Annotated in this window: 48 protein-coding genes; 18 read left to right on the forward strand and 30 right to left on the reverse strand. The window is 34.0% G+C overall.

Going from position 1 to position 48,175, the window contains the following annotated elements:
* Nucleotides 1–74: 74 nt before the first annotated feature.
* Nucleotides 75–320 carry a hypothetical protein gene (locus Q1A60_RS20610; protein ID WP_299769374.1) on the reverse strand — a complete coding sequence of 82 codons (246 nt, stop codon included), beginning with the start codon at nucleotides 318–320 and terminating at the stop codon, nucleotides 75–77.
* Nucleotides 321–572: 252 nt separating this feature from the next.
* Between Q1A60_RS20610 and Q1A60_RS20615 the strand changes: the two genes are divergently transcribed.
* Complete coding sequence (locus Q1A60_RS20615) at nucleotides 573–1,034, forward strand: hypothetical protein (protein ID WP_299769377.1); 462 nt, start codon at nucleotides 573–575, stop codon at nucleotides 1,032–1,034.
* Nucleotides 1,035–1,168: 134 nt separating this feature from the next.
* Nucleotides 1,169–2,641: an IMP dehydrogenase gene (guaB, locus tag Q1A60_RS20620; RefSeq protein WP_299769380.1), complete on the forward strand. Its 1,473-nt coding sequence runs from the start codon at nucleotides 1,169–1,171 to the stop codon at nucleotides 2,639–2,641.
* A 169-nt stretch (nucleotides 2,642–2,810) separates the two neighbouring features.
* Here guaB and Q1A60_RS20625 read toward each other — a convergent pair whose 3' ends face one another.
* The 3 genes from Q1A60_RS20625 to Q1A60_RS20635 form a co-directional block, all read right to left on the reverse strand.
* The gene (locus Q1A60_RS20625; protein ID WP_299769383.1) at nucleotides 2,811–3,422 is read right to left on the reverse strand and encodes a hypothetical protein; all 612 of its coding nucleotides are present in this window, start codon (nucleotides 3,420–3,422) and stop codon (nucleotides 2,811–2,813) included.
* A 225-nt stretch (nucleotides 3,423–3,647) separates the two neighbouring features.
* A complete protein-coding gene (locus Q1A60_RS20630; RefSeq protein ID WP_299769386.1) occupies nucleotides 3,648–4,121 on the reverse strand; it encodes a nuclear transport factor 2 family protein in 474 nt (157 codons plus the stop codon).
* A gap of 10 nt (nucleotides 4,122–4,131) precedes the next feature.
* Nucleotides 4,132–4,545 (reverse strand): FKBP-type peptidyl-prolyl cis-trans isomerase, encoded by a 414-nt coding sequence (locus tag Q1A60_RS20635; protein WP_299769388.1) that lies wholly within the window; start codon nucleotides 4,543–4,545, stop codon nucleotides 4,132–4,134.
* Nucleotides 4,546–4,640: 95 nt separating this feature from the next.
* Between Q1A60_RS20635 and Q1A60_RS20640 the strand changes: the two genes are divergently transcribed.
* A complete protein-coding gene (locus Q1A60_RS20640; protein ID WP_299769455.1) occupies nucleotides 4,641–5,147 on the forward strand; it encodes a lipocalin family protein in 507 nt (168 codons plus the stop codon).
* An 8-nt stretch (nucleotides 5,148–5,155) separates the two neighbouring features.
* Here Q1A60_RS20640 and Q1A60_RS20645 read toward each other — a convergent pair whose 3' ends face one another.
* The 4 genes from Q1A60_RS20645 to Q1A60_RS20660 all read right to left on the reverse strand — a co-directional run bounded on the left by Q1A60_RS20645 (nucleotide 5,156) and on the right by Q1A60_RS20660 (nucleotide 8,540).
* Nucleotides 5,156–5,821 carry a hypothetical protein gene (locus Q1A60_RS20645; RefSeq protein ID WP_299769458.1) on the reverse strand — a complete coding sequence of 222 codons (666 nt, stop codon included), beginning with the start codon at nucleotides 5,819–5,821 and terminating at the stop codon, nucleotides 5,156–5,158.
* A gap of 78 nt (nucleotides 5,822–5,899) precedes the next feature.
* Nucleotides 5,900–6,982: an amidohydrolase family protein gene (locus tag Q1A60_RS20650; protein ID WP_299769461.1), complete on the reverse strand. Its 1,083-nt coding sequence runs from the start codon at nucleotides 6,980–6,982 to the stop codon at nucleotides 5,900–5,902.
* A gap of 101 nt (nucleotides 6,983–7,083) precedes the next feature.
* The gene (locus Q1A60_RS20655) at nucleotides 7,084–7,800 is read right to left on the reverse strand and encodes a phytanoyl-CoA dioxygenase family protein (RefSeq protein WP_299769464.1); all 717 of its coding nucleotides are present in this window, start codon (nucleotides 7,798–7,800) and stop codon (nucleotides 7,084–7,086) included.
* 5 nt (nucleotides 7,801–7,805) lie between these two features.
* On the reverse strand, nucleotides 7,806–8,540 hold the full coding sequence (locus tag Q1A60_RS20660) for a GDSL-type esterase/lipase family protein (RefSeq protein ID WP_299769467.1): 735 nt from the start codon (nucleotides 8,538–8,540) through the stop codon (nucleotides 7,806–7,808).
* Nucleotides 8,541–9,040: 500 nt separating this feature from the next.
* Here Q1A60_RS20660 and Q1A60_RS21645 point away from each other — a divergent pair, with 500 nt between their 5' ends.
* From Q1A60_RS21645 to Q1A60_RS20705, 10 genes are all read left to right on the forward strand, one after another.
* Complete coding sequence (locus tag Q1A60_RS21645) at nucleotides 9,041–9,166, forward strand: T9SS type A sorting domain-containing protein (protein WP_363322608.1); 126 nt, start codon at nucleotides 9,041–9,043, stop codon at nucleotides 9,164–9,166.
* 164 nt (nucleotides 9,167–9,330) lie between these two features.
* A complete protein-coding gene (locus Q1A60_RS20665; RefSeq protein ID WP_299769471.1) occupies nucleotides 9,331–9,840 on the forward strand; it encodes a hypothetical protein in 510 nt (169 codons plus the stop codon).
* 42 nt (nucleotides 9,841–9,882) lie between these two features.
* A complete protein-coding gene (locus tag Q1A60_RS20670) occupies nucleotides 9,883–10,938 on the forward strand; it encodes a nucleoid-associated protein (protein WP_299769474.1) in 1,056 nt (351 codons plus the stop codon).
* Between the two features lie 104 nt (nucleotides 10,939–11,042).
* A complete protein-coding gene (locus Q1A60_RS20675; protein ID WP_299769477.1) occupies nucleotides 11,043–11,942 on the forward strand; it encodes an ATP-binding cassette domain-containing protein in 900 nt (299 codons plus the stop codon).
* A gap of 6 nt (nucleotides 11,943–11,948) precedes the next feature.
* Nucleotides 11,949–12,791, forward strand: coding sequence for an ABC transporter permease (locus Q1A60_RS20680; RefSeq protein ID WP_299769480.1), 843 nt, complete (start codon nucleotides 11,949–11,951; stop codon nucleotides 12,789–12,791).
* 375 nt (nucleotides 12,792–13,166) lie between these two features.
* Complete coding sequence (locus tag Q1A60_RS20685) at nucleotides 13,167–14,021, forward strand: choice-of-anchor J domain-containing protein (protein WP_299769483.1); 855 nt, start codon at nucleotides 13,167–13,169, stop codon at nucleotides 14,019–14,021.
* Nucleotides 14,022–14,232: 211 nt separating this feature from the next.
* The gene (locus Q1A60_RS20690; RefSeq protein ID WP_299769486.1) at nucleotides 14,233–17,196 is read left to right on the forward strand and encodes a gliding motility-associated C-terminal domain-containing protein; all 2,964 of its coding nucleotides are present in this window, start codon (nucleotides 14,233–14,235) and stop codon (nucleotides 17,194–17,196) included.
* A 60-nt stretch (nucleotides 17,197–17,256) separates the two neighbouring features.
* Entirely contained in the window at nucleotides 17,257–18,618 is a 1,362-nt protein-coding gene (locus Q1A60_RS20695; RefSeq protein ID WP_299769578.1) for a DEAD/DEAH box helicase, read from the forward strand.
* The gene (gene bla / locus Q1A60_RS20700; RefSeq protein WP_299769489.1) at nucleotides 18,615–19,376 is read left to right on the forward strand and encodes a subclass B1 metallo-beta-lactamase; all 762 of its coding nucleotides are present in this window, start codon (nucleotides 18,615–18,617) and stop codon (nucleotides 19,374–19,376) included. The genes Q1A60_RS20695 and bla overlap by 4 nt, the downstream gene beginning before the upstream one ends.
* A gap of 97 nt (nucleotides 19,377–19,473) precedes the next feature.
* The gene (locus Q1A60_RS20705) at nucleotides 19,474–19,716 is read left to right on the forward strand and encodes a CDGSH iron-sulfur domain-containing protein (protein ID WP_299769493.1); all 243 of its coding nucleotides are present in this window, start codon (nucleotides 19,474–19,476) and stop codon (nucleotides 19,714–19,716) included.
* A 63-nt stretch (nucleotides 19,717–19,779) separates the two neighbouring features.
* On the opposite strand, the gene Q1A60_RS20710 is transcribed toward Q1A60_RS20705, so the two are convergent.
* The 4 genes from Q1A60_RS20710 to Q1A60_RS20725 form a co-directional block, all read right to left on the reverse strand.
* Nucleotides 19,780–20,586: a transglutaminase domain-containing protein gene (locus tag Q1A60_RS20710; RefSeq protein ID WP_299769496.1), complete on the reverse strand. Its 807-nt coding sequence runs from the start codon at nucleotides 20,584–20,586 to the stop codon at nucleotides 19,780–19,782.
* A 179-nt stretch (nucleotides 20,587–20,765) separates the two neighbouring features.
* Entirely contained in the window at nucleotides 20,766–22,184 is a 1,419-nt protein-coding gene (locus Q1A60_RS20715) for an HD domain-containing protein (RefSeq protein WP_299769499.1), read from the reverse strand.
* 24 nt (nucleotides 22,185–22,208) lie between these two features.
* Nucleotides 22,209–22,769, reverse strand: a complete 561-nt coding sequence (locus Q1A60_RS20720; protein ID WP_299769503.1) for an L-threonylcarbamoyladenylate synthase — start codon at nucleotides 22,767–22,769, stop codon at nucleotides 22,209–22,211.
* A 4-nt stretch (nucleotides 22,770–22,773) separates the two neighbouring features.
* Complete coding sequence (locus Q1A60_RS20725) at nucleotides 22,774–23,889, reverse strand: glycosyltransferase family 1 protein (protein ID WP_299769506.1); 1,116 nt, start codon at nucleotides 23,887–23,889, stop codon at nucleotides 22,774–22,776.
* A gap of 26 nt (nucleotides 23,890–23,915) precedes the next feature.
* On the opposite strand from Q1A60_RS20725, the gene Q1A60_RS20730 reads away from it, so the two are divergent.
* From Q1A60_RS20730 to Q1A60_RS20740, 3 genes are all read left to right on the forward strand, one after another.
* Nucleotides 23,916–24,671 carry a Kdo domain containing protein gene (locus tag Q1A60_RS20730; protein WP_299769509.1) on the forward strand — a complete coding sequence of 252 codons (756 nt, stop codon included), beginning with the start codon at nucleotides 23,916–23,918 and terminating at the stop codon, nucleotides 24,669–24,671.
* A gap of 149 nt (nucleotides 24,672–24,820) precedes the next feature.
* On the forward strand, nucleotides 24,821–26,107 hold the full coding sequence (locus tag Q1A60_RS20735; protein ID WP_299769512.1) for a DEAD/DEAH box helicase: 1,287 nt from the start codon (nucleotides 24,821–24,823) through the stop codon (nucleotides 26,105–26,107).
* A 9-nt stretch (nucleotides 26,108–26,116) separates the two neighbouring features.
* On the forward strand, nucleotides 26,117–26,764 hold the full coding sequence (locus tag Q1A60_RS20740) for a DUF547 domain-containing protein (protein ID WP_299769515.1): 648 nt from the start codon (nucleotides 26,117–26,119) through the stop codon (nucleotides 26,762–26,764).
* A 2-nt stretch (nucleotides 26,765–26,766) separates the two neighbouring features.
* On the opposite strand, the gene Q1A60_RS20745 is transcribed toward Q1A60_RS20740, so the two are convergent.
* The 5 genes from Q1A60_RS20745 to Q1A60_RS20765 form a co-directional block, all read right to left on the reverse strand.
* Nucleotides 26,767–27,525, reverse strand: coding sequence for a hypothetical protein (locus Q1A60_RS20745; RefSeq protein WP_299769518.1), 759 nt, complete (start codon nucleotides 27,523–27,525; stop codon nucleotides 26,767–26,769).
* On the reverse strand, nucleotides 27,526–27,816 hold the full coding sequence (locus Q1A60_RS20750) for a hypothetical protein (RefSeq protein ID WP_299769522.1): 291 nt from the start codon (nucleotides 27,814–27,816) through the stop codon (nucleotides 27,526–27,528).
* Between the two features lie 132 nt (nucleotides 27,817–27,948).
* Nucleotides 27,949–29,919 (reverse strand): vanadium-dependent haloperoxidase, encoded by a 1,971-nt coding sequence (locus Q1A60_RS20755; RefSeq protein WP_299769525.1) that lies wholly within the window; start codon nucleotides 29,917–29,919, stop codon nucleotides 27,949–27,951.
* Between the two features lie 507 nt (nucleotides 29,920–30,426).
* Nucleotides 30,427–31,107 carry a hypothetical protein gene (locus Q1A60_RS20760; RefSeq protein ID WP_299769527.1) on the reverse strand — a complete coding sequence of 227 codons (681 nt, stop codon included), beginning with the start codon at nucleotides 31,105–31,107 and terminating at the stop codon, nucleotides 30,427–30,429.
* A gap of 10 nt (nucleotides 31,108–31,117) precedes the next feature.
* Nucleotides 31,118–32,398 carry an NAD(P)/FAD-dependent oxidoreductase gene (locus tag Q1A60_RS20765; protein WP_299769531.1) on the reverse strand — a complete coding sequence of 427 codons (1,281 nt, stop codon included), beginning with the start codon at nucleotides 32,396–32,398 and terminating at the stop codon, nucleotides 31,118–31,120.
* Between the two features lie 316 nt (nucleotides 32,399–32,714).
* Here Q1A60_RS20765 and Q1A60_RS20770 point away from each other — a divergent pair, with 316 nt between their 5' ends.
* Nucleotides 32,715–35,117, forward strand: a complete 2,403-nt coding sequence (locus Q1A60_RS20770; protein WP_299769534.1) for a T9SS type A sorting domain-containing protein — start codon at nucleotides 32,715–32,717, stop codon at nucleotides 35,115–35,117.
* Between the two features lie 8 nt (nucleotides 35,118–35,125).
* Here Q1A60_RS20770 and Q1A60_RS20775 read toward each other — a convergent pair whose 3' ends face one another.
* The 13 genes from Q1A60_RS20775 to Q1A60_RS20835 form a co-directional block, all read right to left on the reverse strand.
* Nucleotides 35,126–35,545, reverse strand: a complete 420-nt coding sequence (locus Q1A60_RS20775; RefSeq protein ID WP_299769537.1) for a hypothetical protein — start codon at nucleotides 35,543–35,545, stop codon at nucleotides 35,126–35,128.
* Between the two features lie 24 nt (nucleotides 35,546–35,569).
* On the reverse strand, nucleotides 35,570–37,258 hold the full coding sequence (locus tag Q1A60_RS20780) for an alpha-glucosidase (protein WP_299769540.1): 1,689 nt from the start codon (nucleotides 37,256–37,258) through the stop codon (nucleotides 35,570–35,572).
* A gap of 59 nt (nucleotides 37,259–37,317) precedes the next feature.
* Nucleotides 37,318–38,238 carry a hypothetical protein gene (locus Q1A60_RS20785; protein ID WP_299769542.1) on the reverse strand — a complete coding sequence of 307 codons (921 nt, stop codon included), beginning with the start codon at nucleotides 38,236–38,238 and terminating at the stop codon, nucleotides 37,318–37,320.
* A gap of 190 nt (nucleotides 38,239–38,428) precedes the next feature.
* Nucleotides 38,429–39,148 carry a sialate O-acetylesterase gene (locus tag Q1A60_RS20790; RefSeq protein ID WP_299769546.1) on the reverse strand — a complete coding sequence of 240 codons (720 nt, stop codon included), beginning with the start codon at nucleotides 39,146–39,148 and terminating at the stop codon, nucleotides 38,429–38,431.
* A 243-nt stretch (nucleotides 39,149–39,391) separates the two neighbouring features.
* The gene (locus tag Q1A60_RS20795; RefSeq protein WP_299769549.1) at nucleotides 39,392–40,045 is read right to left on the reverse strand and encodes a hypothetical protein; all 654 of its coding nucleotides are present in this window, start codon (nucleotides 40,043–40,045) and stop codon (nucleotides 39,392–39,394) included.
* A 182-nt stretch (nucleotides 40,046–40,227) separates the two neighbouring features.
* On the reverse strand, nucleotides 40,228–41,055 hold the full coding sequence (locus Q1A60_RS20800; RefSeq protein WP_299769552.1) for a LytTR family DNA-binding domain-containing protein: 828 nt from the start codon (nucleotides 41,053–41,055) through the stop codon (nucleotides 40,228–40,230).
* Between the two features lie 89 nt (nucleotides 41,056–41,144).
* Nucleotides 41,145–42,191, reverse strand: a complete 1,047-nt coding sequence (locus Q1A60_RS20805; RefSeq protein WP_299769555.1) for an alpha/beta hydrolase — start codon at nucleotides 42,189–42,191, stop codon at nucleotides 41,145–41,147.
* A 346-nt stretch (nucleotides 42,192–42,537) separates the two neighbouring features.
* Nucleotides 42,538–42,771 (reverse strand): hypothetical protein, encoded by a 234-nt coding sequence (locus tag Q1A60_RS20810; protein WP_299769558.1) that lies wholly within the window; start codon nucleotides 42,769–42,771, stop codon nucleotides 42,538–42,540.
* Nucleotides 42,772–42,884: 113 nt separating this feature from the next.
* Entirely contained in the window at nucleotides 42,885–43,427 is a 543-nt protein-coding gene (locus Q1A60_RS20815) for a hypothetical protein (RefSeq protein ID WP_299769560.1), read from the reverse strand.
* A 103-nt stretch (nucleotides 43,428–43,530) separates the two neighbouring features.
* Nucleotides 43,531–44,340, reverse strand: coding sequence for a class I SAM-dependent methyltransferase (locus tag Q1A60_RS20820; RefSeq protein ID WP_299769563.1), 810 nt, complete (start codon nucleotides 44,338–44,340; stop codon nucleotides 43,531–43,533).
* 119 nt (nucleotides 44,341–44,459) lie between these two features.
* Nucleotides 44,460–44,834: an erythromycin esterase family protein gene (locus tag Q1A60_RS20825; protein WP_299769566.1), complete on the reverse strand. Its 375-nt coding sequence runs from the start codon at nucleotides 44,832–44,834 to the stop codon at nucleotides 44,460–44,462.
* Nucleotides 44,828–45,688 (reverse strand): erythromycin esterase family protein, encoded by an 861-nt coding sequence (locus Q1A60_RS20830; protein WP_299769569.1) that lies wholly within the window; start codon nucleotides 45,686–45,688, stop codon nucleotides 44,828–44,830. The genes Q1A60_RS20825 and Q1A60_RS20830 overlap by 7 nt, the downstream gene beginning before the upstream one ends.
* Nucleotides 45,689–46,009: 321 nt before the next feature.
* On the reverse strand, nucleotides 46,010–47,005 hold the full coding sequence (locus Q1A60_RS20835; RefSeq protein ID WP_299769572.1) for a hypothetical protein: 996 nt from the start codon (nucleotides 47,003–47,005) through the stop codon (nucleotides 46,010–46,012).
* A 250-nt stretch (nucleotides 47,006–47,255) separates the two neighbouring features.
* Between Q1A60_RS20835 and Q1A60_RS20840 the strand changes: the two genes are divergently transcribed.
* The coding region (locus Q1A60_RS20840; protein WP_300008421.1) for an IS110 family transposase at nucleotides 47,256–48,175 on the forward strand (920 nt) is incomplete at its 3' end.

The following is a 48,175-nucleotide window of genomic DNA, read 5'->3' on the forward strand; positions in this document are numbered from 1 at the left end:
TTCGTTATTCGTTATTCGTTATTCGTTATTCGTTATTCGTTATTCGTTATTCGTTATTCGTTATTCGTTATTCGTTAGGCTTGTGCCTGTGGAGCCCATGAAGCACATAACATACCTGGAGCAGATTTTTCAGGGTTAGCGCAATCACTTTTTTCGTATCGAGAGCAGGTTACACAGTTACGTTCATCTTTAATTGAAGCTTTCATTTCGAAGCTATAACAAGTATAATGTGTATTTACGTGCACGCTGTGTTTTGTACAAAAATTTCCGTCTTTTAATTGATCACAATTACTACAATTGTGTGCGAGTCTAATAGCCATAGTTCTTTTTTTAGTGATTAATTACTTAAATGTAGCAACCAATGGTTTTAGAAACAATATAAATAACTGTTTGAGAGCGATTTGTATTTAGATTGAATTAAGATAACATACTGTTGATATAATATACGCTTTCGCGAAAGCGTAATAACTCATCTAAATATATAGTTTACTCATTCAAAAGGACCGTTCCCATATTGCCGTATTTATTTTGGTATTCGTTTTGATAGTTTTGGGGAAACAATATCAAAACAAATGAAAAAAGCACTACTTATTCTATGCATGGCGCTAGGTTGCCTTAGTTGTAAAACATCAAACAAAGTAACAGGAACAACAACATTAGGAGGTGTACTTCCTATGTATTCTAGTGAAAATATCGAACCCTTTCTTGATATTACCGAAATATCTAAAGATGCGACGTATGGGTATTCTGAAAAAAATCCTATTATGATAGGAGGAAAGTTTACCAATGGAGCTAGTAATCAAAAGCGTTATTTCGCTTCCTTGGCAGGACCTAATGGAGAGGTTGTAAAATTTGTGAGATTAGGAAGTTGTTGTGGTTACAAAAGTGACAATGCAATGCTAGGAGGAATGGCTTTATTAGATAAATATCAACTCACCTATGATGGTTTAAAAGAGCCATTAATTTTTTATATCAGTTTTTATGACGAAGAAAAAGCATTTGTCCCTAAAGGATTAACTCCTCGTGAGAATTAAAGTTTTCGTTGCTTACAGTGTTCATTTTATCACTATCTTTGCACGCAATTAAATGTTAACTAGTAAATACTAATCTTAGTTTTTACGCTTTCGCGAAAGCATATAATAGTAGCGAAATATAAAACATAATTGCAATGACTGCACACGAGAACAAAATCTTAGGAGAAGGTCTTACATATGACGACGTACTTCTAGTCCCAGCTTTTTCTGAAGTACTCCCAAGAGAAGTAAGTATACGAGCAAAATTTACTAAAAATATTACACTAAATGTACCTATCATATCTGCCGCGATGGATACGGTTACAGAAAGCCGTATGGCTATTGCTATAGCGCAAGAAGGAGGCATAGGTGTACTGCATAAGAATATGACGATAGAGCAACAAGCGACGAAAGTACGTAAAGTAAAACGTGCTGAAAGCGGAATGATTATAGATCCTGTAACCTTACCGTTAAGTTCTATAGTATCTGATGCAAAAAATGCAATGCGAGAACATAGTATTGGAGGGATTCCTATCGTAGATGATGCAGGTAAATTGTTAGGTATTGTTACCAACAGAGACCTTCGTTTTGAAAAAGATAACGATCGCCCAGTAGCAGAAGTGATGACATCTGAAAACCTAGTAACTGCCGAAGAAGGAACATCACTAGTACAAGCTGAGGAGATTTTACAAGATCATAAAATAGAAAAACTACCCGTTGTCACTGATGATAATACTTTGGTGGGACTTATTACATTTAGAGATATTACAAAACTTACGCTAAAACCAAATGCCAATAAAGATTCGTATGGTCGTTTACGTGTAGCTGCTGCAATTGGAGTTACAGGTGATGCGGTAGAGCGTGCAGGTGCTTTAGTCAAAGCAGGTGTTGATGCAATCGTCATTGATACTGCACACGGACATACAAAAGGCGTTGTAGCGGTACTTAAAGAAGTAAAAGCTGCATACCCTAACTTAGATTGTGTGGTAGGTAATATAGCTACAGGAGAAGCTGCAAAATACCTAGTAGAAGCAGGAGCCGATGCTGTTAAAGTCGGAATAGGACCAGGGTCTATCTGTACAACACGTGTTGTTGCAGGAGTTGGTTTTCCTCAATTTTCTGCAGTACTAGAATGTGCGGCGGCAATAAAAGGATCTGGTGTGCCTGTCATAGCAGATGGAGGAATCCGTTATACGGGAGATATTCCTAAAGCCATTGCAGCAGGAGCCGATTGTGTAATGCTTGGATCGCTACTCGCAGGAACTAAAGAATCTCCAGGAGAAACCATCATCTATGAAGGACGTAAGTTTAAATCATATCGCGGTATGGGCTCTGTAGAAGCGATGAAAAAAGGATCTAAAGATCGGTACTTCCAAGATGTAGAAGATGATATTAAAAAATTAGTTCCAGAAGGCATTGTAGGTCGTGTACCTTATAAAGGAGAATTAAATGAAAGTATTCACCAATTTGTAGGAGGTCTACGAGCTGGAATGGGATATTGTGGTGCTAAAGATATTGACACACTAAAAGAAAATGGACGTTTTGTGAAGATTACAGCAAGCGGAATTCACGAAAGTCACCCGCATGATGTAACAATTACAAAAGAAGCTCCTAATTATAGTAGGTAAGAATACAATATGTTTATTGGCACCGCCAAAGGGATTAACACTCCAAGGCTTGCCTCGAAATTAAAATTCAGTCTCGTATAAATGCATCTTGGGCTTGCCCCGAGGTAGTTTACTAAACAAAAAATGCCTAGTCTTTTTGACTAGGCATTTTTTGTTTTTAATAAGTTTCTTACTCTACAGAAAAGAAATATAATCCCTCAGAAGTATCGATATTAGGTAATGTTGAAACAATACCACAATTGTCAAACGCTATTGTGTTTGGATTTCCATCTACAGGGTAATTAGATAAGATTTCTGTGTTCCTATCCGTATTTGTAATGCTGGTATCAAAATTCCAACTTAGAATATAGTCACCTTCATCGATTGGCTTTAAACCAATTCTATAGCGATATTGAGAACTGTCATCAGAAAGTGCCCCTTCAATAGCTAAACCTCCATTGGGACATGCACCTAATCGAGAAGTTTGTCCAACTGCTTCAATAATTTCAAAATTATTAATAGCATCTACACTATTACTCTGATTTGTTGCAGGCCTTAGTCTATAAATAGAAACCAAATCTCCATTGTTAAAATCGTTAGGAATAGAATCTCCGAGTGTTTCATTAAAGGCAAGAGAAGAAACATTACCAGTAATCCATAAAGTGTCATTCATAGAAATATTGGCATCAGATACGGTAGCTTTAAAATTATTAGTTATGATGACTTCGTCAGGTTCATCATCACATTGAAAAGACATAAGTAATAATGATAAAACGAATAAGAGAGAAAGGGACTTTTTCATAATTGAATTGTTTTTTGAGTGATACATTCTTTAGTATTAAACAATTCATTTTACAAGAGTCCTACTGTCATCCGTGTTAATTAATGTTAACGTAAAAAAAATAATTAAGGAATAATTGACAATCTTGAAAAGAAGTATGATGTATTAAGTGTCTTATTGAATAAAGAGGATTATTGTTGGCAGTTATTTGATAAGTAAATAGTTAGAGTGTGCTCATAAAGCAATTTATTGTCTGCTTTGCTTTGCTATAAATGCATCCAATGTTTTTTTAGTTTGGGCTTGTAGTTTATTTTTGAAAAAGTTAGTTCCTCCAATTAATTTCCCTTTAAACCCTAAAGCTTGTCCAGCCCATTTATGTAAATTAAAGTAATCAATATGCTTCACGATTTTACCATCTTTAAACTCAAAAGTAGCATCTATTTTATTATGAACTTTCCTTCCAGTTTTACTAAAGTGATATAGTGCTTCCCAATGAGCGGTTCCTTTGCTTTCAGTATATGTAATATTAGAGAATGTAACTAAAAACTCTTTGTCTTTTTGAGAATTACATAGCATACGCCACATTTGACCAGGTTGTTCTCCAGTAAGAATCCCAAAAGCAGGATCTTCAAAATGAATGTCTTTATGATAACATTCAATCATCCCTTCTGGGTCTTTGGCCGCAAATGCCGTATAAAATTTTTCAATGGTCTCTTTCATACTAAAATGATTAATGTATAATATCAATAAGCTCTATTCTATATACTAAGATAGAGTCTTTAGATAGAATAGGTGGATAACTAGAGCGTTTACTTAATGAGGTTGGAACAATAAGTTTTCGGATTTCCCCTTTTTTCATACCACGTACACCTTCATCTACTCCCTGTATCACCATTTTTCCTCCAAGTGTGAATTGAATGGGATCCATTCCTGCAGATGAAAAAATAACAGTTCCATCTCTATACGAAGTACTTTCATGTATTTTTACATCTTGTCCAGTCTTAGCTTCTTCACCAGTACCTTCTTTAAGAATTTTATATTGTAATCCAGAAGGAGTGGTTACCATATCATCTTGTTGCTGTATGTTTTTTTGACAACTCAATAATAGGATAGACAAGGTGATTATAGATACTAATTTTGTCATACGTTTAATTTCTTTCTAAGATACAATACACTATTTAATTAGTACAATATCATACATTAATACTTTTGAAAATATAGAATATGTATTTTAGAGAGATGAAGCAGTTCGTTATTTTTTATTATATTCTTTTAAGTGTCTTATTCTCATGTAAAGACAAATCGAAAGAACCTTATATCATTCCAGAAAATGTGATACATTTATTAACGGCAGATTCGGTGAAATCGTGGAAGATTGCAAAGCGATATAATGGAAAGACGCGCATGAACATGGGGAACTGCTTTTTAGGCTACAGATTACGCTTTCGCGAAAGCGGACTCCTATCTGATAACAATGGTTTACAGAAAGATTGTGGTCCTTCTCTAGAAGCAACATGGGAAATCACTACTTCTGAAAAAGGGGCATATTTTTTAAAATTTAAAAGTGATCAAATTCCTGGCTTACTAAACCAAGAATCTGATGAAAAGTTTTTTAAAATTTTATATATAAGTGAAGATTCTCTTACGCTTTCTTATGTGCACAAACAATTCAATCAACGTCGCAGAATTACAGATTATATGGTGCGAGAAGATGTAGAAGTAAAAGATCGTGAATTTCACTGGTAGTATTATCCTTAGTTACAATCTAAGGATAAGGTATCACCATCATCGATAACCCAATTTGTACGGGTGTTATCTAGTTGTGATTGACTTACCTTGATACAATTTAAAGGGTTATCAAGTACTTCTAAGGTAAAGAGTTCTGGGTTATTTGATACATCTAGTGATGTAATATTATTACCATCTAAAATCAAAAATTGCAGTTGTTGGTTATTGGTAACATCAATTTCAGAAACACTATTTCCTTTCAATTCTAGCTTTTCCAAGTTGGGCATGTTTCTCACATCAATTCCTGAGATATTATTGTTTTCTAGAAAAATAAATTTCACTCTGTTATTTTGTGATAGGTCTATTGTTGTTAACTGATTATCATTTAGCCATAAATTGTAAAGGTTTGTAAAGCCTTCTATCCCTGTGAGATCAGAAATTCCTTTTTCGTTAAGAACTAAATCCATGACATCTTCAATATTTTCTGTAGGAACAGAACCATCTAATTCGTCATCTAAATTTAAATCAATCAATGCCATCTCAAACGCAGTATCTGTAATTAACGTACGTTGAACTTCTTGATTTATAGGATCTACTGGAGGTGTGTCAGCGTTATCGTCACTACAAGAAGTAATGCATAAGGCTATTATACACAGAGTAATAACTGGGAGAATATGGTTTGGAAATTTCATAATTAGATAGTTTAGTGCTTCTAAAGTATGAAAATTTCTATTTTGTTTAATTATTTTTTAAAAAAGTTTAACAAAATGTTATTTAGGAAATAATGTTTTATCAAGTCCAGGAACGATACGCAATGCGTTTTTGTAATATACTTTTTTAAGGACATCGTCAGGTAAATCTAATCCGTACATTGCCCAAAAAGCATGGTATTTTTTGTGATATGGAAAGTATTCATCATCGCTTTCTAATACTCTAAAATAAGTAGGAAATTCTTCGGGTTTCCAGCTATCTTTTCCAAATAGAATGCGGTCTTGATATTTTATAAAGAAGGCTTTGGCTTGTCTTGGCTGTCTACCTAGTTCAGCTATAATAGCGCCAATACCTACGTTCATATTTGGCATTTCATCGAGTAGTTGACTTAATTTAGGGAGGTTATTTGCATACCATCCCATATGGGCATTGATAAATGTAGTATTTGAATGTTTTTTAAACATACGATGTTGTTCTGCAATGAGTGTTTCCCATGGTGCAGGATTATCAGCACCTCTTTTTCTACCTGGTCGTGTTTTAAGTTCTAACCAACGTTCATTGTCTGCATTAAATTCATCCCAAAATGGCTTAGGATCTGCAGTATGGATTAATACAGGAATGCCTAATTCTCCACATTTTGCCCATATAGCATCCAGTCTTGGATCATCTACAGCAACACGTTTACCATTGATATCTTTATGACGTAAACCAAGGCTTTTATATATCTTTAATCCTCTGGCACCATTCTGAACGTCTTTTTCTAATTGAGCAACTGTTTTTGCTGTCCATCCTGTGCTTCCAACACCATCAAAATCAATATTTGCAAAAACAACAAATCTGTTTGGGTAATGATCTGCTATATTTTTGACTGACTTTTTTAGGCTCTCCCCAGAACGACCACTTAGATTGACCATAATCCCCATATTAAGTGTGTCCATAGCTGCTATTACTGGCGCTAAATCTTGATTAGGCATGCGGTATTGATGACCGTGTACATCTATAAAAGGAAATTTTGCTTTTACAACTACGTCTCCTGGTACAACAAGTGTTGAGGTAGGATTGTATTCTTCAAACGTAAGATCTTGTGCTTGTGAGGTAATAGATAGCGTTGCTATTGCTATTAAAAGTACTTTCTTATACATAAAGTTGGCTTAAGGATAAAGGTCTAAGGTACTATCTAAATTTGATGCATAATAGTTTTTAAAATAGCTTTAACGTTATTTGAATATAGAAATGCTATTTTTTATAGTGTTTCATGCTCCAACCATTCTAATGGGGCTTCAAGTTGTTGATCACAAAACTCTAAATGAATAACTCTCCTTCGTTTTCCATTTGTCGTTCTATGGGATGCATGTAGGGTTAATGGTTTCATCAACATAACACCACCGCTCTTAACATCACATACTTTTTCTATTGCTGTGTCCCAATCTTTTTGATCTGTACGAATGATTCCTTTTTTATGTGATGAAGGAATAACTTTTAAGGCACCATTTTGTTGGGTTGTATCGTCCAAATGTATTCTAATCGTAGTACTGTTTTCTAGGAATTTTAATGGTGGTTGAACTCCATATTGACCTTTTTTATGTGTCCAATTTTTATAATTAAGCCTCTCTGTTTTTTGATTTACAGAAATACTAATATCCTGATGATATGGAACAAACCAATTTGAGGTGGGTGGTTTATCAAAATAAATTCCTTTTGTTAAGAAATAAGGTCCATTAAAGATAGTAGATAGTAAAGAACGTAAGTTCTTATTAACTATAATTTCTTTGAGATTTGGAATGTTTTTAAGAAGTTGTCTTATTGCAAATAAGTCATTAGTTTTTAAGAAACCTTCACTATGTTGCGTAGTTTCATCTATACATCTTATTAGTTGTTGTATTTCAGACGCTGAATACAAGTTATCTAAAATAATATACCCTTGTTTATCAAGTATGTATTTTAGATTTTGTTTCTTCAATTAAGTTATCTTTCTAAGTTCAAATCTACCGCTTCAAAATATCTATCAGCAACTACTTTTGCTCCTAATATATTATAATGTAATTGGTCAGCTAATAAAAGATCATACCAATCTGAAGCCATATCTACTGCAATTACACTTGAATCATCTGTAGTACGTTCTTCAGAAACTCCTAATATAGCATCATTAAATCCATTAAAAATTAATATATTTTCTTCCGTGTAGAGATCAGATACAGCAGGTGCAATTTGCTCTATAAAGATAGTAATATCAGGATTATGATCTTGCAAAATATCAATAATTCCATGTATGTTTTGTATTGCTTCTTCATTTGAAACGTTACGTACTAAATCATTTCCTCCAATACCTAATAGAATAATATCTGGCATTTCTACACTTGCTAATGTTCCTTCTAAAGAAGCCAGTAAGTTCTTTGTTGTATAACCGCCTACACCGCCATGTTCATTATCAAAGTCTAATCCTTCTACTAACGGATATTCACTCGTATCTATATTTGGACCTAAAAAATCAACGGTCCAATTATTTTCAATAAAATTTTTCCAGAGCTCAAAACGATAACTTTCGTGATTAGGTCTATTTCCTTGAACTCTTGAATCTCCAAGCGTTAATATATTTACTTCATATGCAGGAGGTGTATCTTCAATACCACCTTCATCGGTACATGAAACGAGAATAAAGAAAACGAATAAAACGGCTAGTTTGTATATTTTTTGGGACATAATAATTTTGATTTGGGGTTGTGTATACGTTTAAGTATATAATTCTTAAGTAGTAAATTTTTAAAGTTTAATATTTGAATCTATGTTCATAAAATTCATAGTTGTTACCCAATGAATTTTATTTTTTTTATAAAAGTTGGAAAACTTTTATAAAATTTAAAAACCTAAAAAGAATGTTGTCTTTGTTGAATCTACTACTAATTATACAATAGAATTTTGTGCCTTATTTATTAATAAATAGGAGGTATACTAGTCCGAAAATATAGAGATGTGATGTGTGTCATGTCGTTGTATTTTATGATTTGGGATTACAAATATAGTAAAATATGTGTATTTTGACGAAATTTTATTTAAAATACTTGAGGATTATTCTTACAAATGTATTAAAATCGATGGACAATACATTTTTTTTTTAAATTTATTGTAAGTGTTTGTTTTTTAGAAGATTGTTGTTTTAAATAGGAGGTGTGCTTGTTTATATAGCTTTTTCAGTAAATTTAGTGGAAGAGTTTTCTAATCAAGATGGTAGACATGAAATTTCACTTTCTTCATTCAAAGACGGCGTTTATTTTATAAGAATACTTTCTGATGATGACGTTGAGGTTCATAGAATTATTAAAAACTAATTTTTTTAATGTTCTAAAAACATAAGATAATAGTATAGTTATTATACATATGTGTTTTAATATTTGATACTACAATTAATTAATTCTCTTAATAACTTCTTATCCATACACCCTATATACTCGTAAAGGTATTAGTATCTTTACCTCCTAATATTTTTGAAGATATGATATATCGTTTTAGAGTCATTCTAGATACTGAAGAAGATGTATTCAGAGACTTAGAGATTGATCAAACAGCAACATTGGAAGATTTTCATAATGCTATCAATCAATCTTTCGGATTTGATGGAGGTGAGATGGCGTCATTTTATAAGAGTGACGATCAATGGAATCAAGGCGAGGAAATTTCTCTTTTTGATATGAGTGAAGGAAGTGTACATGTACGATTAATGAACGAAACACGTGTAGAAGATGTGATTAGTGAAGCAGAAACGCGCATGCTTTATGTATATGATTTCTTAAGTATGTGGCGCTTTATGGTAGAGCTTGGAGAAATTGCAGAACGTGAAGAAGGGATCATCTACCCTAACTTAATGTTTGTACATGGACAAATACCAGATCAAGCGCCAGAAATTAATTTTGAAGCAGATGACACAGATGAAGGTCCTGAATTTGATGACGATCTTGATATAGACGATTTAGATAATCTTAATTTTGACCAAAACTGGAACTAATCTTAGTTCTTATTTGTAGCATATTTATACCAAACCAATTACATGATTAATTTATACAGTACGCAAATTGAGTCACTTTCTATTCATAGAGTAGGGAACAAAAGTAAAGCAGAAGGTCTTTTTGTGTCTAATGATCCGTATCCGTTAAGTGATGAAATTACTCCGTTGATTAAGGAATTCTTTTTTAAACCTTTTAGAGAAAAAGAAGAAAACTACTATCGCTTTGATCATGAAACCGATTTAGAATTCCATACATTGTTTGGCATAGCACAAAAGGTTTTTGAAAATCCTAGTGCCACACATTTATTATCTGAAGAGATTGCAAAACATTTATATGAACAGAGTGAGCATCCACATATTAAAGCGGGTGAGTTGTATATCGCACATTTAGAAAATGTGATGATTGATAATATTAAGACAGATGCGATCGGAATTTTTAAAAGCGAGTTAAAACAGGACTTTTTACAATTTCGCGAAAGCGGATCTAACCTAGAAATGCTTTTAGAACAAGGAATCAATCTTAATAAATTAGATAAAGGGTGTTTGATTGTGAATCATAAACCAGAAGAAGGCTATAAAATCTTATCAGTAGATTCAAATCGATATGACACCAAATATTGGCTTGAAAACTTCTTAGGTGTTGAAATTTTTGAAGATGACAATTTTTACACAAAGAAGTATTTAAAGTTTTGTCAAGATTTTGCAAAAGATGTGGTGCTTCCTGCAGAAGATAAGAAGGAAGAGGTTTTGTTTATGAACCGTGCTGTAAATCACTTTGCAAAAAATGATGCATTTAATGAAAGTGCTTTTGTGAATGAAGTATTAGATAATCCAGATTTAATTCCTGAATTCAAACATTATAAAACTGAGCAAGCGCCAAAATATAAAATAGAAGACCTAACAGATTTCCCTATTAGTAATAAAGCGGTTAGTTCGCAACGTAAAAAAATTAAGAATCTAATTCAGTTGGATACGAATATTCAAATCAAGTTGGATTTTATCAATCCTGAAAGTGCAGAAAAATTTGTAGAAAAGGGTTGGGACGAAGAAAAACAGATGTATTATTATCTTGTTTATTTTAATAAAGAGCAACAATAGTAAGGCTTCACAATATATAGTCCCGCACTGCGGGACTTTTTTTTGTAACAAATAGTTTTAGTAACCGTCTAGTTTACATAACACAATCAAAAAACAACATCTTTTTGGAAACAATACTCACATTAAACAAACTTACCAAGCATTACGGTGCGGTACGTGCAGTAAATGACCTGTCATTTACCATAGAGAAAGGAAATGTGTACGGTATTTTAGGACCTAACGGAAGTGGAAAATCAACCACTTTAGGAATGGTACTGAATGTCGTAAACGCTACTAATGGAGACTATCACTGGTTTGATGGGTCAGATTCTACACATAACGCACTTAAAAAAGTAGGTGCTATTATAGAGCGTCCTAATTTTTATCCCTATATGTCGGCAAGTCAAAACCTTGGGCTTGTATGTCAAATAAAAGGCGTGTCTAAAGATAAGATAGATGAAAAACTAGAAGTCGTAGGATTATTAGATCGTAAGGATAGTAAATTCAGGACCTATTCATTAGGAATGAAACAGCGTCTTGCCATTGCTTCGGCTTTATTAAATGATCCAGAGATTTTAATTTTGGATGAGCCTACCAATGGATTAGATCCTCAAGGAATCCATCAGATTAGAGAGATCATTAAAAAGATTGCTGCTTCAGGAACGACTATTTTATTGGCATCTCACTTACTAGATGAAGTAGAAAAAGTATGTTCACATGTGGTGATTTTACGTAAAGGGGTCAAGTTATATTCTGGCCGTGTAGATGCTATGAATGCGAGTCATGGTTTCTTTGAATTAAAATGTGATGATACCGAAAAACTTGTAAACTACCTTAAAAACAATCCAATGTTTGGAGAGGTGAAAACAGAAGACGATTTAGTTACTGGATTTTTAAAGAATCCGCTTAGCGCAAAAGAATTGAATAATCAACTGCATGCGCAAGGCATTATCCTTAGCCATCTTGTACAACGTAAGGAAAGCCTAGAAGAGCAGTTCTTACAATTGACTAACAACCTAAACTAAACCGCCATGCTACGACTTTTAACTATAGAATATTATAAACTTAAACATAATAAAGTCTCAAGAGTTCTCATCTTAGGGTACTTTATATTACTGTCTGCTATTGCACTTTTGGCGTCTATAAAATTTAATCTTTTTGGAGCAGAGTTTAGACTGGCAGATCAAGGAATCTTTAACTTTCCATACATATGGCATTTTAATACATACATCGCTGCTATTCTTAAATTTTTCCTTGCCGTCGTGATTGTATCTATGACAGCCAATGAATATAGTAATAGGACATTAAAACAAAACTTGATAGATGGACTGAGTAAGAAGGAATTTATCCTCTCTAAATTTATTACTGTTATTGTCTTTTCTGCAATCTCAACCCTTTTCATTTTTATTGTGAGTTTGTTATTAGGATTGTCTTTTTCAGACTTTAATGAGTTTAGTATTGTAACACAAGATTTAGAATATCTATTTGCCTTTTTCTTAAAATTAGTAGGGTTCTTTTCGTTTTGTTTATTCTTAGGGATTCTCATAAAACGATCAGCATTTGCTATAGGATTTTTACTCTTTTGGTACTTTATAGAAGGAATCATTCAACTCATTACATTGTACTTTGAAAACAAGCATAATATTGAGGGATTACGATCTTCTGTGGTACAGTTCTTACCGCTAGAATCTATGAGTAATCTTATAGAGCAACCGTTTACGAGGCTGAATGTAATCCAGTCTGCAGCCAATCAATTACAGACAGATATCGGATTTGATTATGCAGTGCATTGGTATGAGGTAGCAATTGTTTCAGTATGGATTTTTATATTCATCTACTCGTCATATGCGTTACTTAAAAAACGTGATTTATAGTTTTTCGCTTTCGCGAAAATAAATCAAGATATAAAGGAATCAAGAGCCAAGGCAGTAATTTAGTCTTGGCTCTTTTTTTCGCTTCCGCGAAAAACCATTTAGAGCATATTTAGTTGTGTGTATGTATACAGAAATACTTCAGGAAGTCTATATTTTTATAGCAAACGGTTCTTATTCTTGGTTGTTTTTCGCGAAAGCGTATATATAACGGGTATCGGGCAAATGTGTTTTTAAAAAAGTTATTTACTCGATATTCATGAATTCTTGAATATTCCCTCTATTTGTTTACTTATTACCATCTGTGAAAAAATAAATTTGACGTGTATTATTTAATGATACTAAATTTTAGATACACTTATTTTAAATTATTCACAAATGAAAAAAATTACTTTTTTAATTATTTTATTGTTTACATTAACTATTAATGCGCAGATCATCATAGATGAGGGTTTTGATGATATTACGACGCTTACTGATTATTCTATTGTAAATGCTAGTGATATGCCAGGTACAAATTTTGTTCAAGGGATTCCCGATACTTCTTTTCCTGCATTTGATGGCGAACCAAATTCTTATATAGCAGCAAATTTTATGGTAACTGATGGTACAATAATGGATTTATATTTAATATCTCCAGAGTTGATTCTTAAAAACGGAGATGTTATTTCCTTTTTCACAAGAACTATAATTGGAAGTGCTTTCCCCGATCGTCTAGAGGTAAGACTTGATCCTGATGGAGGAGGAGTAAATCCAACTACTGGAGATAATGGGTCGTTTACAGAACTACTTTTATCTATTAATCCAGATCTTGAAGTTGGTGGATATCCTGAAGATTGGGAAAAACAAACTATTGTTGTTTCTGGATTAACAGGAGAGGTTACAACTAGGTTTGCTCTTAGGTATTGGGCTACTGATGCAGGCCCAGTTGGGAATAACTCTAATATTATTGGTATCGATAGACTTGTGGTTGATACTACATTATCTACTGATGAATTTTCTGCAACAAATTTCACATATCTATATAATGTAAACAATAGTGAGTTGCAATTAAATGCTACTGCTCCTATGCAAAATGTAAAAGTATTTAATGTATTAGGACAAGAAATAATAAATAGGAACCTTTCTAATACTGAAGAGACTGTGAGCCTTTCTAATATTTCTAATGGTATATATATAACTCAGGTAACTATAGGCAATACGACAGAAACTTTTAAGTTTGTCAAAAGATAATTTTTAGCACTAAAATAACCATTACAAATTACTAATGGATTGAGTTTATTATTTAAAGCTGAGCAATAATATCATTGCTCAGCTTTTTTGATTTATATATTTATGAATACTACTTTTTAAGCGTATCAATTACTTAGTTCTTTAGGATTGAGGAAGTTTTGATATAGTACATAAAAAAAGAAATGGTACATTTATAGGATACTAGGCAGTTATGCAAAAAAACTACTTTAGAATCCTACTCTTATTTTTGCTTATCTCGCCCTTTTTAAAGGCGCAAGAGATAGAGCAGTTTGCCATTTTTGCAGGACGTTTTGATTATACAGCTATTGGTAACACCCTTAACACAGATGAGAATGGTGATGGAGCTCCTTGTGAAATTCTTACAGAAAGCTCAGCGACCTTAACACTAGAATCAGATCAAACAGTAGAAGCAGCTTATTTATATTGGGCAGGCTCTGGTACGGGAGATTTTGATATTACTCTAAATGGGACACCCCTTACTGCTGAGCGTACATTTGCAGATCAAATAGATGAAGAACGTGTTTTCTTTGCAGGATTTATAGATGTCACGACCATTGTTCAAGAAACAGGATCTGGGGAATATACGTTTGGAGATCTAGATATAACCGATGTAATTCCATTGTATTGCCCCACGGGAACCAATTTTGCAGGTTGGGCCATGACAGTGATTTTTGAAGACCCAGATTTACCTTTAAATCTAGTCAATGTCTTTGATGGGCTCGAAAATGTATCTCAGTTTAATAATGAACTTACTATAGAACTAGAAAATCTAAACGTACTGGATAATGAAAATGCGCGTATTGGTTTTGTAGCTTGGGAAGGAGATGCAGGACTCGCTGTAAATGAAACCCTTTCTATTAATGGAAATACTTTAAGTAACCCTCCCTTAAATCCCGCTAATAATCAATTTAATGGAACCAATAGTTTTACAGGTCAAGATAATCTGTATAATATGGATATTGATTTTTATAGTATAGAAAACAATATTGATATAGGAGATACTTCAGCTACCATTATGCTTACCTCAGGACAAGATTTTGTAATGATTAATAATATCATCACTGTCTTAAATAGCCAGTTGCCAGATGGTATTATTGCTATAGATGCATTTGATGTCACTTGCGGCAGCAGAGATGTTGAAGTCACTTATACGGTGTCAAATATAGGGACAGATCCGTTGCCAGTAGGAACACCCGTTGCATTTTATGCAAATGGTACATTAGTAGAAACTACTGCAATTACTACTGAGATTCTTCCAAATACATCACTTACAGGAACGATTATATTAACAATTCCTGATGAGATCCCTGATGTTTTTACTTTAATAGCTGTTGTAGATGATGATGGAATAGGAAATGGAGAAGTAACAGAATCCAATGAAGTAAATAATGAATCGGCTGGTGTTGCTATAAACCTTAATGTGATAGATATTGAAACACCACTACTCGATATTAATGTCTGTGATGATGTGAGTAATGATCAAATAGCCATTTTTGATTTAACGATTAATGAAGATTTCGCATTAGGAGGACAAACAGGTATTATAGTCACCTATCATGTGAACCAAGCAGATGCTGTAAGTGGGAATAACCCAATTACAAACCCAGAAACCTATACAAATATCACAAATCCACAACAGATTTTTATGCGATTTAGTTTAGAAGTCGATCCCTTATGTGTGCGTATAGAATCTTTTATGTTGGGTGTGGAGGCACAACCTGTGATTCCTGACTTGGAAGATATTACAGTTTGTGATGATCTAAGTAATGATACATTTGCTACGTTCGATGTATCTTCTCAAAATGGAACGATCATAGGAACTCAAACCGATGTTACTATTCAGTTTTTCACAAGTCTTAGTGATGCTCAAACAGAAACAGATCCCATTATAGATCCTGTTAATTTTCAGAATACAGTAAATCCGCAAACTATTTTTGTGAGACTTTCCAATACACTCGCTGAAGATTGTTTTGATATTGCTTCTTTTCAACTTATTGTAGAAGATGTTCCCATTATCGAAAATGAATTAGAAGATCTTTTAGTATGTGACGACCAAGATAATGACGAAGTTTTTACCTTTAATCTTACCATTAATGAAGCACTAGCTATTGGAAATCAAACAGCTGTCACAGTCACTTTTCATCTCACAGAAACCGATGCGATTAATGGAACCAATGCGATTCCAAATCCAGATAGTTTTGATAATACGGCATCTCCACAAACGATATACTTACGTATAGAACAAGATGATGATACGCTTTGCATAACAATAGACTCCTTTTTACTAGAAGTATTTGATCAACCCGTAGTTCCTTCATTAAATGATATTGCTTCCTGTGATGATAGCAGTAATGACGGTCTTTTAGTATTTGATCTTACACAGCAGGAAAGCTTACTATTAGATGGGCAAGAATATGCTGAGGTAAGTTATCATACCACAGTAGAAGAAGCGCAAATGAATACAGGTGCTATACAAAATCCTGATGTTTATCAAAACATTTCAAACCCTCAAACAATCTATGTACGACTAGAAAATCCTGAGAATCCAGTTTGTTTTGATCTTGGAATTTTTGCTATTGAAGCCCTTACTATAGATCCACCACAGTTATTACCAAATATAGAAGCCTGTAATGAAGGCTTTGAAATGGCAACGTTTGATCTTGTAGCAGCATCGGAAGATCTTGTATTATTAGATGATGAAGTGATCACTGGATATTATGAAAACCCTGAAGATGCTTTTAATCAATTAAATCAAATAGAAGACCCATTTGTATATACCAATAGCACAAATCCGCAGATGATTTATATCCGTACGGATAGACCTAGTGAAAGTTGTTATAGTTTGGCTCAGTTTACCTTAACAATAGAGAATTGCTCTCCTTTTGTGCCAGAAGGTTTTTCGCCTAATGAAGATGGCATAAATGATGTCTTTGAAATTAGTAATCTTAAAGATGTATTTAATTATGAATTGAGTATTTATTCTAGATTAGGAAACCTTGTTTATAGAGGAGATAATGAAATTCCGTTTTGGGATGGTACTCCTAATGAAGGGATTGGAGGGAGTGAAGCACCTACAGGAGTATACTTTTGGGTATTGAAATTAAGAGACCCAACTATCGATGATATGGTCGGTTGGGTATACTTAAATCGTTAATACGAATTTCTTACATAAATATGTTAAAATTCACTAGCTTTGCCCGATCCTTCTGATGTTATGACTTTTAGAGAACTAAATCTTAATACTTCTTTGTGGAATGCGTTGGAAGACCTAGGTTTTTCCGAACCCACCTCCATTCAAGAACTCGCTTTTTCCCCTGTAATGTCTGGTAGAGACGTTGTAGGTATTGCCCAAACAGGTACGGGAAAAACGTATGCATATATGCTCCCAATCTTACGAATTCTTACACATTCTCGTCAAGAGACGCCTAGAGTTTTGATTTTGGTGCCTACACGAGAACTTGTTGTTCAGGTAGTTGACGAAATTCATAAAATAGCAACCTATCTTGAGGTACGTGTTGCAGGTGTATATGGAGGCGCAAATATCAACACGCAAAAGAAGTTGATAGCAGAAGGGCAAGATATTATTGTAGCTACGCCAGGACGTTTATATGATCTCGCAGTAAGTAGAGTTTTACAATTAAAAACAATTCAGAAGCTCGTTATAGATGAAGTAGATGTCATGCTGGATTTAGGATTTAGGCCTCAACTCATGAATATCTTTGATATTTTACCTCCTCGTAGACAAAATATTATGTTTTCTGCTACAATGACAGATGATGTAGATGCATTAATCACTGATTTCTTTCAAAAACCAGAACGCATCTCGGTAGCCCGTAGTGGTACTCCTTTAGAAAATATTACTCAGATAGGATATAAGATTCCTAATTTTTATACGAAAGTTAATTTTTTGCTGGATGAACTCGCTTCCGCGAAAGCGTACCCAAAAGCATTACTCTTTACAAGAGATAAACGTATGGCTGATCGTCTTTTTAAAAGACTAGATGAAGCATTTCCTAGACAATGTGAAGTCATACACTCCAATAAAACACAAAACTATCGCTTAAATAGTATTAAAGACTTTGAAGAAGGTGTCGTGCGTATTCTTGTAGCAACAGATGTGATGGCGAGAGGATTGGATATAGATGATATTTCGCACGTAATTAATGTAGATACTCCTAGATATCCAGAAAATTATTTACATCGTATTGGTAGAACAGGTCGTGCACAACGTAAAGGAACGGCTATTGTTTTAACCACACCAAAGGAAGAAAAAGAATTAGAATATATAGAGGAATTAATGCAGTATAAAGTTCCTCAAGTAGTATTGCCAGATACCGTTGTTATATCTGAAGAACTAGCTCCCGAAGAGCGCCCAGAAGCAAAAGAAATTTACAATCCACTTCGTAGAAAAAACATGGAGGATGAAGATGCACCGGGTCCAGCTTTTCACGAGAAAAAAGAAAAAAATCAAAAAGTTAATTTAGGCGGCTCTTATAAGCGAACCATAAAGCAGAAATATAAAAAGCCTAAAACGAGGGGAGATAAAAATTATAATAAAAGGAATAAGCGAAAATGATAAGAAAATTACTTTACACCTGTAGTATTCTTTGTGTTATATCATTAGTATTAACATCATGTATTGGGGGAAATAAGTTTGACCCAGATGCATATGTAAGACCTATAGAGATCGTTAAACTTTCAGAAAATCATTACCAATATATATCCTATTTGAAATTAAAACAATCTGATTATTATCCTTGTAATGGGTATGTTTATATTTCAGAAGGAGAAGCTATTGTTTTTGATACTCCTGTAAATGATAACGATGCCAAATTACTTATAGATTTTGTTCAAGAAGAATTAAAAGCTACGATAAAAGGAGTTGTTGTAAATCATGCTCATAGTGATGCAGCGGGAGGGTTAAAAGCTTTCGCGAAAGCAAATGTACCTTCATACGCTTCTAATAAAACAGCTGCTATTTTAGCAAAAGATTCTATTGTAATCACCTATCCATTTGATGTTAAGCAAGAATTGAAAGTAGGAAATACCATAGTTGAAAACACGTATTTTGGACCTGCACATACGCAAGATAATATTGTGTCTTATATCCAAGAAGAGAGCCTTTTGTTTGGGGGCTGTATGGTACGACCTTTGTTTGGTTCTATAGGAAATACAAAAGATGCAAATACACAACAGTGGCCTAAAACAATTCAAAAAATAAAAGAAGCATATCCAGATGTAAAGACAGTGATCCCAGGCCATGGAGCCAAAGGAGATGTGTCGTTACTAGATTATACCATCCGATTATTTGCGGCTAACGATATAAGCGAGTAATAATTTAGAATAATTCCAAAAGTCTTTATTTATATATTAGACATATAATACTAATTTATAAAAATATGATTTCCGTGTAAACGGAAATAAAAAAGCTATGGAAGACAATAAAAAAAGAGGAGGAGATGCTCCTATTGCTTGTGAGGTAGAAGCTGGAAAAAAATATTCCTGGTGTACCTGTGGTCACAGTGAAAATCAACCTTTTTGTGACGGAGGTCATAAAGCTGCAGAAAGCACACCTAACTTACGTTTTGAGGCTCAAGAAACAGGAACCGTATATCTATGTACGTGTAAATTAACAAAGAATCCTCCGTATTGTGATGGTTCCCATAATAGCTAACGTATATAGTTAGTATAAATTGAAAGAATAAAGAGATGCGTATACATTTGTATACGCATCTCTTTATTTTATAGCATATGTTACTATTGGAATACCGTTTATAAATATAATCACATCTCTTGCTTTGCTATAACCAGGAATACCTAGATCAAATTCTAATGCGCTATTTTGATGGGTATATGTTTTAATGTTTATCGATTCCTTTCCCATTTTTGCTTGTATCCAGGTTACAGGTTCTGTGACATCAAATTTAAACGCGTGTTTTTTGTTCTTGATTAATACTCCCTCAAATGGGTATATTAATTTTACTTTAGTAGGTGTATAATCATATAATAAAGGATTTTCTAAGAATTCTTTTTTAGAGATTTTTGTATCCAAAAGTGAATTGCTATAGATGTCAGGATAGTGATCTAATATAAACAGTTCAGGAGAAGTCATAAAATAATAATAGTTGATATCTGCTTTACTCATATTAAGTGTAGATGCCCATGTAACATCTATAAAGTACTTTTGGTTATCAATAGTAACAATATTCCAAGCATGATCAGAATTATAGCGTCTCCCAATATCTCTTGAAAGCGTTTTAGAAGCCCCAGTTACTACGGTTGTTTTTATCTGTAATGATTCGCATACAGTTTTAAAAAGATAGGAATATCCTTCGCATACAGCTTTCTTTTTAGTGATCACTCTTTTAGAAAGCTTAGCAGCGTATTTTTGTTCTTTTACAATACGATCTTCTTCACTTACATAAGAATAGGAAGGGAAATTACCCTCTTGGATGTCATATTGTACATGGTAAGCTATCCATGTGTAAGCAGCTCTTACCCGTTCTATGTCTGTTTCAAAATCTTTAGAGATTTGATCAGCCAATTGTTTCGGAGAAGAAAATTGCTTTGTATACGATAAAACTAGAGCGTCTACTCGTTCAAGATTTTGAGCTAGTAAGGCATGGCTTAAACATAAAAAAAGGAAGTAAAAGAAATATCTTTTTACCATAATGATCTATACTAAGGTTATATTTATAACGATCGTATTGTCAAATAGTATGTCTATTTTTTTGAAAGTCCGATCTCTTTTCCTTTTTGGATCATAAAAGCATGTGCTGCTTCATGTTCATTAGGAATGATACCTTCCAAAATAGCTTCTTTAATGGCTTCTTTAATAATGCCAATTTCTCTTCCTGGAGCAAGTCCAAACGTCTTCATAATTTCTTCTCCAGATACTGGAGGCTGGAAGTTACGAATGTGATCACGCTCTTCTACTTCTTTTATTTTTTTGCGTACCACCTTAAAGTTGTTGTGGTATCTTTTAAAACGCTTTGGGTTTTTAGTCGTAATATCTGCCTCACATAATGTCATCAAATCTTCAATATAATCTCCTGCATCAAAGACCAATCTTCGTACAGCACTATCTGTCACATGATCTTCAGAAATGACAATAGGTCGCGAACTCATCAACACCATTTTTTGGACAAATTTCATTTTGTCATTCAATGGCATTTTCAAACGCTTAAATAATTTATACACCATTTTAGAACCTACAAACTCATGTCCGTGAAAGGTCCAACCTACTTTTTTGCTAAACTTCTTTGTAGGTGCTTTACCTATATCATGTAATAATGCTGCCCATCGTAGCCAAACATCATTTGTGTTTTTGGAGATATTATCTACGACTTCTAACGTGTGATAGAAATTGTCTTTATGTTTTTGTCCTTCTATTTCATCAATTCCTTTTAAGGCGACAAGCTCAGGAAGTATATACGGAAGCAATCCTGTTTTTTCTAAAAGCAAAAATCCTTTAGAAGGCGTAGGACTTAGCATAATCTTATTAAGTTCGGTTACAATGCGTTCTTTCGTAATGATTTTAATACGATCTGCATTACGAGTAATAGAGGCCAATGATTCTTTTTCGATGGTGAAATTGAGTTGTGTGGCAAAACGAATAGCACGCATCATACGCAACGGGTCATCACTATAGGTAATATCAGGGTCTAAAGGAGTTCTTATGATTCCTTTTTTTAGATCTTCGATACCTCCAAAAGGATCTATAAGTTCACCATAATGAGCGTCATTCAATCGTATGGCGAGTGCATTAATAGTAAAATCACGACGGTTCTGATCATCCTGTAAGCTTCCATTTTCAACGATAGGATTTCGGCTATCTCTAGTATAGGATTCTTTACGAGCACCTACAAATTCCACTTCAGTTTGACCCGCTTGTAGCATGGCAGTTCCATAGGTCTTAAATACTTGCACTTTGGGTTTGTTTGGAAGCAACTGAGACACTTTTCGCGCAAGCTCAATACCACTTCCTACAGCAACCACATCAATATCTTTTGCAGTACCTCGCTTTAAAATATAATCACGCACAAACCCACCTATCACATAGGATTCTAATGCTAATGTATCAGCAGCTTGAGAAATGGTTTTAAAAATAGGGTCAGATAAAGCGTTTTGGTAATTAGGCATTCAGATATATTTGTATGAGGTCTCTTATTTTCTGATCACAGAGACTTTTCCGTCATTGGTTAATTTGATAATAGCAGAAGGTGCGAGGCTTTTCTTTTCTCGATCCAAATTTACAACATAGTCTACGCCTTCCAAAATAACAGGGTCGATCTCTTTAAAGCTTCTAGGCGTAGGAGCTCCACTGATATTTGCACTTGTAGAGACAATCGGTTTTCTGAATTTCTTCAATAAAAAATTGCAAAACTTATTTCGACAGACACGTATCCCTAATGTATTGTCTTCTGCGATTAAATTTTCTGCAATACGTATAGGATCATCATAAATAATCGTGGTAGGTTTGGCAGCATACTTTAAAATATCATACGCAACTTCTGGAATTTCCTCAACGTATTGTTGTAACATTTTAAAGTCACTTACAAGACATATCAACGCTTTACTTTCTGCGCGTTTTTTAAGTTGATATACTTTTTCTATGGCATCAGGATTTGTTGCGTCACAACCTATACCCCATACAGTATCGGTAGGATAAAGGATGAGTCCGCCTCTTTTAAGTGTTGCAATTGCTTTATCGTGTTCTTCTTTCATAATATCAAGATGTAAGACTTCTATAGACGTCTATATATTGTTTTGCGGCAGTAGCCCAACTAAAACTCGTTGCATGTGCTATGTATGCTTTAGAAAGACTATCTGGATTTTTTAAATATGTTTCTAATCCTTTTGTAAAGATATCTGCCATATATGTAGGATCATAATGATCCCAGTAAAATGCATGTGTGCCACCTACTTCGGGCAAAGAGGTGTTATTAGACATAAATACAGGCTTTCCAAATCGCATCGCTTCTATAGGAGGGATGCCAAATCCTTCTCGTAAGGAAGGAAATACAAAAGCAGTACAGTGTTTTAAATAATATTGTTTATCAAATTCAGAAATTTTCCCAGTACATATCACACGATCTTGAAGACCGTGTTTTTTAATACATTCCTGCAATGTTGTTTTTGCATAATCGGTACCATTATTTCCTGCAAGTACTAAGGTATATTCAGGAACTAGTGCTAGCATTTCTACTAGCGTATGAAAGTTTTTACGTGCGCTAAACTCCCCAATGCTAAACAGGAAAGGACCTTCTACTTTTAGTTCAGGAGTATGATTTTCAGGTAGCGTAATAGTTTCTAGCGTATTTCCATTATAGATAATATATTCAGGAATATCAGGTACTTTAAAGTACTTATGAGTAGACTCTTGTGAATATTTTGAAATATAGGTAATCGCATGACTTCGATCTAACTTTGCTTGAAAACGTTGGTTACTCTCATGATGTAGATCTGTAGATACTTCATCTATAAAGTTGACGTCATGCACTGTAAGTACATAGGGAATGTCATGATGCGGTTCAATCTTTACGTTTTGATTTAGAGAATGCCATACATCATACTTTTTTCTAATTCTAAATGGCGCACGTCTATGTAGTGTATAGTACTTTTTATAATCGAAAAAACGACCAAATTCTTTCTGAAAAGGAGCAGTATCTTTTGCATACACCGTACAACGTATGTCAGAAGCTTGCGCTTTGTAAATCCCTTTAATAAGGTGATAATTAAACTGCCCAAAACCTGTTTTTAGGTTTTTGAGATTATGACTTTCTAAAAAAATTGTAGGAATTCTAGACATGCCTGCAAAGATAATTGAAAACTGCTGATTGTTCATTGTTTTATAAACAGTAGTTTTGTAGTGTGAACTATCATATTGCATCCACATATAAAGAGAAAGCAGATCGTCTTTTAGATATTGTGACTCATTTTGAATCACAAGGAAAAAAGTTTGATGAGCGTAATCGTAATTCGTTGAAGTTATTTGAACTTGACGGTGAGACCATTAATATCAAATCCTTCAAAGTTCCTAACCTGATTAATAAGATTGCCTATCGTTATTTTAGAACATCCAAAGCAAGACGCTCTTTTGAGTATGGCAATCAATTATTAGAAAATGGCGTGCTTACGCCAGAGCCTATAGGTTATTTTGAAGAACGAGGTCTCTTTTTTGGAAGGAGTTACTATGTGAGTAAACACTTATCTTATGATTTGACGTATCGCGAACTCATACGTGATTCTGAGTATGTCGGGGATAAGAATATATTGTCCGCTTTCGCGAAATTTACCTACGGTCTCCACCAAAAGAATATTCACTTTCTAGATCATTCTCCAGGAAATACATTGATTGTAATTAAGGATGATGGCTATGATTTCTATTTAGTGGATTTGAATCGTATGGAATTTGGTCCGATGGATTTTAAAACACGCATGTCTAATTTTAGACGTTTGTCGTCTATTGAATCTCAAGTAAAGATGACAGCAGATGCGTATGCTGAAGCGAGTGGGGAAGATGCTACTACCGTGTTTAATGCGATGTGGAAAGACGTGCAAGACTTTCAGGAAGGCTTCCATCGAAAAAAGCGCCTCAAGAAAAAATTGAAGTTCTGGAAACGTTAATATCGTGATTTTAGCGCATAGTTAGATTTTATGCTGGTGGTGTACGCTTTCGCGAAAGCGTATATCTATATAAACACCTAGTAAAATAAGCGTACCTTTGTAGGACACATGAATGACTTATAAAAAATGTCATTTCTTAAGACTTATATATGTCATTTGAATCATTAGGCTTATCTGATGCCTTGCTTAAAGCAGTAAGCAAAAAAGGATATACTACGCCATCACCTATACAAGAAAAAGCGATTCCAGTAGTATTGGAAGGAAAAGACGTACTAGCTTCTGCACAAACAGGAACAGGAAAAACGGCAGGATTTACTTTACCGATGTTGCAACTATTAACACAATCAGAGTCCAGACGTAGACGCCCTATACGTGCATTAGTCCTTACGCCTACGCGTGAGCTAGCAGCACAGGTGTATGATAATGTAAAAGTATATAGCGAGTTTTTAGATATTCGATCGACTGTTATTTTTGGAGGAGTGAATCAAAAACCGCAAGTACGTACCTTACGACAGGGAGTTGATATTTTGATTGCAACACCAGGGCGATTATTAGATTTACAAAACCAAGGAGAAATATCATTATCTAAAATAGAATTTTTAGTGCTTGATGAAGCAGATCGCATGTTGGATATGGGATTTGTGAGAGATATAAAGAAAGTGATTTCTTTAGTTCCTAGAAAGCGTCAAACACTGTTGTTTAGTGCTACGTTTTCTAAAAGTATTAAGGAATTAGCAAGCAGCATGTTGTACAAACCCGTGTTGGTAGAAGCCACTCCAGAAAATACAACTGCCGAAAAGGTAGATCAAACCACGTATCGTGTAGATAAATCTAAAAAAACAAGCCTTGTTACAAAGTTTATCAAAGAAGGCAATTGGGATCAAGTACTCATTTTTACACGTACTAAGCATGGTGCTAATAGATTAAGTCAAAAACTAGATAAGGCAGGAATTACTTCTGCAGCGATTCATGGGAATAAAACGCAAAATGCACGTACAAAAGCATTAGCAGGGTTTAAAAAAGGAACCATACGTGTACTCGTTGCTACAGATATTGCAGCACGAGGTCTTGATATTCCGTTATTGCCTTATGTGATTAATTATGAACTTCCTAATGTGCCGGAAGATTATGTACATCGTATAGGTCGTACAGGAAGAGCAGGAGCCAGCGGACAAGCAATTTCCTTAGTGGGTGTAGATGAAAAAGAATATGTAAGAGGTATTGAAAAATTATTAGGAGAACGTTTACCTAGTAACATCGTACCAGGCTTTGAACCTACAGATACCATCGAAGAATTAAAAGCTAGAGCTGCCGAAAATAAACAACAACATAGACAGTCTAGAAATAATAGATCAAAGAATAATTCTCAAAAAAGTGAAGGTTCGAATTCAAGTTCGAGAAACAGTCGAAATCGAAACAGAAGAAGGAATAGATAAGTACGAGTGATGGTTTTTGATGCTAAATCCTTTTCTAAAGATTTAAAAATAGCACGGTATGCTTATCAATATGGCGATGTTATACGACATACATTGATTGAAGAATATCTTAATTCTTTAAAAGAAATAGATCTTACCGTATATCAAAATGATACTGCAAAACTTGCTTTTTGGCTTAATGTATATAATGGATTGACTAATTATGCCATTATCAAGTTTGAGATTAAAGAGTCTATGAAAGAACAAGTAGATTTCTTTAAGAGACCTTTAGTTTTTATAGGAACATTAGAATTTTCGTTAGACGATATTGAACATGGTCTTTTACGTCGTAATGCAAGAGCACATATAGAAAAAAAAGACCCTAAACTACGATTGATGGTCGATGCGATAGACTATCGAATCCATTTTGCATTAAACTGTGGAGCAACATCATGTCCAGCCATTGCGTTCTATACAGAAAAACACCTAGAAGAAGAACTTACACAGGCAGAAATTTCTTTTGTATCACAAGAGTTTATTGTAAACCATGAAGAGAAAATCATTTCTTGTTCTTCTCTATTTGAATGGTATCGAGACGATTTTGAAAATCGTTTTCTAAATGATTCTAGATATGATGAGTATGAGGTGATATTAAAAGAATATAACTGGAAAATATGAAGTTATAACTTAAACCATTGTATATAGTCTCTATCTGCTGAAATTATAATTCGATTTCGTTGATATAAAGCCTTTTTGGGAAGTTGAATTTTAATATAGTACAATGTGATAATCCCAGTCTGTGTTCTTTTGGTCCCTTCTCTTATTTCAGTTATATGAGTTGGAGTATCATTAATGAAAATTCCTTTTAAAATACTTCTTAAAGAATTTTTATATCCCCCTTTTTCTGACTCAAGTTCAATCCAAATATATTTATCATTAATTTTTATCGGACGTTGTTTTCTAGAATCACTAAAAATATCTGTTATTCCTAAAAACAAATCATTCCTATATCTAGGTATTGGATCAGGTTTTGGTATTGGTTTGGGTTCTGGAGTTGGTTCAGGTGTTGGTTCGGATTCTCGAGTTGGTTCAGGTGTTGGTTCGGATTCTGGAGTTGGTTCGGGCTCTGGAGTCGGTTCAGGTGTTGGTTCGGGTTCAGGAGTTGGCTCAGGTGTTGGCTCAGTTTTTGATTTTGGAATGCTCTTGTATAGAATTTTATTCTTTATAAGAGTATCAAGAGTACATACAATGAGTTCATATTCATAATTTATAGTATCAACTTGGGTGAATTTATTTTTATTACTAAATAATAATTCTTGTAACTCAATAATATGCTCCTTTTCTTTTTTTATTTCTTTGTGTAGATGTCTATTTTGAAATAGACCTACTAAAATATAAATGATTAGTAATGAATATGAAAAATAAAGGTTTCGTTTCATTTACTTTTCTTTAGCTAGATTATCTAAAATACCTTTTATATAAGCTTGATTTTCTTTTACTTCAGATAATTTTTCGTCAAATCTTTCTTTTTGAGAACTAAATTGATTAATCATTTCTTTATCTAAGTCTTTGGTAGTTTTTGTAAGTTCTGTTATTTGATTTTTCATATCAAAAAACGTAGCAACATTTACACCAATAGAAATCCCAAATCCAATCAAAATTATAATAGAATGTAGTTTGAGATTAACTTTTGTGTCTTCAATATCTAGGGTTTTATTTTTTTTAGACATAGTTTGAATTATATATTAATATAAAGAAAGGCAAAACATGTTTTATTCTTTTACGGTTTTCCGTAACTGGGATATATAAAAAAGCGCTACTCATATTGAGTAGCGCTTTAAAATTATAAATACTGAGCGTTATTAAATTCTCTTTGTATCTCCATTAAATAATGGAACTGTCATTGAGAAGTTTTCTCCAAACAATAACTTTTGCTCTTCAAGAATACCTAAGGCAATCTCTTCTCCCATTAAGATAGACTCATAATAATCTGTGAAGTAATGCACTCCAGCCCAGTCACGTCCTATAGAAATATTAGAACATAATTTATTAAGTTCTCCTTCTACAGTAAGTTTTGCAATTTTATTGTTGCTGTCTAGTACAGGTACAACACTTAGTGATTGCCCTTCATCTACAGATACGTATGCAAGGTTTGATGAGTGAACTTTATCTTCTGTAAGACCTGGTTTTACTTTTTCAAGAATCTTAAAATCTTCTTTTAGCAACTCATCTTTAGGAACTACTTCTAGTAGACTCTTATGATCAAAGAATGCCTTAAGAATGGTTACACATGCGCCAGCTACTGTTGCATGACCTGCTCCATATGCTGGGTGCATAGGAGATCCCTCACAGAAAGCCATTGGTAATAAATAGTTTCCAGTTTTTCCATTTTTATCTGCTACGGCATCAAGAATTTTACACTCTTTTAAATTATCAAACAGCTCTCTTAAATCTGGAGCCATGTGTTGTAATTCATCAATTTTAAATAATCTTGCTGCTAATGCTTCAGGACGTAAACGTCTGTGTACATTGTACTTTTGGAAACGTACTGCTTTTAATGCACGTGTTGCTACTTCAGTAACTAATGATAAGATGTGTGGTCCACCAAAATGAGCAAATCCTTGTTGGTGATCAATCTTGTCATTTCCTTGGAAAGGAATTCCTGGATCAAAAGGAGTTCCATTTGATAAAAGAATTAAACATGCGTTTAAGTATGCTTCATATAATGCATCATAATGTACATACGTAGCAAGATCACGAGGTGTATAGATAAAACGACGTCCCTGAGGCGTATTTCCAGGAAGATATGTTTCAAGAGCACCTACATTTGCTGCATTCTGTACATCTAACCATTCTTCCCAAGTTTGCATGTAGTTTTGACCTGGAGTTGCTGTACGCACACGCTGATCTATAGAAATTGCTCCATACGTGATTAATCCATCTCTGGTTCTGCGTTCTGCATCATTTCCATTAACCCCTGTATTTCCTACTAAAAGGAATTGAGAAAGGTAAGGACCTATGTCATCACCTGGTGTGATTCCTCTATAAGCAGTAGCAGGTGTAGGACATAAACGATCACATCTACGTATTTCTTCCTGCTCATTTAATTTTAAATCTACTTTTTCATTAAACCAATCTAGCTTTTGTAATCTAGCTGTAAACTCTTGTACTTGTTTTACATAATCGGCTTTTGTGTCAAAAGCATTAATAACATAATCTGGCGATATGTCTTTTTTGATATCCTGACCTTTTCCGCATCCCATAACCCCATTGGTATATGCATGGAAAGGGATATCTCTTAATAATGCTTGGGTATACACCTCAGCCATTTCTCCTTCTAATTCCTCACTTCCTAGGCGAGGTGCAGGAGGCATTGTAACTGCTTGTGCATCTGGCCCTTCTAGATCAAACGCCAATCCAGCACTCTGACTTTCCCAAGCACGTAGGCCAACAGGTCTTCCATTGTTACCTGTCTTTGCTTTCTCTGATAACCAGTCAGGAAGCTTACATTCATAACCTACATTTTCTTCACGTCCTAAAGGCGTGTCTCTAAAATCTCTTTCGTCACCACTATCTATCGCATTGATAAACTTTTGGACATTAAGAGGTGTGTTTACCAATCCAGTTTTCTCATTATGAGGCATTCCTTTGGTAAAAGTCATTAAATACGATGGTTCCCCCTTTGCAATGCCGTGACGCTCAGCATTTTTTTGATCATGTCTAAAACATTGTTCGTCTCCATTATCAATATGTGGTAAATGTGGACGGTCATACGCAAGTTGCGCAGCTTTTCTTCTTCTTTCAAGAGCCTCTTCTCTTCTGTAATTGTTCATTCTTTTTTTGATTTTAGTTAATAAATTATCCCCCTGTTAATTTGTATTATTGACAATTAATTATTCTAACTTTCTTCATCATAATACATATGTTAAAGATACATTTACGTATCGTAAATTGCATTGATTTCTTAAGGTTAGATCAGTAATTTCAGTAGCTATATATTTGATTGTCATTTGTTTGTGTTTTCAACTCATTGTCGTTTGCGCTGTACAAGCCTATGAACTATAAAAAAACCTTTTAAAAGGTGTTTTTTTATATGAGACAAATTTATTTGATTGTTATTTAGTTGATTAGGTCATTTGCCCCTTTTGAATAAGGAGTATGAACTACTTTTATACGCTTTCGCGAAAGCGTATAGAGGATTTATAGAATTTACACTTGTACTAAATGAAGAATTGACAAGTGTTTAAGCTCGGCTATGTGGAAAGAAAATATTAGGGATTTATATAAATAACTGATAGTGTCATTTATATTTTTGATGTTTTAGATTTTTTATCCCTGAGTTAATATTTTAATAAGCTAGGTAAATTCTTTTCATCAATAATTAAGAATGTATCAGGACCAAAAATGGTTTGTAAACCTTGTACATCTTTTTGAGAATAAGATTCAATTTCTTTAATTACAAGACCATTTCTTTGATTTTGAAAATGAATTATTTTTTTCATTTTCACATGAATTCCATTTTCTATTTTAGAACCAATACCAGTTAATTTTACGGTATCAACTTCTGTAAGTTGTAATTTTTTAATTCCATTTTGGATTTTAGGGTATACTAACGCTTTATTCGGTATTTCAGTAAGCTTACTCGATTGAGTTGCTATTTGGACATCTATTTCTAAAATAAAATTTAAATGATTATTAACTTCATAACAGGTAATTAAGGTTGGGGAATGGTATATATGTACACCACCTTGATGACTATCCTGAAATTGAATACTATTAATTGCCCAATTCGTAGTATTTCGCCATTTGATTTTTTCTAAATTTATATTGTATGCACTACTTATCAATATATCTCTACCTTTTTGGACTTTGGTATGAACATAACTATTGTAATTACTTGATGGATTTATAGCAGTATTAGTTCTATCTTCTTTAGAGATTATAGTCACTTTAAAGTCTTTACTACAGCCTTGAATATTGATACATAACAAAAGGATACATATGTTTTTAATAAATTTCATTTTAACATTTTTATGTTTTAGCAGGACGTTTATAAGGCCTTACAATGAGTCGTAAGCCATTATTATATCTAAAGTAATTCCACATCCAGTTCACAAACACAACAACGCGGTTTCTAAAGCCTACTAGTAGCATTAGGTGAACAAACATCCAAACCAGCCAAGCAAAGAACCCTTGGAATCTAAATTTCTTGACTTCAACGACAGCTTTATTACGTCCTATAGTAGCCATAGACCCTTTATCATTATAAATGAATGGGAGGGTTTTTTTATTTCGCGCTAAGCGATTGAATGTTTTGGCAAGATACATTCCTTGTTGCATAGCAACAGAGGCAAGCATAGGCAAGCCTTGTGGGTATCGTTCGGATTGTATCAATCCTGCATCGCCAAGAATATACACATTATCGACACCTTTTGCGATACAGAAGTCATCTGTGATAATACGATGTCCTCGTCCTATTTCTGTTGCATTAAGGCCTTCTGGAAAATCTCCTTTTACGCCTGCTGCCCAAATAAGTGTATCTGTTCTAAATGATTCAGGACCATTTGTAGAAACAACATTGTCTTTATAGTCAGTAACAAAGGTTTCTGTCCAGATATGTACACCTAATTTTCTAAGTGCCGTAAATGCTTTTTCTGAAGAGCGCTCATGCATAGGAGCAAGAACTCTTGGCGCTGCCTCTATCAGATGAATTTTCATAACACGTAAATCTAGATCAGGAAAATCATTAGGAAGAATTTTATTTTTAAGTTCGGCAAGCGCGCCTGCAAGTTCAACGCCAGTTGGTCCTGCACCCACAATCACAAAATTCATGAGCTCCTCACGTCTTTCTAGATCTGTAGTATTGAGTGCTTTTTCAAAATTGCCTAAGATTTTAGAACGAAGATTTAATGCATCTGTGAGTGATTTCATAGGAAGTGAATGCGTAGCAATACTATCATTTCCAAAGAAATTGTTTGTAGCACCTGTCGCGATCACTAGTTTGTCATAACCAATATCACCAATAGCCGTTTTAATAATCGATTTTTCTGTGTCTATCTGCTCAACATTGGTAAGCCTATAAAATGTATTCTTTTTTTTACGTAAGATTTTTCGAATAGGATACGCAATAGAATCAGGTTCTAATCCAGCCGAAGATACTTGGTATAATAAAGGTTGAAATGTGTGGTAATTATTTTTGTCAATGAGAACAAGTTGATAGTGATTGGTATCAATCTTTTTAGCAACTTGAAGCCCTGCAAACCCTGCCCCGATAACAACGATTCGAGGTAAATCGATAGTGGGAATATTCATTAAAAATGTTTGAAGTAAAGATACGAAATCACAAAGGGATTTTTGTGCTTTTTAAACACCATTTACTGATCATTTTAGGTAATTATCATATCAATTTGACTTCTTATTAGAAGTATTGATATATAACCGTCATGTTTAACGTTTTTATTTTTTTTTAAATCATGAAATAGATAGGTAATATGATTTAACTTTTTGATTATTAGTTTTTTGAATTGTTTTATATTTTTAATAACCTAGGATGTGTAGGTTTAAACAAGACTGTTAATCTTTTTGAAGATTAGGCTGTAGTTTTTAACTTATAGAAAACTAGCTACTTATGAAAAAGTTAATCCTACTCTTAGTTCTTATAGGAACTGCAACAATTTCTGCGCAAAATGAATTATGGAAACCTCTCAAAACTGGAGCCGGCGGATGGATGACAGGTTTGTATGTCCATCCCAATGGAAATCCTATTTATTCAAGGTCTGATGTTGGTGGAGCTTATAGGTATGAACCATCATCAAATGCTTGGATTCAATTGATCACTTCAAATTCAATGCCTTCGTCAGAGATAGATGTACAACGATATGATGGTGTGTTGAGTATTGTTGGAGCAGATAGTAATCCTGCGATTGCTTATATGGCTTTTGAAGATGGTATTTTTAAATCAGAAAATAGTGGTGATACTTGGGAAAAAACTAATTTTCCATCTATTCAAAACTTTCCTAACAATGATGAATCTAAACTTTCAGGAGAACGTCTTTCTGTAGACCCTATAAATGAAAATATTGTATACTTTGGGAGTATCAATGATGGGTTGTGGGTGACTTTTGATGGTGGTGATTCTTGGAATACTGTCACAACAGTTCCTTCAGGGACTGTAGATAGAGGCGTACGTGAAATCAAATTTGATACAACGAGTGGTAATACCAATGGAAGAACAAATACACTGTATGCAAGTGTCGATGGGGGAGATGTATATACATCTACAGACGCGGGAGTTACTTGGGAGGCAACCAATAGTGGTATAACAAATCCAGTTTTTCTGGATACCGAAATTTCAAATACGGGTATTTTATATATTGTAGGATACGATGGTAATTTTAATAGTATTGGAGCTATGGCCTATGACGGTTTAAACTGGAGGATAGTTTTCCCTAATGGTTCCAATGAATTTTTAAATATTGCATTAGACCCTTTTGATGAAAATAGAGCTTTGTTATTTGGTAACGGATTTACAGATACATTCCAAACTGCAGGCCTTACTACAAATACACCCATGTGGGAATTTAAGACTAAGACAAGAGTAGCACCTACTATTCCCTGGATGGAATGGTATGAAGGGGATTTCTTTTCTTTGGGAGAGATTGTCTTTGATCCTATTGAAGAAGGGAAACTATGGATAAGTGATGGGGTAGGAACATGGACATCTACAGATCTAGAAGATAATGATATTACATGGGTAGAAACTTCTAAAGATCAAGAACACTTGGTGTCTAATGATATTATAGGCCTTACCGATGGTTCTGTAGTGACGGTACATTGGGATAGACCTATATTCAAACACAATGATTTAGATGCTTACCCAGAAACCTATGGACCCATCAATAGATTTAATTCAGCTTGGTCTTTAGATCGTAATATCAATAATCCTAATTTTGTAGTATCTGTAGTAGATGACCATCGTTTTTGTTGTTTTGATGAAGGAACACAGTATTCAGGGTACTCAGAAGATGGAGGTGAGACATGGACAAAGTTTGCATCACTTCCTGAAGGTGATACGCAATTATTTGGTTTTATATCAGTGAGTGCTACAGATATCAATAATATTGTTTGGTTACCAGCAGATAATAAATTGCCTTATTATACTTTAGATAAAGGACAAACTTGGAATCAAGCATCTATTCCTGGTGCTTCAGATACCTGTTGCTTGAGTGGGTTTTTCTTTTCTAGATTAGCATTAACAGCAGATCGTGTAGCGCCTAATACGTTTTATCTCTATGATTTTGGAAATGGATTTATTCATAAAACAATAGATGGTGGCGCCACTTGGACTACAGAAACTGGACTTGATAGTGCCTTTGCTTTTAATGCCAAATTAGAGAGTGTGCCACGTTTTGAAGGGCATTTGTTTTTTGCCAATGGTATTGAGCAAAGCACAGAGTTAATTGAAGGGTTAAAACGATCTACAGATGGAGGAGAAACTTGGACAACACTTTCTAATACAGATAAAGTATTAAATGTTACTCTAGGGGCTCCAGAACCCAATGCTACATATCCTACCGTTTTTATCCAGGGAGAAGTAAATGATGTGTATGGGATTTTTAAGAGTACAGATCAAGGCGAAAATTGGACGCAAATAGGCACGTATCCTTTAGGGATTTACGATCGTGCAAAAGTATTTGAAGCCAACCCGTTTATTCCCGGTGTACTCTATGTAGGATATGCAGGAAATGGATTTGTGTATTATGAAGATGAAAGTGTATTAGGAGTTGAGACCGCTTTCGCGAAAGCGGATATAGAAATTTTCCCAAACCCAACTAGCGATATAATTACAATGAAAAACGCTTTAAATAATAGTACCTATAGTTTGTATAGTGTTACGGGGCAACAATTAATAATAGATCAAAAAATAACAGAAAATGCATCAATTTCACTACAAAGTTATACTAATGGACTCTATTTTTTAAGAGTTCAATCAGGAGGAAAAGTACAAACGTTTAAAGTGATAAAAGAATAAGTACTTTTTTAATACTCAAAATCATAGGCATGTTTACCCCAATCTATTGTTTTGAATTTTTCAAGAATATCATCTTCTATTGGAAAGCAATATGTTTCTTGAAACCAAATTACTAATAATGAAGATGCATGCATATCTTCATTTCTTGCAGGTTGATGATGCCATAACTCTGCAACACATACCATAGAAGGCAAACTCATGGGTGTACCAAATGGATAGGGTCTGTTAATTTTTATGGGTGTTTGCTTAGGCTCAATTAAATAATAATCATTCATATAGCACATTTCTTGCGCTCTTTTGATGACTCTTTCAATAGTACGTTTATTAGATCCATCGGTAGGGAGTCCTTCTAGAAGACCATTGTATGTTCCCCATTGATGTAACTCTCGGATACTTACTTCAATCTTGTCTTTTACTATTATTTTCATGATTTGCGTATTCTTTAAATAACTTTAATCCTCCAGTCGATACACGACTGCTTGCCATGCTCCAAGCATAAATTCTCTATAAGTCTGATCATCTAGAATAAGCGCATTCGAAATCACTTTTACTTTTCGGTTATAGGTAATGTGAGAGGGTAACGTATACTGCACCGTATCATCACTAAAATTAAGTAAAATCAAAAACCGATCGGCGCCTAAAGTGCGGGTATATGCATATATTTCTTCATGATCTAGATGCAAACATTCATAGTCACCATATACCAATGCGAGATTTGATTTTCGTACAGCCGTTATTTTTCTAAAATAGGAAAGTACAGAATAGTCCTCTGTTTCTTGATGTGCTACAGAAACACCGTCATTGTAATTCGGGTTCATGCGTATCCAAGGCGTAACAGAAGTAAATCCTGCATTTGGACTTGCATCCCAATGCATTGGGGTTCGAGCATTTTCACGCGCAGCATGTTGTTCACTTGCCATAAAAATATCTAAATCGCCCCCATTATTTTTTACCAATTCATAGCGATTGATAGTATTGATATCTCGATAATCTTCTATTTCTGTAAAACGTACATTGGTCATCCCAATCTCATCACCTTGATAAAAATAAGGAGTCCCTCTCATGGTCAGTAAAAAGGTATGGAGTAGGGTAGCGCTGTTTTTCCAATGTTCGGGGCTGTCATTTCCCCAGCGACTCACAGACCTTGGAAAATCATGGTTTGCTAAAAATAAACTTCCCCATCCCGCTTTCGCGAAAGCGGAATCCCAATCACTAAATATTTTTTTAAATTCCGAGAGTTTCCAAGCATCATCTCGCATCGTAAATACCTCGCCTGGTTTACGATCTAAGGACATCAAATCAAAGTGGAAAAACATATCCATTTCCTTACGATCTTCATGCACAAAATCCAACGCCTGATCGATATGAATCCCAGGACCTTCCCCTACGGTAAACGCATCATATTTGGAGATGACCTCTCGGTTGAGTTCGTTGAGATATTCGTGTATTTGTGGACCATTAGAATAGTAGGCAATAAACTCGTGTGGTGCTGTAGCATTAATTTCAGGATAGGTAATATCTTTACTTATAAACGGAATCACATCCATACGAAACCCGTCGACACCTTTCTGAAACCAGAAATGCATCATATCATAAATCTCCTGCCGTACCGTTGGATTCTCCCATTTTAAATCGGGTTGCTTTACAGCGAAATAATGTAAATAATAGGCATCCGTTTTTGCATCGTATTGCCATGCATTTTCTTCGACATCAAAATAGCTCCAACGTTTGGGAGGCGTGCCTTTTTCGGCGGGCCACCAGTGGAAATAATCGCGATACGGGTTGTCACGAGACGATCGTGATTGTTGGAACCACTCATGCTCATCGCTACAATGATTGACTACTAAATCCATCACAAGGCGTAAGCCGCGAGCTTTCATACCTGCCAGTAATTCATCAAAATCACTCATGGTGCCAAACTCAGCCATGATTTTTCGGTAATCACGTATATCATATCCATTGTCATCATTAGGTGAATCATATACAGGATTTAACCAGATAATATCTACACCTAGACTAGCGATATACTCTAGTTTTTCGATAATTCCGCGTAAATCTCCTATACCATTTCCAGTTGTATCCTTAAAACTTCTAGGATATATTTGATAAACGATACCTTCTTTCCACCACGTTTGCTGCATGTACTTATTTTTTGAATACTAATTTAGGGAAAGTAGGGTAATATCTTATATGGAAACTACTAGGTATTTTGAATTATAAAACAAGCAACTTTGCTGTCAGAATCAAAGAAAATATAAAGATCTCCGTCTCCCCAAAAGTTCATACTATCAAAGTATTGTTGATACCATTCATCTTTCAAGTGTACATTTGTACGTTCTGTGCTTACTACATCACTTGTGATCTGACCTAAGAAACGCATTGTTTTCTGAGATTTTGGGCAAGTTGGAATATCTGGATATTGTATCCAGCTGGGTACTCCTGTATGTGCCATTCCGTTACTATAATCATTCGATTTTTGACCTTTGATATATACTTTTTTATAAATGATTTCAGAGTCTGGTTGTAAGTCATCATATGAAGTGCCAGCTTCTTTTAACTCTTCTACATTAATCACTTTTGGATGCATAGGATCAGAATAATCAACATATAGTTTTTCAAAGTTTGAATAAAGAGGCGCTATTAAATGAATATCAAAAGGTAACCAAGTAAAGGGAGCATCAGACTTAGAAAATTTTCCTAAATATTGAAATGGAGTGTTAAATTCAAATGATGGCATTGTAAACTCAGGGGGAGCTTCTCCTCCTAGGTAGCTTTGAGAATTTGTAGTTCGATTCAATTCATAAATTTGATGAGGTTTGATAGCTGTATATTCAAGACCTATTTCACTTTCGTTTAATTTTCGTTCTGTTTTTTGACCTTCCTCATGATCATAAGCTTTAACTAATTTTTTGTTTTCAAATACGAGCTCTATAGATGACCAGACAGTATGCGCTGTTTTTTTATCTATGACTTGTGTCTCTATAAATTTCTGACAGTCTTCGTCACCATTAAACTCCGCTTCCCACCCTGCAAGATATATGCGTTGTTCATTCTCTTGTGCGATACAAGAACTCAATATTCCCATGGTGATAAGTAGTAGTATGTTTTTATAAAATTTCATAAGCTGGAGTGGTTCGTATTTGATATGCCATAAAGATATGGTATGTACTAATATAAAAAGCTTTTTTTTGCTTTACCGTTTCACTCTCCTTGCAGTCGTGAACTAGCCTACCGGCAGGCAGGTCTCACAAGTTTGATTTCGCGAAAGCGTATACATAAACCTGTAAGAAAAAGAGGTTAGTTTTACTGTATTATTCTGGAAGTAACGTAAGCATTTTGGTAGCATATCTTCTTCCCATTTCTCTATATCCCTCAGCGTCGAAATGAGCGTTGTCCTGAGCAGTACAATCTGTAGATGGGATAATGTAGGCAGTTTCTACAATGTTGGGTAACGTATTAATAATGGGATTCATACGCCCACAACAACTATCATCTATAGAGACAAGTTCGCCAGCAAGCAATGGAACCTCTTTTGCATCTAACGAAAGTTCTGTAAGCATATCCTGATATATTTTCTTTACATAGGCTGGCCAGTGTGGATCTCCCGTATTTGTTTCTCCTTGATGTAATAAAATTCCTTTAATCACCCCTTTTTGTTGTGCGCGTTTAGCCATCTCCATCAAATAAGCATACGGACTCCCTTTATAGTCTCTTACTTTATTTGTAAACCAATCTTCTTTATAAGTTGTCTGATACTCTTGATATAGATCCTTATCAAATAACCGAATGTCACAACCACCAACAGCAACATTAATAACACCTACTTTAATAGTATCTGGTAAATTAGCCACCATTGTTCTTCCAAAATAATCGGCTGGAGAAAGTCCTGAGTGACATTGGGATAAAGGAGGAACAGCTGGATACCAAGTATCTTTTGTTCTGCCTAGTGTAGGACAATCTAACGCTTGGAGTACTAGAAAACGATCTTCTACTACTTTATCCTGTGCTTCAATAGCTCCTTGTCCTTCCATATTAGATTGCCCAAAACACAAATAAATATGAAAATTAGGGTCTTGCCCATAACTTTTGAAACTCAGTACACTCGATATTGAAATTAGAAAAATAAAAATCCAGCCTTTTGTTTGTATTGTAGAAATGGTATGTATTCGTTAATCGATTTATAGTCTCTATGGTTGTTAGTTAAAGATACTAAAACTCTTCATGGTTAAGAAGTTTGGGATTGGTATGCATTATATTTTATATATAATTCGGATTTAACGAGGTGACCTATTTGGTCCATATTTGTATGTGTACATCATAAACCCAATGATAATAAGTATTCCTATAACAGATGGGATATATTGACTATGAGGTTGGTATTCATCTAATACCGTTCCTGTAAAAGCAGATAGTAAACCAGAAAAAGCACTAGTCATTTTATAAATATGCTCATAAAGCCAAATACGATGCTTTTTATAGGCCTCTTTAGGAATAAGATATCGGATAAAATCATAACTAATAACTAATAGTAATGCACTCACAGTGCTATAAATAATAATGGGAGACCAGATCATACCGATGGATTTGAAGTAATATAGGAAGTATGCTAATACTAGTAAACTCAGAATTGCCACGATGATATCAATACGTTTGGGTGTATTGGTTTTTGTACGTAGAACCCGATATCCTGAAAAAGAAACATATCCAGTTAATACAGTAATAACTAGTAAAAAGGTATTTCTTTTAAAAACAAAAACTCCAATCATACCAGTTATAATAACGATGAAGATTAGTTTCAGAAAGTAGTTTCCGCTTTTAGTATGAATTTTTCCCCCTTTAGTACTTAGCAGCGCTATAATTCCTAATAGTAACGCAATGATTCCTGTGATGACGTGAAGTATGATATTTGAATTGTGAACAATATCCATAGGCTTTGTATTTGATTGATGAAATTCTGTTTTGAAATATATTCATCGCAAATAACTGAAATGTAGCTTGCTATAAAAGAAGAATCGGGTAGGAGGACTGAATAATGGGTGAGTGGTGTGGTAGAATGGGTGAACGAATCTTCAAAAAAGAAGAAGGGAACTAGTATTTGTATTATAATGAATTACTCGATTTTTATTAACCTTCGAATGGTCGTAGTATAACTTTTACTACTCGTGATAGCATCAATTCCAGTATCAAATTCAATAATATACCGACTATTAAGGTGTGGTTTGATCTTCTTGATATGACTTTCATGTACGATATACTTTCGGTGAACTCTAGAAAAATTTTCATCCAATCTTTTTTCAAGAAAAGCTAGGGAATAATCACACAATCTTTTTTCTCCTGAAACCATATACGCAAAAGCATAATTATCATATGCTTCAAAATAAACAATATCAGTAATAGGAATCAATAAAATGGTTTCTCCTTGTTTTACAGGAATGTTTGTTATAGTTTCCTTAGTATCCAGCGGTTTTTGGGGCTCATTTTCTTGCCTTTTTAAATACTCATGGCTTTCATTAGAAGTACTATTTTTTGGCATATAGTTTAAGAAAAAACTAAATCCTAAAATCAAAGCAATAATTCCATTAAACACATACATTTTTCCTGAGGAGAATGGTTGGAAATCCTGGCTTTGGAAAATTAAAGATCTAATATAATGTTCTACTTCTGTTGCTAATGCACCTATTAAGAAGAACACAGAAAATAAGAAGAGATATAACTTGATTTTAGATGTAAAATGAGATGTAAACCAAGTTTTATTCAATCCAATTACTATGAGTATATATCCAATGAGAAAACTTGTTACTATTGATTGGATACTCCATTGAATCCAGTTGAGATTTCCATTCATGATATAATTAGCAGTACCTATTCCTATCCCCACAAATAGAATATGTGGTAAGAAGCGATTTGCTTTTTTTATAGAAATGGGTGAAGTTGTCATGATGAGAGCATCTATGATGTTAAGATAGCATTTTTGAGCATTAATTTATAGGTTTCACAATAATTCATTCTTTGTTTTAAGAAAGTATATTATTTTCCTTGTAACCAATTTTCAATGGCATCAAGAAAGCCATCACATCTTTTATAGGGTAATTTATTATCTTGAAATTCATAGAAACCTCCAGTTTTACACTCGTTTATATTATGATTACAATTGGAAAATGATTGTACGGTCAAGTCTGTATGTTGTCCTATTGTGTTTTCATATAAAGTTTTGGTTTTTTTCCAGTCTACATTCATATCTGTTTCTCCAAATAACGCCAAAACTGGAATTTTTACATTAGATAAGATGGTATCAAAATCTTCAATGTAAATGGGTAAACCTGTTTCTTTATCAAGAGTTTCTTTCATGAGTGGTACTTGAAAACCTGTATAAGTTTCTTCATTCATTTCGCCATAATTCTCTTTAATAAATCGCAACCAAAATGCGTTTTTTTGAAGGTCTTTCGTGGCATTCATATAGGTTTCGAAACTTCCTCCTGCGTGAGCAATTTTTGTTCCTTCCAACCATTGATCAACAATGATTTTAATTGAATCTTTAGACAGTCCTTCAATTCTTAGATTCTCTTCAAGAAGATAGCTGAAGTTTTCCTTATCATCGACACCACTTACTGAGATCCAAAGTGCAATATCTTTATATTCATTTATAATAATTGGATTGATCCAACCTGCTCTACTAATTCCATATAGACCGATAGTATTAGATACTGATTCTTGCTTTTCTTTCAACATTTGGATGGCAGCTATGGCTTCTAGTGCACTATTTTGAACCGATTGGTTGTAATTGAATGTGCCTTCACTTTTTCCGCACCCCATTTTATCCCACATATACGTAGCATATCCTGATTTTACAATGGTTTCTCTTATATCTAAATACCATTCTTGTGCTACAGCATTCGTTTTTCCTGATCCATGGATGATCAGTACAATTCCTTTAGGCTTTTGATCTTTGGGAAGATTTAAGACTCCATTTAATGACACTCCTTCAAATTCAAAGTCTAGAAGATTTCTATTGCTTTGAGCTGTTATATTGGAAGTAATAAGTAATAAGATTGTTAGCGCAGTGATTCTTTTCATTTCTTAGTTATTTTTAATTTACTTCTCCTATCCAAATATCACTAGAGGTTTCATTTTTAAAGATTGCCTAGTAGAGATAGAGACCAATAAATTTGAGTCCTGTTACAATCTCACAGAGGAATTATTTTCGATAATTTATATAAGCACACGTTTAATTATCTTTTATGCTTTTTCCGCTTTCGCGAAACAACACGACGAAGAGTTTTATCTTGAGCGTAGTCAAAGTACAAAAGCGTAGGTAGGATAGGTTAAGATTGTTTTGTGAGTGTTTTGCAAATGAGTATTGTCAATAGGATAGTAGACTTGAGAAGTATACCTAAACTGGTAGAGAAATTTTAGATGTTATTTATGTTACTTTATGTAGTCGATTTTTAGTATGACGACATATGAATTTCCATAGGATATGTGCTATAAAAGCAGCTAACATACCAAAAATCCAAAAAGACAATGTTACGCCTAGCATAGGTAATCCACAATTAATTTCATTAGGATCAAGTTTCAGGTAAAACAATTTTGGAAATACAAATAAGTGTGCAATTATGATAAGAAATAACCATATAAAATCAAGAAACTTATGCATATACTTGCTATTCATATAATAGATCAAATATTGAACTAAAGAAACGCCAATGATAAAATATAAAATCATGTAACTACCTCTATTAATTAATACTTATCTCAATTTGTCTTCAATTAAAACTTACCTAGTGTACGTTTCTTTTTAAGCTCTTCTAATCGATCTGTATTTTTATTCCATATATATTTGCTTGGATCGACTTGTATATAGATACCTGTGAGGTCATTTTTTTCAAAAGCGATTAAAATAGATTCTTTTTTTACTTTTGATTTTTGATGGATTGATTTAATCGTAATATCTTTTTCTTCAGAAATTAAGCAACCTTCACATGAATAGTAGGAACCATTCAAAACAATGATGTCTTGTATTTTGTAAATTTTTTTGAGAGTTTCAGGTTCATATCTCACTATCTCAGAAGTAATGATTTGATACGTTCCATTCGTAAAATTTGTGGAACTGGTTTCTTTGTTGGCATCTATCATACTGGTTCTGGTTTGATATACCAAAGTATCTAGCTCCTTTACATCTGTATATTCCATGCCAATGAGATATTCAAATTCGTCTGTATCTGAAATAATTTCCGAGTTTTGGGAAAGCGCATTGAGTGACAAGAAAATAAAAACAAAAAATATAGAATATGTGAGAATACGATTTTTCATTTTGAATTGATTTTAAGTGTGTTATGCGTGAGTAATGTCACAAAAAATATACCAGATATTGGTGTGCTTTATATTAATTTTTTCGTTCTTGCTTGTAGATAGATTACTCTTTTCTCAATACATATTGATAATACACCGTTTTTCCGTTACTCAATTCAGTATGGATATTCGAACCTTTTACGCCTGCAAAATCGTTGAGTGGTTTTCGTAACCAGCCTTTTACCATCTTTTGAAAGAATGCTAATTTGAATTCATGAAATGCCTCCATGGCATTGACCACTTCCTTTGAAATCAATTCCTTTTTGATCACTTCAAATCCTGCCTCACGAAACGTCTTATCAAGCGCTTCCATCTCTTCTGCAGGACGTAAATCTGCAAACAAAAAATGTCCTTCAGGGCGAAGTACCCTGTATACCTGCTCCACAAACTTTTTCATAGAACCATAGCAATGGGAAGATTCAACATTCACAATGACATCAACGCTTTCATTTGCTAATGGTAAGTTCTCTGCATCTCCATGCATAAACGTTAATCCTTCCACCGAATGATGTTCTTTGCTGAATTTGATCGCATTTTTAGAATAATCAATGCCCGTCATGGTTTTTGGATGAAGATATCGCTTGATGTATGATGCACCACCGCCACGACCACTTCCCACTTCTACAACATCTTTATCGGTAAGATCTACAGCAGATGCCACCTGATGATATAACTGAATCATATACCGATCTTTCTCTTCCTCCTCTTTCAGCGGAATTTTAATAGATGCATCACTCGATTGGTATCCGTAGTTCATATACGTCCATTCTTCTGTGGGATACTTCTTTGCCAGATATTGATATAGTTTTTTCCAAACGAATCGTTTCAGTTCTGGAGAGATTTTAAGAAAAAAAGCAAAGATGTTAGTGAGCATGAGTGAGTAATGTTACTACGATCCAGTATATGGATTGTAGTACTAAGGTAACTTATTTCTATGTAGTTTAATAAGAATTATGGACCTGAGCAGCAGTTACTGATCTTGTAAAACATTTTTTATTCCGCCCAATTGATTGTACTGGTTTTGTCAAGATAGATAATACCATCAAAGGCTTTCCCAATTTCTTTAGTTTCTGTAGATTGGTTTCTTACTTGTGCACCAGCACCACTCATTGTTGTGAATGCTGAATTTAGATACCCAGTTAATTCTTTGTTTTCTCTTGCTTTTCGGAGGTTCAAAAAAGTGTTAGGACTTCCTAACCTTTTTAAGAATTCAGTAAATGTGTTTTCGAGAACGCTATCATAACCAAATGTTTCCATTTTCCAATCCTGTGAAAAAGCCAAGAATTCTCCAGTTCCAAAATCTGTCGCTATATTAAAATAAGAATCTCCATACATTTTCCTCAATTGATGCCCAGTGACATCTACCATTCCGTTATCAAATCCCCAACATGAGCATTATGCGCCCAATAAAGCGCTTTAGATGTGTTTCCGTGAAAATTTAGAATCCATTGAATGTTTTCTGCCATATACATATCTCGAAAATCGTGTTTGCGTTGTTCAGCATGTTGATTAATTGCGGTTACAAATTGTCCTAACACAACAATATGATGATAAGCTAAACTATATTCTTCCTCTGAAGTTTTACGTTTGAATAGTTCATAATTATCAATAAAATACTTTTTGAGTTTTGCATATGATATATAATAATCTACTTTTTCGCTCTCTTCTATAGATTGCCATAAGTGCTTTTCAAACCCGTCTATTTGATAATCAGCATTTACTTTTTCTAAATATTCTCTAATTTTATTGACATCTGAAATTACATATTGCATTTCACAACCATATAAATGAATCTTGTCAGCAGTATTGCTGTTGTATGCTTTTAACCAATTCATTAATTGATAAAATTCCTTTGTTTTATATCTCCAGGTTGAATTATGATCTTCCAAAATGGTTTTTAAATCATCTCTTCTACCCTGAATGTAATCGTTTAGATATTGCCCTTCTCCAAAACCCGTTTCGATGATGAGTGCCTTAAAATTATACTGCTTAGATAGGTACTCCATGAGCTCTTTTGCAAGGAGGGTAAACTCAGCAGTTCCGTGGGTATCTTCTCCATAGCCTACAATTCTAATATCATTTAAAACAGTGTCTAGAAATGAAAATGAATCGCCTTCTATAGTATCAAATCCAGACGCATATGGTTCTAATTCAGAATTACATTGAGAGAAACAAGAAATACTAGATAATAGAAGTATAACTACGAGTGAGTAGATTTTCATTTACAACGTTTTATAGATTGCTACTACAAATATCTAATTTTGAATAAAAGAACCGTAGTGTTTATATATGATTATGTCCTAAAAGAAGAATCTTGGACATTTTGTACTGATCGATTTTGTTTTCTATGCTAAAAGCCAAATTAAAAACCAGATGATTAATGGGCCTATGTTCTATGGGGTATGTTTTTGTTTTTTTCGCTTTCGCGAAACAACACGATGAAGAAGCTTATGCTAAGCGTAGTCGAAGTGCGAAAAATAAAATAGTATTTATCTTTAGAGAACTGGACTATGGTTTTTCATAGGATACGTTGTTAGCAAATGTTATTTCTTTAGTTGTTCTTTTATCTTTATCAGATATTCTACATCTTGATATTTTGAATCTAACCCTTTCATAACTTTCCGCCCTTTAAATTCTAATGCTAGACTTCCAATTTCATTTACAGCTCCTCCTAATTCTGTTAAACTAAGTACCCCCGCTAAAGTAGTCAGACTTGGGTCAATTAATGATAGTATTCCACATGCAACTAATTTTGGAATATGAACTAAATCAATTATAGCTTTAACTGGTTCTTTTTTAATTTCAAAACCGTGTTTTTTAGATGCATCTTCATAATTTTCAATTTTTTGTAATAGAAAGTCTTGGATGTAAGATTTACCTTTATTTACTTCTATTCCGTCTAAAAATAATCTAAGGTTTCTTAATTGTTTTATAGATTCTTTATCTTCACGTACTTCTTTAACGTGATTCCATTTTAAGTTTTTCCCTTCTATGATTGGTAAATCTAACAGAGCTAATTCGATACCTTGATTCAAATCAGCACCTTTCAGCCAATTATATGAGTTGTGATCTTGAAATACCGGAACTACATATTTACCAGATTCTCTATGAAAATTAGTTGTCGATGCTATTAAAAGATTTTTAAAAAAGAAATCAAAGTCAAAGTTTTTTTTATCAAAAGTTGGTTTAAATTGTAAAATGTCTCTCATATCTCCCATAAAATGGAGCTTCCCTTTTTTAATCCGTTGAGATAGTTTTTTAATATTAATTGTAATCTCACCATTAAAATTCTCGTTTAATAGGTGTGCAGATTTTTTTGTTATAATTTTTTTAAAATCCCAATTGTCAATGTTTAGTGAATTCTGAGTATCAATTATGAATTCTGGAATATCTCTTGATATTTCTGGTAAATAAAGGTGATTACCCGTTGGAAAAACACTTTTAGTACTGCCATCTAAACAATATACTTTATCAAAATATAAGGCTAGTTCAGGAGTAGGTTTATTAACAACTGCATATCTCTCTGATTCGTATTTCATAATGTTTACTAACGGCTCCGTATATGAAAAGTAGCGCTGAAAATAAGCGGTTACTTTTCGGATAAACACAAGCCAAATTTTTAAATTTGACGATTTCCAAGTAAAAAAGATAAATAGTAAAATTTAAAAATTTGGCGGACTCTCTAAATATACACAAAACTTTCGTTTAAACACTTATTAGCTATGTTTTATAGCATCGATGAAAAAGCGACAAGTCGAGTATCTTTAAGATGAACTAAAAATTAAAGATATGAGTACTCAAATTATCGCCACTTCTAAGTTATACATTGGTATTGACATTCACAAACGTAGTTGGAAGGTTCATTGTAGTACGGATCTTTTTTCAGGTAAGAGTTTTAGTATGTCACCAGATCCAGACCAATTATTGAATTATGTAGATAAACATTTTGCTGATTATGAAGTAAGTGTTGCTTATGAGGCGGGTTGTTGTGGTTATTCTGCTCATCGTTGTTTTGAGAGTTATGGTTGGCGTTCATTGGTCGTCAATCCAGCAGACATTCATAGAAAAGGTAAGGAGCGTCATACAAAGACCGATAGGATTGATGCACAGTTGATCAGTCGAGAGCTCAAAGATGGTCGTTTAGAAAGTATTTTCATTCCAGATATACAAAGAGAAGAACTTCGTAGTTTGTTTAGAAGGCGTAATGATCTGGTTAAGGATTTTCGTAGGATTAAGAGTTATATCAAGATGCAATTGTTGTATTTCGGTATTAAGGAGCCAATGGAATTTGACAATGATCATTGGAGTCATAGGTATCGTAATTGGTTAGATAATATTATTTTTCAATACCCCACGGCAAAATCTACATTGGATAGCCGTCTTCGTTTTTTTCGATTTGTAGATCAGGAATTACGTGATGTTTCTACAGAGTTGCGTAGATATTGCAAGGTTCATTATAAGAAAGATTATATGTTATTACGAAGTATTCCTGGTATTGGGGGTATTGTTGCTTGTGGCATATTGTGTGAGTTAGGGGATCTTAGGCGTTTTACTAGTGTCAAACATCTAGCAGGTTATGTTGGATTAGCACCAGGAGTTCATCAAAGTGGTGCTAATTATAAAGTAATGGGTATTACACCTCGGGCACATCGATTGATGCGGAGCTACTTTGTAGAAGCTTCTTGGCAAGCGATCCGAGCAGACCCAGT

The organism is uncultured Dokdonia sp. (assembly GCF_947492535.1).
Classification (GTDB): domain Bacteria; phylum Bacteroidota; class Bacteroidia; order Flavobacteriales; family Flavobacteriaceae; genus Dokdonia.

Excerpts from the sequence above, each read along its gene's own strand:
- Q1A60_RS20795 (WP_299769549.1), bottom strand. The coding sequence starts at position 40,045 with ATGGATATTGTTCACAATTCAAATATCATACTTCACGTCATCACAGGA.
- Q1A60_RS20755 (WP_299769525.1), bottom strand. The coding sequence starts at position 29,919 with ATGAACAATTACAGAAGAGAAGAGGCTCTTGAAAGAAGAAGAAAAGCT.
- Q1A60_RS20670 (WP_299769474.1), top strand. The coding sequence starts at position 9,883 with ATGATTAATTTATACAGTACGCAAATTGAGTCACTTTCTATTCATAGA.
- Q1A60_RS20625 (WP_299769383.1), bottom strand. The coding sequence starts at position 3,422 with ATGAAAAAGTCCCTTTCTCTCTTATTCGTTTTATCATTATTACTTATG.
- Q1A60_RS20695 (WP_299769578.1), top strand. The coding sequence starts at position 17,257 with ATGACTTTTAGAGAACTAAATCTTAATACTTCTTTGTGGAATGCGTTG.
- Q1A60_RS20735 (WP_299769512.1), top strand. The coding sequence starts at position 24,821 with ATGTCATTTGAATCATTAGGCTTATCTGATGCCTTGCTTAAAGCAGTA.
- Q1A60_RS20715 (WP_299769499.1), bottom strand. The coding sequence starts at position 22,184 with ATGCCTAATTACCAAAACGCTTTATCTGACCCTATTTTTAAAACCATT.
- Q1A60_RS20720 (WP_299769503.1), bottom strand. The coding sequence starts at position 22,769 with ATGAAAGAAGAACACGATAAAGCAATTGCAACACTTAAAAGAGGCGGA.
- Q1A60_RS20760 (WP_299769527.1), bottom strand. The coding sequence starts at position 31,107 with ATGAAATTTATTAAAAACATATGTATCCTTTTGTTATGTATCAATATT.
- Q1A60_RS20680 (WP_299769480.1), top strand. The coding sequence starts at position 11,949 with ATGCTACGACTTTTAACTATAGAATATTATAAACTTAAACATAATAAA.
- Q1A60_RS20690 (WP_299769486.1), top strand. The coding sequence starts at position 14,233 with ATGCAAAAAAACTACTTTAGAATCCTACTCTTATTTTTGCTTATCTCG.
- Q1A60_RS20835 (WP_299769572.1), bottom strand. The coding sequence starts at position 47,005 with ATGAAATACGAATCAGAGAGATATGCAGTTGTTAATAAACCTACTCCT.
- Q1A60_RS20750 (WP_299769522.1), bottom strand. The coding sequence starts at position 27,816 with ATGTCTAAAAAAAATAAAACCCTAGATATTGAAGACACAAAAGTTAAT.
- Q1A60_RS20770 (WP_299769534.1), top strand. The coding sequence starts at position 32,715 with ATGAAAAAGTTAATCCTACTCTTAGTTCTTATAGGAACTGCAACAATT.
- Q1A60_RS20765 (WP_299769531.1), bottom strand. The coding sequence starts at position 32,398 with ATGAATATTCCCACTATCGATTTACCTCGAATCGTTGTTATCGGGGCA.
- Q1A60_RS20705 (WP_299769493.1), top strand. The coding sequence starts at position 19,474 with ATGGAAGACAATAAAAAAAGAGGAGGAGATGCTCCTATTGCTTGTGAG.
- Q1A60_RS20740 (WP_299769515.1), top strand. The coding sequence starts at position 26,117 with ATGGTTTTTGATGCTAAATCCTTTTCTAAAGATTTAAAAATAGCACGG.
- Q1A60_RS20785 (WP_299769542.1), bottom strand. The coding sequence starts at position 38,238 with ATGAAATTTTATAAAAACATACTACTACTTATCACCATGGGAATATTG.
- Q1A60_RS20780 (WP_299769540.1), bottom strand. The coding sequence starts at position 37,258 with ATGCAGCAAACGTGGTGGAAAGAAGGTATCGTTTATCAAATATATCCT.
- Q1A60_RS20790 (WP_299769546.1), bottom strand. The coding sequence starts at position 39,148 with ATGGAAGGACAAGGAGCTATTGAAGCACAGGATAAAGTAGTAGAAGAT.
- Q1A60_RS20745 (WP_299769518.1), bottom strand. The coding sequence starts at position 27,525 with ATGAAACGAAACCTTTATTTTTCATATTCATTACTAATCATTTATATT.
- Q1A60_RS20610 (WP_299769374.1), bottom strand. The coding sequence starts at position 320 with ATGGCTATTAGACTCGCACACAATTGTAGTAATTGTGATCAATTAAAA.
- Q1A60_RS20815 (WP_299769560.1), bottom strand. The coding sequence starts at position 43,427 with ATGAAAAATCGTATTCTCACATATTCTATATTTTTTGTTTTTATTTTC.
- Q1A60_RS20830 (WP_299769569.1), bottom strand. The coding sequence starts at position 45,688 with ATGAAAATCTACTCACTCGTAGTTATACTTCTATTATCTAGTATTTCT.
- Q1A60_RS20775 (WP_299769537.1), bottom strand. The coding sequence starts at position 35,545 with ATGAAAATAATAGTAAAAGACAAGATTGAAGTAAGTATCCGAGAGTTA.
- Q1A60_RS20650 (WP_299769461.1), bottom strand. The coding sequence starts at position 6,982 with ATGTATAAGAAAGTACTTTTAATAGCAATAGCAACGCTATCTATTACC.
- bla (WP_299769489.1), top strand. The coding sequence starts at position 18,615 with ATGATAAGAAAATTACTTTACACCTGTAGTATTCTTTGTGTTATATCA.
- Q1A60_RS20685 (WP_299769483.1), top strand. The coding sequence starts at position 13,167 with ATGAAAAAAATTACTTTTTTAATTATTTTATTGTTTACATTAACTATT.
- Q1A60_RS20615 (WP_299769377.1), top strand. The coding sequence starts at position 573 with ATGAAAAAAGCACTACTTATTCTATGCATGGCGCTAGGTTGCCTTAGT.
- Q1A60_RS20800 (WP_299769552.1), bottom strand. The coding sequence starts at position 41,055 with ATGACAACTTCACCCATTTCTATAAAAAAAGCAAATCGCTTCTTACCA.
- Q1A60_RS20640 (WP_299769455.1), top strand. The coding sequence starts at position 4,641 with ATGAAGCAGTTCGTTATTTTTTATTATATTCTTTTAAGTGTCTTATTC.
- Q1A60_RS20810 (WP_299769558.1), bottom strand. The coding sequence starts at position 42,771 with ATGCATAAGTTTCTTGATTTTATATGGTTATTTCTTATCATAATTGCA.
- Q1A60_RS20645 (WP_299769458.1), bottom strand. The coding sequence starts at position 5,821 with ATGAAATTTCCAAACCATATTCTCCCAGTTATTACTCTGTGTATAATA.
- Q1A60_RS20660 (WP_299769467.1), bottom strand. The coding sequence starts at position 8,540 with ATGTCCCAAAAAATATACAAACTAGCCGTTTTATTCGTTTTCTTTATT.
- Q1A60_RS20635 (WP_299769388.1), bottom strand. The coding sequence starts at position 4,545 with ATGACAAAATTAGTATCTATAATCACCTTGTCTATCCTATTATTGAGT.
- Q1A60_RS20725 (WP_299769506.1), bottom strand. The coding sequence starts at position 23,889 with ATGAACAATCAGCAGTTTTCAATTATCTTTGCAGGCATGTCTAGAATT.
- Q1A60_RS20805 (WP_299769555.1), bottom strand. The coding sequence starts at position 42,191 with ATGAAAAGAATCACTGCGCTAACAATCTTATTACTTATTACTTCCAAT.
- Q1A60_RS20665 (WP_299769471.1), top strand. The coding sequence starts at position 9,331 with ATGATATATCGTTTTAGAGTCATTCTAGATACTGAAGAAGATGTATTC.
- guaB (WP_299769380.1), top strand. The coding sequence starts at position 1,169 with ATGACTGCACACGAGAACAAAATCTTAGGAGAAGGTCTTACATATGAC.
- Q1A60_RS20825 (WP_299769566.1), bottom strand. The coding sequence starts at position 44,834 with ATGGTAGATGTCACTGGGCATCAATTGAGGAAAATGTATGGAGATTCT.
- Q1A60_RS20630 (WP_299769386.1), bottom strand. The coding sequence starts at position 4,121 with ATGAAAGAGACCATTGAAAAATTTTATACGGCATTTGCGGCCAAAGAC.
- Q1A60_RS20820 (WP_299769563.1), bottom strand. The coding sequence starts at position 44,340 with ATGCTCACTAACATCTTTGCTTTTTTTCTTAAAATCTCTCCAGAACTG.